Origin of the sequence: uncultured Lactobacillus sp. (genome assembly GCF_944327175.1) — a bacterium.
In the GTDB taxonomy this organism is placed as follows: Bacteria; Bacillota; Bacilli; order Lactobacillales; family Lactobacillaceae; genus Lactobacillus.
This window is the reverse complement of the sequence record NZ_CALVGT010000006.1, coordinates 1-50202: the sequence shown is the minus strand read 5'-3', so window position 1 is coordinate 50202 and position 50202 is coordinate 1. Positions and strand designations below refer to the sequence as shown.

Annotated in this window: 45 protein-coding genes, 1 tRNA gene, 1 pseudogene and 1 riboswitch; of the genes and pseudogenes, 43 read left to right on the top strand and 4 right to left on the bottom strand. The window is 50.8% G+C overall.

The features are described from left to right. Positions 1-210: 210 nt before the first annotated feature. Positions 211-981, bottom strand: coding sequence for an NUDIX domain-containing protein (locus tag Q0J41_RS01240; protein WP_296225140.1), 771 nt, complete (start codon positions 979-981; stop codon positions 211-213). A gap of 178 nt (positions 982-1159) precedes the next feature. Here Q0J41_RS01240 and Q0J41_RS01235 point away from each other — a divergent pair, with 178 nt between their 5' ends. The 9 genes from Q0J41_RS01235 (at position 1160) to Q0J41_RS01195 (ending at position 8021) form a co-directional block, all read left to right on the top strand. After that, the gene (locus Q0J41_RS01235) at positions 1160-1327 is read left to right on the top strand and encodes a ComC/BlpC family leader-containing pheromone/bacteriocin (RefSeq protein ID WP_236149806.1); all 168 of its coding nucleotides are present in this window, start codon (positions 1160-1162) and stop codon (positions 1325-1327) included. Beyond that, positions 1328-2605, top strand: coding sequence for a GHKL domain-containing protein (locus tag Q0J41_RS01230; protein ID WP_296225139.1), 1278 nt, complete (start codon positions 1328-1330; stop codon positions 2603-2605). After that, positions 2598-3398, top strand: coding sequence for a LytTR family DNA-binding domain-containing protein (locus Q0J41_RS01225; protein ID WP_296225138.1), 801 nt, complete (start codon positions 2598-2600; stop codon positions 3396-3398). Before Q0J41_RS01230 ends, Q0J41_RS01225 begins: the two co-directional genes overlap by 8 nt. Before the next feature lie 6 nt (positions 3399-3404). After that, positions 3405-5567 carry a peptide cleavage/export ABC transporter gene (locus tag Q0J41_RS01220; protein ID WP_296225137.1) on the top strand — a complete coding sequence of 721 codons (2163 nt, stop codon included), beginning with the start codon at positions 3405-3407 and terminating at the stop codon, positions 5565-5567. 88 nt (positions 5568-5655) lie between these two features. Next, on the top strand, positions 5656-5865 hold the full coding sequence (locus Q0J41_RS01215) for a leucocin A/sakacin P family class II bacteriocin (protein ID WP_296225136.1): 210 nt from the start codon (positions 5656-5658) through the stop codon (positions 5863-5865). A 56-nt stretch (positions 5866-5921) separates the two neighbouring features. Next, complete coding sequence (locus Q0J41_RS01210) at positions 5922-6413, top strand: hypothetical protein (protein ID WP_296225135.1); 492 nt, start codon at positions 5922-5924, stop codon at positions 6411-6413. A gap of 84 nt (positions 6414-6497) precedes the next feature. Then, entirely contained in the window at positions 6498-6785 is a 288-nt protein-coding gene (locus tag Q0J41_RS01205; RefSeq protein ID WP_296225134.1) for a bacteriocin immunity protein, read from the top strand. A gap of 119 nt (positions 6786-6904) precedes the next feature. Further along, complete coding sequence (locus Q0J41_RS01200; RefSeq protein ID WP_003614028.1) at positions 6905-7156, top strand: hypothetical protein; 252 nt, start codon at positions 6905-6907, stop codon at positions 7154-7156. 196 nt (positions 7157-7352) lie between these two features. Then, the gene (locus tag Q0J41_RS01195) at positions 7353-8021 is read left to right on the top strand and encodes a type II CAAX endopeptidase family protein (RefSeq protein WP_296225125.1); all 669 of its coding nucleotides are present in this window, start codon (positions 7353-7355) and stop codon (positions 8019-8021) included. Positions 8022-8092: 71 nt separating this feature from the next. On the opposite strand, the gene Q0J41_RS01190 is transcribed toward Q0J41_RS01195, so the two are convergent. Beyond that, positions 8093-8163: transfer RNA gene (locus Q0J41_RS01190), tRNA-Gly, on the bottom strand. Between the two features lie 180 nt (positions 8164-8343). Between Q0J41_RS01190 and trpS the strand changes: the two genes are divergently transcribed. The 13 genes from trpS to Q0J41_RS01125 all read left to right on the top strand — a co-directional run bounded on the left by trpS (position 8344) and on the right by Q0J41_RS01125 (position 22625). Continuing rightward, entirely contained in the window at positions 8344-9369 is a 1026-nt protein-coding gene (trpS, locus tag Q0J41_RS01185) for a tryptophan--tRNA ligase (RefSeq protein ID WP_296225122.1), read from the top strand. A 1-nt stretch (position 9370) separates the two neighbouring features. Continuing rightward, positions 9371-9853 (top strand): deaminase, encoded by a 483-nt coding sequence (locus Q0J41_RS01180; protein WP_003616872.1) that lies wholly within the window; start codon positions 9371-9373, stop codon positions 9851-9853. After that, on the top strand, positions 9834-10448 hold the full coding sequence (locus Q0J41_RS01175; protein WP_296225141.1) for a methanol dehydrogenase: 615 nt from the start codon (positions 9834-9836) through the stop codon (positions 10446-10448). The genes Q0J41_RS01180 and Q0J41_RS01175 overlap by 20 nt, the downstream gene beginning before the upstream one ends. Positions 10449-10554: 106 nt before the next feature. Then, a riboswitch (M-box (ykoK) riboswitch) is annotated at positions 10555-10718 on the top strand. Positions 10719-10806: 88 nt separating this feature from the next. Then, on the top strand, positions 10807-13497 hold the full coding sequence (mgtA, locus tag Q0J41_RS01170; RefSeq protein WP_296225118.1) for a magnesium-translocating P-type ATPase: 2691 nt from the start codon (positions 10807-10809) through the stop codon (positions 13495-13497). 136 nt (positions 13498-13633) lie between these two features. Next, positions 13634-15616, top strand: a complete 1983-nt coding sequence (gene metG, locus Q0J41_RS01165; RefSeq protein WP_296225116.1) for a methionine--tRNA ligase — start codon at positions 13634-13636, stop codon at positions 15614-15616. Further along, positions 15616-16395 carry a TatD family hydrolase gene (locus Q0J41_RS01160; RefSeq protein WP_296225113.1) on the top strand — a complete coding sequence of 260 codons (780 nt, stop codon included), beginning with the start codon at positions 15616-15618 and terminating at the stop codon, positions 16393-16395. The genes metG and Q0J41_RS01160 overlap by 1 nt, the downstream gene beginning before the upstream one ends. Further along, positions 16379-16933: a ribonuclease M5 gene (gene rnmV / locus Q0J41_RS01155; RefSeq protein ID WP_296225111.1), complete on the top strand. Its 555-nt coding sequence runs from the start codon at positions 16379-16381 to the stop codon at positions 16931-16933. Before Q0J41_RS01160 ends, rnmV begins: the two co-directional genes overlap by 17 nt. Next, complete coding sequence (rsmA, locus tag Q0J41_RS01150) at positions 16926-17816, top strand: 16S rRNA (adenine(1518)-N(6)/adenine(1519)-N(6))-dimethyltransferase RsmA (protein WP_296225109.1); 891 nt, start codon at positions 16926-16928, stop codon at positions 17814-17816. The genes rnmV and rsmA overlap by 8 nt, the downstream gene beginning before the upstream one ends. Positions 17817-17875: 59 nt before the next feature. Then, positions 17876-18127: a Veg family protein gene (locus tag Q0J41_RS01145; RefSeq protein ID WP_296225108.1), complete on the top strand. Its 252-nt coding sequence runs from the start codon at positions 17876-17878 to the stop codon at positions 18125-18127. A gap of 106 nt (positions 18128-18233) precedes the next feature. Then, positions 18234-19064, top strand: coding sequence for a pur operon repressor (purR, locus tag Q0J41_RS01140; protein ID WP_296225106.1), 831 nt, complete (start codon positions 18234-18236; stop codon positions 19062-19064). 60 nt (positions 19065-19124) lie between these two features. After that, positions 19125-20510: a bifunctional UDP-N-acetylglucosamine diphosphorylase/glucosamine-1-phosphate N-acetyltransferase GlmU gene (glmU, locus tag Q0J41_RS01135; RefSeq protein WP_296225104.1), complete on the top strand. Its 1386-nt coding sequence runs from the start codon at positions 19125-19127 to the stop codon at positions 20508-20510. Positions 20511-20678: 168 nt separating this feature from the next. After that, positions 20679-21416 (top strand): hypothetical protein, encoded by a 738-nt coding sequence (locus tag Q0J41_RS01130; RefSeq protein ID WP_296225102.1) that lies wholly within the window; start codon positions 20679-20681, stop codon positions 21414-21416. Positions 21417-21644: 228 nt separating this feature from the next. Continuing rightward, positions 21645-22625 (top strand): ribose-phosphate diphosphokinase, encoded by a 981-nt coding sequence (locus Q0J41_RS01125; RefSeq protein ID WP_296225100.1) that lies wholly within the window; start codon positions 21645-21647, stop codon positions 22623-22625. Positions 22626-22697: 72 nt separating this feature from the next. Here Q0J41_RS01125 and Q0J41_RS01120 read toward each other — a convergent pair whose 3' ends face one another. Next, a complete protein-coding gene (locus Q0J41_RS01120; RefSeq protein WP_296225098.1) occupies positions 22698-24011 on the bottom strand; it encodes an HD domain-containing protein in 1314 nt (437 codons plus the stop codon). A gap of 138 nt (positions 24012-24149) precedes the next feature. On the opposite strand from Q0J41_RS01120, the gene Q0J41_RS01115 reads away from it, so the two are divergent. From Q0J41_RS01115 to alr, 9 genes are all read left to right on the top strand, one after another. Further along, positions 24150-24548: a DUF1934 domain-containing protein gene (locus tag Q0J41_RS01115; RefSeq protein WP_002878700.1), complete on the top strand. Its 399-nt coding sequence runs from the start codon at positions 24150-24152 to the stop codon at positions 24546-24548. A gap of 45 nt (positions 24549-24593) precedes the next feature. After that, a complete protein-coding gene (gene rpoE, locus Q0J41_RS01110) occupies positions 24594-25181 on the top strand; it encodes a DNA-directed RNA polymerase subunit delta (protein WP_296225092.1) in 588 nt (195 codons plus the stop codon). 116 nt (positions 25182-25297) lie between these two features. Then, entirely contained in the window at positions 25298-26917 is a 1620-nt protein-coding gene (locus Q0J41_RS01105) for a CTP synthase (RefSeq protein WP_296225090.1), read from the top strand. Positions 26918-27037: 120 nt separating this feature from the next. After that, entirely contained in the window at positions 27038-28309 is a 1272-nt protein-coding gene (locus Q0J41_RS01100; protein WP_296225088.1) for a UDP-N-acetylglucosamine 1-carboxyvinyltransferase, read from the top strand. Positions 28310-28408: 99 nt separating this feature from the next. Continuing rightward, positions 28409-28660 carry a type B 50S ribosomal protein L31 gene (locus Q0J41_RS01095; RefSeq protein WP_003612793.1) on the top strand — a complete coding sequence of 84 codons (252 nt, stop codon included), beginning with the start codon at positions 28409-28411 and terminating at the stop codon, positions 28658-28660. 113 nt (positions 28661-28773) lie between these two features. Beyond that, positions 28774-30141, top strand: a complete 1368-nt coding sequence (gene murF / locus Q0J41_RS01090; protein ID WP_296225076.1) for a UDP-N-acetylmuramoyl-tripeptide--D-alanyl-D-alanine ligase — start codon at positions 28774-28776, stop codon at positions 30139-30141. Positions 30142-30150: 9 nt separating this feature from the next. After that, complete coding sequence (locus Q0J41_RS01085) at positions 30151-31596, top strand: DEAD/DEAH box helicase (protein ID WP_296225074.1); 1446 nt, start codon at positions 30151-30153, stop codon at positions 31594-31596. An 84-nt stretch (positions 31597-31680) separates the two neighbouring features. Then, on the top strand, positions 31681-32094 hold the full coding sequence (acpS, locus tag Q0J41_RS01080; protein ID WP_296225072.1) for a holo-ACP synthase: 414 nt from the start codon (positions 31681-31683) through the stop codon (positions 32092-32094). Next, entirely contained in the window at positions 32091-33221 is a 1131-nt protein-coding gene (gene alr, locus Q0J41_RS01075; RefSeq protein ID WP_296225070.1) for an alanine racemase, read from the top strand. Before acpS ends, alr begins: the two co-directional genes overlap by 4 nt. 53 nt (positions 33222-33274) lie before the next feature. Here the strand turns inward: alr and cbpA are convergent, their stop codons facing one another. After that, the gene (cbpA, locus tag Q0J41_RS01070; protein ID WP_296225067.1) at positions 33275-33973 is read right to left on the bottom strand and encodes a cyclic di-AMP binding protein CbpA; all 699 of its coding nucleotides are present in this window, start codon (positions 33971-33973) and stop codon (positions 33275-33277) included. Between the two features lie 169 nt (positions 33974-34142). Between cbpA and pth the strand changes: the two genes are divergently transcribed. The 12 genes and pseudogenes from pth (at position 34143) to lysS (ending at position 49991) form a co-directional block, all read left to right on the top strand. Beyond that, on the top strand, positions 34143-34700 hold the full coding sequence (gene pth / locus Q0J41_RS01065; protein WP_296225065.1) for an aminoacyl-tRNA hydrolase: 558 nt from the start codon (positions 34143-34145) through the stop codon (positions 34698-34700). Between the two features lie 16 nt (positions 34701-34716). Next, on the top strand, positions 34717-38193 hold the full coding sequence (mfd, locus tag Q0J41_RS01060) for a transcription-repair coupling factor (RefSeq protein ID WP_296225062.1): 3477 nt from the start codon (positions 34717-34719) through the stop codon (positions 38191-38193). Between the two features lie 68 nt (positions 38194-38261). Continuing rightward, positions 38262-38504 (top strand): RNA-binding S4 domain-containing protein, encoded by a 243-nt coding sequence (locus Q0J41_RS01055; protein WP_002878680.1) that lies wholly within the window; start codon positions 38262-38264, stop codon positions 38502-38504. Positions 38505-38569: 65 nt separating this feature from the next. Beyond that, on the top strand, positions 38570-38950 hold the full coding sequence (locus Q0J41_RS01050; RefSeq protein ID WP_296225026.1) for a septum formation initiator family protein: 381 nt from the start codon (positions 38570-38572) through the stop codon (positions 38948-38950). Continuing rightward, complete coding sequence (locus Q0J41_RS01045) at positions 38950-39303, top strand: S1 RNA-binding domain-containing protein (RefSeq protein WP_296225024.1); 354 nt, start codon at positions 38950-38952, stop codon at positions 39301-39303. Before Q0J41_RS01050 ends, Q0J41_RS01045 begins: the two co-directional genes overlap by 1 nt. A 79-nt stretch (positions 39304-39382) precedes the next feature. Further along, complete coding sequence (gene tilS, locus Q0J41_RS01040; protein WP_296225022.1) at positions 39383-40678, top strand: tRNA lysidine(34) synthetase TilS; 1296 nt, start codon at positions 39383-39385, stop codon at positions 40676-40678. A gap of 70 nt (positions 40679-40748) precedes the next feature. After that, positions 40749-42974 (top strand): ATP-dependent zinc metalloprotease FtsH, encoded by a 2226-nt coding sequence (ftsH, locus tag Q0J41_RS01035; protein WP_296225020.1) that lies wholly within the window; start codon positions 40749-40751, stop codon positions 42972-42974. Between the two features lie 44 nt (positions 42975-43018). Continuing rightward, the gene (gene hslO / locus Q0J41_RS01030) at positions 43019-43900 is read left to right on the top strand and encodes an Hsp33 family molecular chaperone HslO (protein ID WP_296225018.1); all 882 of its coding nucleotides are present in this window, start codon (positions 43019-43021) and stop codon (positions 43898-43900) included. A gap of 487 nt (positions 43901-44387) precedes the next feature. Further along, a pseudogene (locus Q0J41_RS01025) lies at positions 44388-46008 on the top strand (peptide ABC transporter substrate-binding protein). Positions 46009-46017: 9 nt separating this feature from the next. Continuing rightward, positions 46018-47304, top strand: coding sequence for a peptidase T (pepT, locus tag Q0J41_RS01020; protein WP_296225016.1), 1287 nt, complete (start codon positions 46018-46020; stop codon positions 47302-47304). 118 nt (positions 47305-47422) lie between these two features. Next, positions 47423-48451, top strand: a complete 1029-nt coding sequence (gene dusB / locus Q0J41_RS01015) for a tRNA dihydrouridine synthase DusB (RefSeq protein WP_296225014.1) — start codon at positions 47423-47425, stop codon at positions 48449-48451. 16 nt (positions 48452-48467) lie between these two features. Then, positions 48468-49991, top strand: coding sequence for a lysine--tRNA ligase (gene lysS / locus Q0J41_RS01010; RefSeq protein WP_296225012.1), 1524 nt, complete (start codon positions 48468-48470; stop codon positions 49989-49991). Positions 49992-50202: the final 211 nt, after the last annotated feature.

Sequence of the window (50202 nt, the reverse complement as noted above, 5' to 3'; positions counted from 1 at the left end):
GCAGGTAAACGGGCACCGTCAACTGCCCGACGATGCGGTCTCACAGGTGGGAGTCGTAAGACGCTATAACCACTATCTAGCAATAGATGAGACTGCAAACCTCAGAATTTATTCTGGGGTAGTTGATGTCATCTCCTAGTTAGTTTTTAATAGAATTACAGGCCATTCTGCTTAGGCAGGGTGGCTTTTTTGCAAAAATAAAAGCAAGGACTAGCCTTGCTTATCGTTAGCCTTGCCCCAGAGGATATTGTTTTGCGTTTCCTTAAGGCAGTAGAGCTTTGGCGGCCGCCCGCTCTTGTGGTAATTCTTCTGCACGCCCAGTTCGGTAAAGAGGGAGCCATGGGTCTTGCGGAAGTTGGAGTTGTCGATCTCATCGACTGTGGTTTGAAAGAAGGGAGCGTAGACCTCGCGGGCTTCGCGGAGAGTGAATTCAGGGCCAAGAATCTGCAGGATGCTGGGCTGGTAGTCCAGCTTGTTGCGGATGCGCTGGATGGCCACGGCGATGATTTCGTCATGGTCAAAGGCCAGGTCGTGAGAATTTTCCGCTAATTCAAAGGTCAAGTCCTTGGCAGCGGAAAAAAGCTCATACTTGTGGCCGAAGTTTTCAAAGGCGAACCAGGCAACATCGCTGGCCCCGTAGCCTGGCCGCAGGTTAGGCATGGCGGGCAGGTAGGTCATGTAGGTTAGGGCCAGGGCCCGCTCGCCGGGCGTCCGGTGGGGAGAGGTAAAGGTGGCCAGCTGCTCGGTGGAAGATTCCGGCAGGTCCAGGCCAATTTTTTCTTTGATCAAGCGCACGGCAGCCTGGTCGGCACTTTCGTTTTCCCGAAGGAGGGTTTCCGGCAGGGCCCAGCGGTCCGCGAAAGGCTCATCCTTGCGCTTGACTAAAAGCAGCTGAACCCGGTGGGTTTCCTTGTTAAAGCTCCAGATCAGGTTGGTGATGGTGATCAAGGGGCGTTCGACTATCTTTTCTAATTCAGGCATCAAAACAGCTCCTTTCAAGTTTTCTACTACTAGTATATCATCATTGCGAAGGTGGATTGCTCGTGGAAGAGGGATGAAAAATCAGTCTGAATTTTGACATAATCCGTCTCTTTTTCATGTTTGAGTTAAAATTTGTTAGGATAAAAACGGTTGATTTTTCATGAAAGGAAAGAAAATTATGGATAATAACTTGCATAAAGTTGAAACACTGACAGATGAAGAATTGGAACAGATTGTTGGGGGAGGAATTGAAGGATTTTTACCGTATGTTTCATTGTACAAGGGGATTAGATGGGGCGATCATTTAAAAGATTTCCTTCCCATTATCCGGAAAATCCACAGATAAATGTTATTTTATATTAGTCTTGCGACAACGATACTATCTGCGGTCGTAAATGTCCTGTTTTTTTATTACTTAACAGGATATCCTAGCAAGATACAATTGATTGTATTTTTACTGATTTTGAGCATATTTGCCGATGTTAACGTTTGGGGTTCAATTTTTGCTAATATAGCAGAAGTTTCGTTATTCTTAATCGCTTACCGTAAGAAAAATTTAGCGACTGTGTTTAGTACAGCACTTATTTGTCTTTTTTGTGATCTTTTGTCTGACACAATACTAAATCTGTTTCCCCAAAGCATAATTGCCATGTTCCCATATATGGATTTAGTAATTTCTGTGGCGATATATTTAATGGCTTTTGCCTTATTTAAATCAAACGTTCAAAAAATAAGAACGTACTTACAAAAAATGAGCTGGCAAGAGCCATTTATGATTACTTTGATTTATGAATACATTTCGTTGGTTACGTTAAATACTGTAGTGATTGAGCATAAATGGTTTTATTCCCCTGCAATTACTCTGGGTTTGGTGATAGTTTTACAGGCTTTGTTTGCAATAGTAATGTTTCATAGTAATCAAAAGATACAAGAGAGCTTACTTAATAAGCAAAAGCAAAAAGAGCTGGAGGAATATGCCAACTATCTTGAACAAAGTGAAGATAATCTCCGGGCATTTAGGCACGATTACCGGAATCTGCTGAATTCGCTGAAAGTCAGTGCAGCTGAAGGGAATGTTCACGAGCTATTAGATAAATTGGAACGCTATTCTGCTGAAAATCTCGATTCCCAGGCTCTTCTTAAGTACAAAGACACAAACCATATTCAAGTTAAAACTCTTAAGAGCCTCATTATCACGAAGCTGAATGCTATATATCAAGCAGGCATTCCTTATGATTTTGAATGTCGACAGACAATTGCGTCAATACCAGGCAATGTTGATGAACTTGATTTAGTTAGAGTAATTGGGATTGCCTTTGACAATGCATTAGAGGAGAGTCAATCTCTTTCAGAAAGAAATGGTCATCCAGAGATACAGGCGATGCTTTACCAAGAAACAACAGATAGTCTAGAGTTTGAAATCCGAAACAAGGTCGTTCAGGGTAAAAGACAGCATACAAATCTAGCGACTAAAGGTTTTACAACGAAAACAGGACATCAAGGGCTGGGGTTGGCAAATTTGCAAGATATCGAGCAAAAGTATTCAGAATTAGATATCTCATACAATGTTTCGGATGGTTGGTTTGACCTTTACTTAACGATTGATCAAGAAGAGGATGAGTAAGTTGGAATATAAGGTTATTGTGTGTGATGACGATGCGTCTTTGGCTGAAAGCCTTGCTCAAAGGATAGTTTATGCCAGCGAGAATTTGTCAGATGACAACGAAAATTACCGGCAGAGCAAGGTGGAATTAGCATTGGTTGCCAACAGTTTTGAAGAGGTAGCTGGCTATTTGGTAGCTAACGAAGCGACTAATGTACTTTATTTTTTAGACATTGAATTGAACAAGGGGATTAAGACAGGCGTTGACTTGGCTGAGTTTGTTCGAAGTCGTGATCCCAACGCGCAGATAATCTTTGTGACAGCGTATGATAAATACGCCCCATTGACCTATCGTCGGCGAATTGGCGCAATTGATTACATCAACAAGGAACTGCCCTCAGCCGCCTTTATGCAGCGGCTAAAGGAAACTTTGCAAGCCGCCTTTGATAATCTGGACCTTTTAAGTCACGTAAACCATCAGTATTTTAGCTACAAGTGCGGCCGGTATTTACAAAGAGTCAGCGCTTCTGAAATTTACTATATCGAAAACAGCACGATGCAACACAAAGTTCATTTAGTAGCGGCAAATGGTGACAGCGAATTTAAGAACAACATTTCTAAGCTGGATGAAGAAAATGATTTTTTGCTAAAAGTTTCACAGTCATGCGTAATCAATCCGGATAATGTTGTTAGCGTAGATTTGGCTAAAAGATACGTAACTTTTCCAAACGGAGATATAGTTTACTTCTCGAGAGATAAGAAGAAGCAGATCGCAGCACTTGGAGAAAAGTTTCTTGAGGAAAAGAATAACTGATTTATGATGTACATGAAATATAATCGTATCTATGTTCCGCAAATTGATGAAAAAGATTGTGGAATTGCGTGTCTCGCTATGGTGTTAAAGAAATATGGAGCTGTAGTTTCTTTAGCTAAATTACGATATCTAGCAAAAACGACTTTGGAAGGAACATCAGCTTTAGGGATAGTCAGAGCCGCTGAACAGTTAGGATTACTGACACATGCGGTTAAGGCTGATGAAACTATGTTCGATACTGACGAATTACATTTTCCTTTTATCGTTCATATGGTGAAGAATAATTCCCTTTTACATTACTGCATTGTCTTGAAGAATTTACCGAATTATATTGTTATTGCTGATCCAGATCCTAAGGTTGGGATTCAGAGAATTTCAAAGGAGATATTTTTCAATGAGTGGACAGGCATAGCAATTTTTCTCTCAAAGTCTCGAAATTTTAAAGCAATTCATGAGAAGCGGACCAATATCTTTTCAACTTTCAAGCTTGTACTCAGACAAAAGCGGCTGGTATTATCGATTACACTAGCTGCTTTTCTATTGACCATAATAAATATTGGTAGTTCGTATTTTTTTCAAGGCCTAATAGATAGCTACATACCGCAACAAGACTATCATTTGATTCAATTGATAGCTGTAGGACTTTGCATAGCATACGCTGTTAACTCTGTTTTAGGCTATTTTCAAGATATTTTGGTGAATATATTAGGACAGCACCTTATTAAAAAGATTAGTTTGCAATATCTCAATCATGTGTTTGAATTACCTGTCAACTTTTTTGAAACTCGAAAGATCGGTGAGATAACCTCTAGATTTTCGGATGTTAACCATATAACAGATGCGCTAGCAAATGTTGCAGTATCTTTGTGCATAGATGTTGCGACTGTAATAACAATGGGGGTAACTTTAAGCATACAAAGCCCGTCTTTATACAAGATAGTTTTATTACTTACGCCGTTATTCGCAATCACAATTTTGGCGTTTACAGCGAAGTTTAGAACACTTGATAATGAACAGATGGAGAGTAATTCAAAGCTCAATTCAATGATTATTGAGGCGCTACGAGGGATAGTTACGATCAAGTCGGTGACAGGCGAGGGGAGGCAGTATAAGAGAATAGAAGCACAATTTCAAGATTATCTTAGTAAGTCTTTGGATTATGTTAAAGCAGAAGCCATTCAAAGTGCAATAAAGAGCTTCCTTCGCCTATTTTTAAGTATTGTAGTATTGGTTGTTGGGTCGAAAATGATTATTGACAAAGAAATGACGATAGGGCAATTGATAACATATAATTCACTTCTTTCATATTTCATAGACCCTTTACAAAACATAGTCAATTTGCAGCCTTCTTTGCAAGCCGCTGGAGTGTCTCAGAAACGTTTAAATGAGGTTATGGTTATTCCAAGTGAGTTTGCTCTTAGTGAGGAGAAATATGTCGATACAGCTGTGCTTCAAGGAGAATTCACTTTAAAAAATGTCGATTACCAGTATGATTTTAGCCACAAAATATTGGAAGACATCAGTTTGAAGATTAATACGGGCGAGAAGATAGCGCTAGTCGGCAGAAGCGGGTCAGGAAAATCTACTTTGGCCAAATTACTGGTTAACTTTATTTCACCTACTGAAGGAAAAATTCTACTAGGGAAAGCCGATCTTGCAAGAATCAGCAAGCGAACACTTCGTTCTTTTGTTAGATATATTCCACAAGATCCATATTTTTTTTCTGGCACTATAAAAGAGAATTTGCTTTTGGGCGTTAATCGGGATGTTTCAGAACAAGAGATTAGGGATGCTTGTAAGAAAGCCGAAATTTTGGGTGATGTAGAAAAATTACCAGCAAAATTTGATGAAGGTGCAACGATTCTCTCGGGAGGACAAAAGCAAAGACTTTCTATAGCACGGGCGCTACTTTCACGTGCTGAGGTTCTTATTTTAGATGAGGTAACAAGTGGATTGGATCCTATCACTGAAGAAAAAGTTGTAGAGAATCTCATAAAAGGTGATCAAACAATAATCTTTATCGCACATCAGATGAAAATAGCTCAAAAAGTTGACAAAATTTTTGTGTTAGATCACGGCAAAATTGTTGAAAGTGGATCTAGCAAAGAGCTATTTGACAAGAAAGGAAGTTACCATAGCCTTGTAAAGGCCTCTACGGAATTAGTCTGATAGTCAGCAAGATTGGTTCGGTAGCAACATTTACGTGATAAAACAGTTAATCTATGTACTGTAAGCTAATTGCTAGGAGGTAAAAAATATGGAAAAATTTGAAACGTTGACCGAAATGGATTTAAAAAATGTGATCGGCGGCAGCAAGAGCGGTGGCAAGTACCACTACTATGGAAATGGTGTTTCATGCAACAGATACCACTGCAGAACTGATTGGGGCAAGGCTTGGTATTGTATCGTAAATCGTATGGGTGCCGCATATGCAACTGGTGGTAAGGCAACTATTGGGCGTTGCTAATTAACGAAAGGAAAGGCATTAGCCTTTCCTTTTAAATTGAAAATGAGGATGATATTTTGAAATTAAGAAAATTATTTTTAGGCATTATCGCGGCACTTAGCACATTGATTTTTACATCAAGTCCTATCTACGCTGCGACTAATTATAGTGATTCTACTTCGGATGCTCCTTTGGCTGAACAAACTATCAGCGTTAACGAGTATCTATTGAACGTCAAACACTTCAAGAAGATTAATGCGAAGAAAGTAGATCATTTATTTACTAAGAAAGATGGAAAAGACAGATACTTATATATCGGCAGACCAACGTGCTATTATTGCAGACAATACTCACCAGTGTTGAAGGATTTCAGTAAGCTCATAAAGCATAAGCTGTATTATCTTGATGTAAGTGCTAGTTCAAAGAACGACTCTTATGCTTTTGATGTGTTGCAGATTCCCGGAACGCCAACAGTTATGCGTATTAATGATGGTGACGTTGCTAATGCTTGGGTTGGTGGCGGAAAGAGTGCTAGTGAATTATATAGCTTTTTAAAAAATAATCAATAATTTTCCCTTTCCACCAATTACAAACAGTGCTAGAATGTAAGCAAAAAATATTGTTTGATTTTTCATTTTATAGGTGGCTGTACGATGTTTTTTAACAAGAAAGAAATCGAAGCAGAAGAAGCATTTAAGAAGCAATTGGAAACTGTCGCAAATGACCCGGCAGTCAAGGCAAACGCGGCTTTGAGCAAGCTGATTGAAGCAGCTGTTAAGAAGGCTGAAAAGTCAGAATCAATTCGCTCAATTGCGTCTAACCTGGATACCCAATTGCGGTCCAACTTTGCTGAAAACGAACTGCCAAAGGCCGTTATCAGCCTGCAACTGGACTTGGCCCGCTACTCTGCGGTTGGCGCTAGTGGCGTAGTTCTGAAATAATCTACTGAAAACTTAATCATATTAAATGAAAAAGCGCTACGCTTTGCTTATGATTGGTGCTACAATTGTCGCAAATAAAGCAGATTAGGTATGATGTTTGATTTTAAGGAGGAGTTGCTATGTACCAAGCTTCACGCCTTCCATTTTGGGAACGTGTTTTCCTTGTTGTCGGCAACAGTGTGATTTTCTGGCTGTGGCACCACCTCTTAATCGTGGCACTAGGCCTTTTAACCTTGCTTGGCTTGGTGATCTATCTGGTTGTCAGTGGCATCCGGCAAAAAAACGTCGCTAAAGCTGTCTGGCCAGTCGTTATTTTCTGTTCTTGCCTGGGCCTGGTCTACTTTGCCATGAGCTGTGCGATTATGGATTAAAATAGAAAAAGCAAAGTGCTGCTTGAGCTGGATATTCCGGCTTTGGCGGCACTTTTTTCATCCCTCCACGTAAAAAGCATGAAACATTGTAAGGCAAAAGTAACCAAAAATATTCATACAAAGGCCAAAAAGGGCCCGATTTCTTTGGTATAATAAACTAATTACAAATGTTTCACGGAGGAGTGAGTGGAATAAGATGAATACGCCACGATCACGCGAAGGTAACCTTGTCCGTTATCTCGTCTATTTTGTAGTTTTTGTTTTCACGGCCCTGGCCGACAACCTGGCGATCAAAAGCCCGTCCATCAGCATCTGGAACGTGATCCTGTTCCTAGTTCTGGCGGCCATGTGCCTGCTTTTTTACATTTACCGCTACAACCGTGAACAGCGCTTCTTCGATTCACGCTTCAACATCCCCTGGCTGAGCAGCTTCAACTTTACCTTGCTCTTAAGCTTCGTGGTTGCCGCCGGCCGGATTGGAATTTCCTACCTGCAGCTCTACAAGAGCTTCCCGGCCTCAGGCCTGCAACTGACCTATGCCTCTCATTCCACCAGCTCCTTATACTGGTTCATGATGCTGGCCAATGGGGTGGTCTTGCCAATCCTGGAAGAGTACCTCTGCACCGGCTTCTTGTTCAACTACTGGTTCAGAACTGAGAAAAGGGGCGTGGCCTACGCCGGCATAATCTGCTCGGGCATCTTTTACGCTATCCTGACCTTCCAGTTCGCTCCGGCAATCTTTGCCTTCAACTTTGCCTTTGGCATGCTTTTCGCCTGGAGCTACCTCAGCACCCAGACCATCTGGCTGCCTCTTTACCTGGCAGCCTTAAACGGGGTCTTGACGGTTGTGACCATCGCCGTTTAACTGAAGAGAGTAAAAAATAAGCGGGGCCGTTTGGCCTCGCTTATTTCTTTGTTAATTTATGGTATAAAAAAAGCGGATAGAGTGAATCGAACCCTCATCTCCAGCTTGGGAAGCTAGCGTTCTACCATTAAACTATACCCGCAAGATGTTTTAAGTATAGCATGTAAAAAAACTTTCGCCAAGTCTTTTTGGCAACTTTTTTCAAAAAGATTCTTCCAGCCCGGCGGGAGTGGTTTAATCTATTTGTTATTTTTGCTAAAATGATAATAATAACGCTCGATAGAAACAATTTAACAAAGAATTTAGCAAAGGAAAGCGAAAAATGACGAAAGAAATTATTTTGACTGGCGACCGCCCAACCGGCAAGCTGCACATTGGCCACTACATCGGCTCCTTGAAGAACCGGGTCATGCTCCAAAACACCGGCAAGTATGATTCCTACATTATGATTGCCGACACCCAGGCCTTGACTGACAACGCCCGTAACCCGGAAAAGATCCGCAACTCCCTGATCGAAGTTGCCCTGGACTACCTGGCTGTTGGCCTGGACCCGGAAAAGTCCACCATCTTTGTCCAGTCCCAAATCCCGGCTCTGTTTGAATTGACTACTGATTATATGGACCTGGTAACCCTGTCCCGGCTGGAAAGAAATCCTACTGTTAAGACGGAAATCAAGCAAAAGGGCTTCGGCGACTCCCTGCCAGTCGGCTTCTTGACCTACCCGGTTGCCCAAGCCGCTGACATTACTGCCTTCAAGGCTACTTTAGTCCCAGTCGGCGATGACCAGGAACCAATGCTGGAACAAACCCGGGAAATCGTCCGCAGCTTTAACCGGACCTACAATGTCGACGTCCTGGTTGAACCAAAGGGCTACTTCCCGCCTAAGGGCCAGGGCCGCCTGCCAGGTCTGGACGGCAACGCCAAGATGTCCAAGTCCCTGGGCAACTGCATCTACCTGTCTGATGACGCGGAAACGGTTAAGAAGAAGGTTATGTCCATGTACACCGACCCTAACCACATCCACGTGGAAGACCCAGGCCAGGTTGAAGGCAACACCGTCTTCACTTACCTGGATGTCTTTGACCCGGACAAGGATACTGTTGCCCAACTTAAGGAAGACTACCAAAAGGGCGGGTTAGGTGACGTCAAGATCAAGCGCTATTTAAACAAGGTCCTGGAAGCTGAACTGGCCCCAATCAGAGAACGCCGGCAAAAGTACGCTGAAAACCTGGATGCCGTTTACGACATGCTCTACCAAGGGTCACAAAAGGCCAACCAGGTGGCTGACCAGACCCTGCAGGAAGTCCGTGACGCGATCGGCTTCAACTACTTCAAGAACCGAGGCTAATATGACGCGCAAGCGAATTCCCTGGAAACAGTACTTTATGATGCAGGCCCTGGTGATTGCCCAGCGGTCAACCTGTGACCGGGCCCTGGTCGGCAGCGTCCTGGTCAAGGACAAGCGGATCCTCAGCACCGGCTACAACGGGTCAGTTTCCGGCCAGGACCACTGCGATGACGTGGGCCACCAGCTGGTCGACGGACACTGCGTGCGGACGATTCACTCTGAAATGAACAGTCTGATTTCCTGCGCGAAAAACGGGGTCTCAACCGACAACACGGAAATCTACGTGACCCACTTCCCGTGCTACAACTGCACCAAACACCTGCTGCAGGCCGGGGTGACCAAGATCAACTATTACTATGATTATCACGACAGTCCTTTGGCCATTCAGCTGCTGCGTGATAGTGGAGTACCTTATGAACAAATTAAGCTTGACCGCCAATTCGTCGAAGAACTGGCACACAAACTTGAAGACGGCAGCGACTAGGCTGGCCTGGCTCCTGGCCTTAGTCTGCCTTTTTCCCCTGGTGACCGGGGCCAGCAGCTTTTTCGTCCAGGACAATGCCGGCATCATCAATTCCGATACCCGGAAAATGGTTGACCAAAAGAATGCCAAGTACCAGAAGTCTGACCAGCACCCGATCGTGATCGTCGAGACCCTGCAAAATGCCAAAAAAACCCAGCCGTTCGGCCTGAGTAAGGCAAGCGGGACCCTCTATATCGTGATCAACGTGCAAAAGGACGGGACTAAGAAGGCCTATCTTTACAGCAGCAGCGACCTGCACAGCCAGTTTACCGCCCAGGTTAGGGCCAACATCCTCAGCCACACGGCTTCTAAAATCACGGCTGATGACCCAATCGCCTTCAATGAAGGGGTGCAGGAGCTCTTCAAGATCTCCGTGACCTTGATCGACCAAAGCCTCGGCTTTAAAAAGGACTCCCTTGACCTGTCCAGCGAGGAAGTGAACCGGGTGATCAAGCCGGCCGACCTCAGAATTCCGATCATGCTGGCCTTGCTGGTCTTGATCGCGGCCGTGATCATCTTCCTGCGCTATGCTGTAAAGCGGCAGGCTAGAAAATAAGTCTTTTTCACAAAAAAAGCAAAATAAAAACGCTGACTTTACATAAAGGTGGTTTACAAGCCTGCTTTAAGCGTGTATAGTCATCTATGTAAAGTTGAAAAGAGAGCAAATGAACTGTTAGGTGAGACTCCTACGTGAACACACGCTATCGCCCAGAAACATCCAGAGATGCCAACGGGTTAAATAGAAATTGTCGAAATAAGGCACTTTCCAGGTAGCTAGCATGTGCTTACGTCACGTAGTGTTAAAGCTGAGCGATTAGTCAATAGCGTGGCCTTATTTGGCAAGGTCCCCCTTACGGTTTGTAAGGGGGATTTTTTTGTTCGTTTGCGAAGTTGTCATAGAGGGGAGAACTATTATGCTCAACAAGACAATGAACAAAGCTGCCAGCGATGACGCAAAGCGGGTTGCAAGAATTGCCCTGGAAAAGCGGAGCGTGACTTTGGCCCAATTGCATACCAACAGCAACGGCCTCAGCACTGAAGAAGCAGCCGATGTCCGGGAAAAGACCGGGACCAACGAGATCGCGAGCAACAACCAAGCAAGCAAGCTCCACTTCCTGGCCGAAGCTTTCCTGACCCCGTTTACCCTGGTCCTGCTCATTTTGGCGACGATGTCCTTGTTCACTAACTACATCTTCGTCCCGCAAAGTGAAAAAGACCTCAGCACCGTCATCATCATGTTGGTCATGGTCCTGGTTTCCGGGATTACTTCTTTTGTCCAGAACGTTCGTACTTCTAATACCGTCCAGTCCCTTTTGAAGATGGTCTCTGTCACGACCAACGTGCGCCGGGACGGCAAGGACCAGGAAATCCCGACCAAGGACGTGGTGGTCGGCGACATCATCAACGTCTCAGCCGGGGACATGGTTCCAGCTGACATGAAGCTTTTGTCCAGCACTGACCTGTTCTGCTCAGCCAGTTCCTTGAACGGGGAATCAACGCCGGCGGAAAAGAATGCCAACTTTGTCCCAACCCCGGACAAGATGGAAAACTACCTGGACTACCCAAACATCCTTTTTGAAGGCACGACTATCGTCTCCGGCTCCGGCCGCGGGGTGGTCTTCGCCACTGGCGGGCATACCATGTTCGGCAAGATGGCGGCCCAGATCGCTGACACCGAAATGAAGGAGACGACTTTTGACACCGGGATCAAGAACATCTCTAAGCTGCTCTTGACTATGACGGCTATCATCGCGCCTCTGGTTCTCGTGGTCAACGGCTTGACCAAGGGCAACTGGACTGACGCTTTGATTTTCGCCATCGCTACGGCGGTGGGCCTGACGCCGGAAATGCTGCCAGTCATCGTGACCACCAACCTGGTCCGGGGCAGCGTGGAAATGAGCAAGCACCAGACCATCGTCAAGAAGATGAACTCCATCCAGAACTTCGGCTCAGCCGACATCCTCTGCACCGACAAGACCGGGACCTTGACCCAGGGCCAGGTCATCCTGGAAAAGCACTACAACCTGGAAATGCGGGAAACCGACCGGGTTTTGAAGATGGCCTATCTGAACTCTTACTATCAGACCGGGATGAAGGACCTGATCGACCAGGCAGTCATTGACGTGGCTGATGACGACCTGGACACCAGCGAAATCCAGCGGGACTACCACAAGATCGACGAAATTCCTTTTGACTTCCAGCGCCGGCGGATGAGCGTGGTGGTTGCTAATTCTGACCAAAAGCACGGCGAGCACCTCCTAGTTACCAAGGGGGCGGCCGAAGAAATGCTGGCGGTCTCCAGCCAGGTGGAAATCGGCGGCCAGACCCTGCCTTTGACTGAAGAAAGAAAAAAGCAGATTTTTAAAGATATCGACGACTTGAACAGTGACGGGATGCGGGTTATCGTCTTGGCCTACAAGGTTGACCCGTTTCCGGTCGGCGAATTCACGGTTGATGATGAAAGCGACTTGATCGTAATCGGCTTCTTGACCTTCCTGGATCCGCCGAAGGAAAGCGCCAAAAATGCCCTGGCCAGCCTCAACCGGGACGGCATTACCGTTAAGATTTTAACCGGGGACAATGAAGCCGTTACCCGGGCCGTGGCCTTGAAGGTCGGCCTAAACATCGACACGGTTTACGGGCAAAAGGACCTGATCGGCAAGAGCGATGAGGAACTGGCCAAGATTGTTGAAGAATGCGACATCTTCGTCAAGCTGTCACCGGAATGGAAGACCAAGATTATCGATGCCCTGCAGAAAAACGGCCACACGGTCGGCTACATGGGTGACGGGATTAACGATGCCCCGGCCATGGAGCAGGCGGACGTCTCTATCTCAGTTGACTCAGCTGTCGACGTGGCCAAGGAATCAGCGGACATCATCCTTTTGCAAAAGGACTTGAGCGTCCTGGAACACGCGGTCCGGATCGGCCGCAAGACCTTGACCAACACCATGAAGTACATCAAGATCACCCTGTCTTCCAACTTCGGGAACATCTTGTCCATCATGGTCGCCTCAGTCTTCCTGCCATTCTTGCCAATGCTGCCGCTGCAGCTTTTGATTTTGGACCTGCTCTACGGGACCAGCTGCCTGGCTTTGCCCTTTGACAGCGTGTCTGAAGACTATCTGCACGTGCCGCGGGAATGGTCAACTAAGAACATGCCGAAGTTCATGTTCTACTTTGGGCCGACGTCATCAATTTTTGACGTCATCAGCTTTGCCGTCCTCTTCTTTGTAATCTGCCCGGCCCTGACTGGTGGCAGTTACGCTTCCTTAGGACCGGCAGGGCAGCTGGCCTTCATGACTATCTTCCACACCGGCTGGTTCGTGGAATCCCTCTGGACCCAGGAAATGGTCATCCATGCCTTGCGCGACGAACGCCTGCCATTTATCAAGCAGCGGGCATCAAGCCCAGTCATGCTGGCTACTTTCGGGGCCGCTATCTTCGGGACCTTCCTGCCATTTTCAAAATTGGCCGGGGCCATGAAGTTCGGCCACTTGAACGAAGAATTCCTGTGGATCGTGGCTGGCCTCCTAGTCTGCTACCTGCTTTTGACGACAGTCGTCAAGCACTTCTACATGAGGAAGGAAAAATTCTTGATTTAACCGAAAAAAGAACGGTCTTTAGTAAAAAGGCCGTTCTTTTTTGCCCGAAAGACCGTTAAATCGCCGATCGGCTTTATAAGGTAAGGCTTTTTGTTGTATGATAGAGAGTATAGAATTTTTGAGGAGATCAAGCACTATGGCAGATAACAAGAAAACTTTTTACATTACCACGCCAATCTACTATCCGTCTGGCCGTTTGACCATCGGCAACGCCTACACGACGGTGGCAGCGGACACCATGACCCGCTACAAGAAGGCCCGCGGCTATGACACCTTCTTCTTGACCGGGACCGACGAACACGGCTTGAAGATCGAACAAAAGGCCGAAAAGCTGGGCATGAAGCCAAAGGCTTACCTGGACGGCATGGTCAAGGACATCAAGGAACTGTGGAAGAAGCTGGACATCAACTACGACAAGTTCATCCGGACCACTGATGAAGAACACGTCAAGGCTGTCCAGAAGATTTTTGAAAAGCTGAAGGCCTCAGGCGACATCTACCTGGGTGAATACACCGGCTGGTACTCAGTTGAAGACGAAGAATACTTCACTGAATCCCAGCTGAAGGAAGTCTTCAAAGACGACCAGGGCAACGTTGTCGGCGGGATCGCCCCATCTGGCCACGAAGTTCAATTGGTCAAGGAACCATCCTACTTCTTCAAGATGAGCAAGTACGCTGACCGGCTTCTCCAGTACTACAAGGACCACCCGGAATTCATCCAGCCAAACTCCCGGGAAAAGGAAATGGTGAACAACTTCATCAAGCCAGGCCTGGAAGACTTGTCAGTTACCCGGACCACGGTTGACTGGGGGATCCCGGTGCCAAGCGACCCGAAGCACGTCGTTTACGTTTGGATCGACGCCTTGGCCAACTATATCACTGCCTTGGGCTATGGGTCAGAAGATGACTCCCTCTTCAAGAAGTACTGGCCAGCTGACGTCCACCTGGTCGGCAAGGAAATCGTTCGTTTCCACACCATTTACTGGCCAATCATGCTGATGGCTTTGGACTTGCCGCTGCCTAGGCAGGTCTTCGGCCACGGCTGGGTCTTGATCTACAAGGACAAGATGTCCAAGTCCAAGGGCAATGCCGTTTACCCGGAATCCTTGATTTCCCGCTACGGCCTGGACCCGGTCCGCTACTACCTGATGCGGGCCATCCCATTTGGGGCTGACGGTTCCTTTACCCCGGAAGACTTCGTTGAACGGACCAACTTTGACCTGGCCAACGACCTGGGCAATCTTTTGAACCGGACTGTTTCCATGATCAACCAGTACCAAAAGGGCCTGGTTGCCCCAGTTGACCAGGAACAGGACAAGTACGGCCAAGACCTGGCTGCCGTTGCTGCCAAGGCCATCAGCGACTATTACGGCAACATGGACAAGATGCACTTCTCCAACGCCTTGGAAAACGTCTGGCAGCTGATTTCCCGGGCCAACAAGTACATCGATGAAACTACCCCATGGGTTTTGAACAAGGAAGCCAAGACTGAAGAACTTTCCAGAGTCATGAGCAACCTGGCCGAAAGCCTGCGCCTGGTAGCCATCATGATCGCTCCGGTCATGACCGAAACTCCAGGCAAGATGTTTGCCCAGCTGGGCCTGGACTGGGAAGACGAAAGCCAGAAGGATTTGAACTTTGGCGGTTTTGCCTGGGACGTGAACGTCGTTGCCAAGCCAACTCCAATCTTCCCACGCTTGAAGAATGACGAAGAAGTGGCCTACATCAAGGAAGAAATGAAGAAGGCCAAGCCAAAGAAGCAGTCAAGAAGAGAACAAAAGCAGGAAGAAAAGCAGATCACGATCGACGACTTTGCCAAGGTCAAGATCCAGGTCGGCAAGATCCTGTCCGTTGAACCGGTCAAGGGATCAAGCAAGCTCTTGATGTTCAAGCTGGACTTCGGCAAGACCGGCGAGCGGCAGATCTTGAGCGGGATCCGCAAGTTCTACCCAGATGAAAGCATCCTTTTGGGCAAGAAGGTTCTGGCTGTAACCAACTTGAAGCCGCGCAAGATGCTGGGCCACGAAAGTCAGGGCATGCTTTTGTCCAGCGAAGCTGATGGCGATGTCAAGCTGGCCCTGGTCGGCGACGAACACCCGGTAGGGGCTGAACTGGGCTAATGAAGATCTACGACAACCATACCCACTTAAACGACAAGCCTTTTGCCGGCAAAGAAGCCGATTATATCCAAAAAGCCAGGGACTTGGACGTGGTTGGGATGAACTGCGTGGGCCAGGACCCGGAAATGAATCTGGGCGCCCTGGAATTAGCTAAGCGCTTTGCCAATGTCAAGGCCATCATCGGCTACTGCCCGGACGTGGCTAAAGACTATGACCAGGCAGCTGAAGACCTGCTGGTTGAGCAAGTTAAAGGCGGCCAGGTAGTCGCTATTGGGGAAATCGGCCTGGATTATTACTGGGATGAGTCTCCCCGGGATGTGCAAAGGGAAGTTTTTGCCCGGCAGATTGAAGTCGCCCACGATTTGAAATTGCCGGTAAACATCCACACCAGGGATGCCTTCGCGGATTGCTGGCAGATCTTGAAAGAAGCTAATTTGGAATACGGAGCGGTTTTACACAGCTACAACGGGGGCCCGGAATGGACGGAAAAGTTCCTGGACTTGAACGTGAACTTTTCTTTCTCCGGGGTTGTTTCCTTCAAGAAGGCTGCTGAAGTTCATGAGTCAGCCAAAATGGTTCCTTTGGACCGGCTTTTGGTGGAAACTGACGCGCCATTTTTGACCCCGGTGCCTTACCGGGGCCGGCAAAATGAGCCTGGCTATGTCCGCTACGTTGCCCAGGCGGTCGCGGACTTGAAAGGGCTGGACCTAGCCGAAGTCGCGGAAGCAACTTATGCTAATACAATGAGGATTTACGGATTAAATGCAGAAGAATTTTAACGCCGTCGTTGTCGTGGAAGGCAAGGACGATACGATTCGCTTAAAGCAGTTTTTTCCAGGAATTGAGACGGTCGAGACGAATGGCTCGGCCGTTTCTGATGCGGTCCTGGCCAAGCTGAAGAAGCTGGCCCAAAGCCGCGAGATTATCGTTTTTACCGATCCTGACGTCAATGGCGAGCGGATTCGCCGGATAGTGACTGAAGCCGTGCCAACGGCCAAGCAGGCCTTTATTACCCGCAAAGAAGGCGAACCGCAAAAAAAGGGGAGCCTGGGGGTAGAGCACGCTTCAAAGGAAGCTTTAGAGCGGGCCTTGAGCGACTTACGCGAGGTCCAAGCCCAAAAGGCTGACTTTGACTACGGGGACTATGTCGACTTGGGCCTGGCCATGGGCCGCCAGTCCCGGCAATTACGAGAGGCAGTCGGGATCAAGCTGGGGATCGGCTATGCCAATTCCAAGCGTTTTTACCAGCGCCTGCAGACTTTTGGCATCAGTTTGGCTGAACTCAAGCAGGCAGTAGAGGAGGCGGAAAATGACTAACAGAATTCCAATCGCTAGTCCGGTAAGGACGGCGGCCATCGTCAACCGTTACTTTGTGCACGCCAAGAAGAACCTGGGCCAGAACTTCCTGGTCGACCTGGATGCCGTCCAGGGGATCGTCCGGGCAGCCGGGATTGAACCGGGCGACCAGGTAGTCGAAGTCGGCCCGGGGATCGGTTCTTTGACTGAGCAGCTGCTTTTAGCCGGAGGCAAGGTGGCGGCTTATGAAGTCGACCAGAGCCTGCCGGAAATCCTGGCCAACGAACTGCCGGAAAAGGTGGACGGCCAAGACCTGGACCAGCGCTTCAAGCTGATCATGAAGGACGTTTTGAAGGCGGACTTTGCAACTGACCTGGCGGGCTTTTTTGACTTAAGCAAGCCCGTCAAGGTTGTGGCCAACCTGCCTTACTACATCACCACGCCGATTATTTTCAACCTGCTGGAGTCCAGCCTGAACTTTACCAGCCTGACCTTGATGATGCAAAAGGAAGTGGCTGAGCGTCTGGCTGCCCAGCCGGGCTCGAAGGCCTATGGCCCCTTGTCCATTGCCGTGCAGACTCAAATGAGCGTGGACCTAGCCTTGGAAGTTGGGCACGCTTCCTTCATGCCCCAGCCAAAGGTTGACTCAGCCGTAGTGGTTTTAACGCCGCTGGAAAAGCCAGCTGACGTTGGCGACCGCAAGCAGTTCAACCGGGTGGTTAAGCTCTGCTTTGCCCAGCGGCGCAAGACCCTGGCCAACAACTTGAAGACCTTGCTTCCAGATAAGGAAGACCGGGAAAAGCTGCTGGCCGACCTGGATCTGGACCCGCGCCAGCGGCCTGAGCAACTGGCCATCAGCGATTTCATCAGAATCAGCCTGGCTATAGCGGAAATAAATAAGTAATTCAATCTTGATTTGAATAGGAAATTATGTTACAATACACTGATAAAGGAGTGTCATAATTGCCAATCAATATTCAAGACATTAAGCAGAAGTTAGATGCCCACCTAGGCGAAGAGCTGACAATCGTTGCCCAAGCGGGTCGCAAGAAGGTAACCAGACGCCGCGGTATTTTGAAGAACACGTTTCCTGCCGTGTTTGTAGTGGCTCTGGACCAGGACAGTAATAATTTTGAACACGCATCATACAGCTACACTGATGTTTTGACCAAGAACGTCCTGCTGGAATTTGATGATGAAAGCGATGCAGAGTAAAAATACGAATTTTTGCACTAACATTTCTTGAAAATGTTAGTGATTTTTTTTGCCCTTTAGAGTATATTAGTATAAGTACAAAAACAGACGTTAGGAAGGAAAGAGAATGAAACGTTCTGAAAGATTAGTAGATATGACCAAGTTTTTGATGGAGCGCCCGCATACTTTGATTGCCCTGCCTTTTTTTGCCAAGCGCTACGGGGCAGCGAAGTCATCGATCTCTGAAGACTTGGCCATTCTGAAGCACACCCTGGCCAGCAACGAGGATGGGATCCTGGAGACCGTTGCCGGGGCAGCCGGCGGGGTCCGCTATATCCCGTTCTTAGGCCAGAAGCCGGCTGAGAAGTACCTCAAGGACCTGGCAGGCCGCATCCAGGACTCCAGCCGGATTCTGCCGGGTGGCTTTGTCTACCTGTCAGACATTTTGGGCGGGTCATATGACCTGGAGATGATCGGCAAGCTGATCGCCACCCGCTATGCTTACGCCAATATCGAAGCCGTCATGACGGTGGAAACCAAGGGGATTTCTTTGGCCAATGCCGTGGCCAGCTACTTGAACGTCCCAGCGGTAACCGCCCGCAAGCGGTCCAAGGTGACGGAAGGGGCTACTGTGTCCGTTAACTACATGTCCTCTTCAACTTCCCGGGTAGCCAAGATGGAGTTGCCAACCCGGGCCTTGGACAAGGATACGAACGTTTTGATTGTGGACGACTTCATGAAGGGCGGCGGCACTCTGGATGGGATGCGGCAACTGGTCAAGGAATTTGACTGCCAGGTGGCCGGCGTCTGTGTTCTTTGCGAAACTGAATATGAAGAGGAACGCAAGATCAAGGACTACGTTTCCCTGGTCAACATTGACCAGATCGATAGCGAAAAGGAAATCATCCTGGCTCAGCCGGGCAACTTTTTGACTAGAACTAACTTCGACCGTTTCTAAATGTTACAATATAAGCTAGCCATGAAGGCTAGCTTATATTGATTTAGAAGGTTACTACAGATGGAAAAATATGTCGTAGTTTTGGCTGCCGGCAAAGGCACCAGAATGAAATCCAAGCTTTACAAGGTTTTGCACCAAGTTTGCGGCAAGGCCATGGTTGAGCATGTCGTTGATGCTACCAGAGCGGTCAAGCCAAGCAAGATCGTGACCATCGTTGGCCACGGGGCAGAAGACGTGGAGAAAGTCTTGGCGGGCAAGTCTGAATTTGCCATGCAGGAAAAGCAGCTGGGCACCGGCCACGCGGTTATGCAGGCGGAAGGCCAGCTGGCTGCTTTGGAAGGGGCAACGCTGGTCGTAACCGGGGATACCCCGCTTTTTACCAGTGAAACTTTTGAAAAGCTCTTCGCCTACCATGAAGAAGAAAGTAACGCGGCTACGGTTTTGACAGCTGAAGCTCCGGATCCTTTTGGCTACGGGCGGATCATCAGAGATGACCAAGGAAATGTTTTGCGGATCGTGGAACAAAAGGACGGCAAACCGGAAGAACTGAAGGTCAAGGAAATCAACACCGGGGTCTTCTGCTTTGACAACCAAGAATTATGGTCTGCTTTAAAGCAAGTCGGCAACGACAACTCCCAAGGTGAGTACTACTTGACTGATGTTTTGGAAATTTTGCGCAAGGCCGGCAAGAAGGTCGGGGCTTACAAGATGCCGGACTTCAGCGAAAGCCTGGGGGTAAACGACCGGGTCGCCCTGGCTGAAGCTACCCGGATCATGCAAAGAAGAATCAATGAAGGGCACATGCGGGATGGGGTTACCTTTATCGACCCAGCCACGGCTTACATTGACGCTGACGTGGAAATCGGCAATGACACGGTGATTGAAGGCGGCGTAACGATCAAGGGCCACACCGTGATCGGGTCAGACTGCTTGATCACTTCCGGGTCAAGAATCGTTGACAGCCAAATCGGCAATGGCGTGACGGTAACTTCTTCCACGATTGAAGAATCAATCATGGAAGACAACACGGACATCGGGCCAAACTCCCACTTGCGGCCGAAGGCCTTGATTAAGCGGGGAGCCCACCTGGGCAACTTCGTGGAAGTCAAGAAGGCGGAAATTGGTGAAAACACCAAGGTCGGGCACCTGACCTACGTTGGGGATGCTACTTTGGGCAAGGACATCAATGTCGGCTGCGGGGTCATCTTCTCCAACTTTGACGGGGTCAAGAAGTTCCACACGACGGTTGGCGACAAGTCCTTCATCGGGGCCGGGTCAACTCTGGTTTCCCCAATTAATGTGGCCGACCACGCCTTTATCGCGGCTGACTCAACCATTACCAAGGACGTTGGCAAGTATGAAATGGCCATCGCCCGGGGCCGGCAGGTCAACAAGGAAGACTACTGGCACAAGCTGCCTTTGTCTGAAGACGAAGAATGGAAATAATGATGAAAAGGAGCTCCGGCTCCTTTTTTTAATAAGCAAAACGCATCCGCTTACAGTAGATTTAAGAAAAAGTTGCCTTTCTTTTGAGAACTTTAATAAGCAATTTTTAAACAGAGGGTGTATAATCTAGGCAATGTACAAAAAGAAGCAAGAAAGGTTTGCATATCGATGAAGTTTACTAAGAAAATTGCTTTTGCATCAGCATCATTGGCTTTGACCCTGGCTACTCCAGCAGCACTGATTACTCAAAACGCGGCTTTTGCCAAGACCACCACAGTTAAGCAAGCAACCAAGGTTAAGGTAACTAAGAAGACCGCTCCTTTTTACCACAAGGACGGTTCTAAGTTCACCAAGAAGAAGCCTTACGTTTACGGCAGCTGGAAGAGCACTGTAGCTTACAAGAACACCAGCTACAAGGTCGTTAAGACTGTAACCATCAAGGGTGCTAAGTACTACTACATCGGCAACGACGCTTACCTGAAGGCCAGCGACGTCAAGGTAACCGCGACTAAGACGGTTAAGTCCAGCTCAAGCTCAAAGAAGGCAAGCACTAGCTCCAAGAAGACTAGCTCCAAGAAGACTAGTTCCAAGAAGACTAGTTCAACTTCAAGCTCAAGCAAGTCCAGCTCAACTTCAAGCAGCTCTTCTTCTAAGAAGACCAGCTCCAAGAAGACTGTAACTCAAATTCAAGTAACTAAGAAGACCACTCCTTTCTACCACAAGGACGGTTCAAAGTTCACCAAGAAGAGCCCATACGTTTACCAAGGCTGGAAGAGTACTGTAGCTTACAAGGGTACTAAGTACAAGGTTTCCAAGACTATCACCATCAAGAACAAGAAGTACTACTACATCGGCAACAGTGCCTACCTTAAGGCCAGCGCCGTTAAGGTAATCGCATCTAAGTAATCCAGAAGAAGCTTTGACGATTGTCAGAGCTTTTTTCTTTACCCGAAAACAGACAATTTTTCTATCCGCTTGAAAAATAAAAGGCTTTCTTGCTTTTTGACCAGGTTAAAACAGGAGTAAGAGGAATTTTTTGCTTAAAAACTGAACACAAATCCCTTTTTTCCAACAAAAGAATGCCGGATTTTGTTAGAATAGAACTGGTAAATGCTGTTTTTTTCGGAGGGAATTATGTCTTACAAGGACAACATCAAGCTTTTTGCGCTTAACTCAAACAAACCGTTGGCAGAAAAGATTGCTAAGCGGATGGGGTTAAAGCTTTCAACCTCAAGTGTCGTTCGCTTTAGCGACGGTGAAATTCAAGTCAACATCGACGATTCTGTCCGTGGCAAGGACGTCTTCTTGATCCAATCCACCAGCGCGCCGGTCAACGACAATCTTATGGAACTTTTGATCATGATCGACGCTGTCCGCCGGGCCAGTGCCGCTTCCGTAAACATCGTCCTGCCTTACTACGGCTACGCTCGTCAAGACCGGAAGACCCGGGCCAGAGAACCAATCACTGCTAAACTGGTCGCAGACATGATTCAAGCTGCCGGGGCTGACCGCGTCCTCTCACTGGACCTGCACGCTCCGCAAATCCAAGGTTTCTTCGACATCCCTGTCGACAACCTGATGGGCGCTCCTTTGTTGGCTGACTACTTCCTGAGCAACCACCTGGAAGAAGACGCTGTTGTCGTTTCTCCAGACCACGGTGGCGTTACCCGGGCAAGAAAATTAGCTGAATTCCTGGGCACTTCAATCGCCATCGTTGACAAGCGCCGGCCAAAGGCCAACGTTGCCGAAGTCATGAACATCATCGGTGACGTTAAGGGCAAGCGGGCCATCTTGATCGACGACATGATCGACACTGCCGGTACCATCACTCTGGCTGCCCAGGCCTTGAAGGACGCCGGTGCTACCGAAGTTTACGCCTGCGCGACCCACGCCGTTTTGTCCGGCCCAGCCGTAGACCGCTTGAACAATTCCGTAATCAAGGGCCTGGTCTTGACCGACTCAATCCAACAACCAGCCGAAAAGAACCTCGACAAGATGATTCTCGTTTCCGTTGGGCCTTTGATGGGTGACGCTATCAAGCTGATCATGGAACACAAGCCAATGAGTCCGCTCTTTGACACTCGTTACGACGCTAACAAGTACAAGGACAAGTAAGGACCTGTATGCAAAAACAACCGCTGCAAAATCTGCAACGGTTGTTTTCTTTTGGAAAGTCTTCTTCTGCTGTTACTTTTTCGTAAGCAATTCCCCGTTTTTCAGGTATTGCTGAAAATCTGCCTGCTTGAGCATGGCGACCGGGAAGAAGAAGCGTTCATCGCCCTGCAGGGTCCCGTTTAAGGCCTTGACCAGGGGGCTGAGCTGGGACAGCTCGATCAAGCTGCCGTCTTCCTGTATGATCTCAATCTGGCTGTTGGCGTTCTTTCCGCTTGGCTTATAAGCGTCATATGGTTCGTCAAAAGCTGACCCTACTCTGGTATAGTAGTCCGGGTCAAAGCCAGCGTCCTTGATCAAGTCCTTTAATTGCGGTAAAAGCTGCTTGCTTTCTTCGTTGATCTTCACGCTGGCTAAAGGCCGCCGGAAGAGGTAGCGCTTGGTTAAGTCTGCTAAAACCGGGTCGCTGGACTCAGTCCACATGCTGAAGTTGGTCTCCATGACCCCGTCATCCATCTTCAAGTAGTCCTTTAAGTCCCAGGTCCTGGCTAAAAATCTGGCTAAACTTGGCGTAACCGGCAGTTCTTTTTCCTGGTAAAGGTACTGGGCCCGCTTCAACAGGTGGTGAAGGATGACCTCCATGGACCGGTTGACCCGGTGATAGTAGATCTGCTGATACATCTGATAGCGGGAGACGATATAGTCTTCAACGGCGTGCATCCCGTTAGCCGTAAAGCAAACCCCTTTTTCATAAGGGTGGATGACCCGCAAGATCCGGGACAAGTCGAATTCCCCATAAGAAGCCCCCGTGAAGTAGGCATCCCGCAAAAGGTAGTCCATCCGGTCGGCGTCCGCCTGGCTGGAGATGAGCTTGACCACCTGGGGATTAGGGTAGGTCTTGGCGATCACACTGGCCACTGCCTTTGGGAAGTCTGGGTCGACCTTGCTCAAAGCCTGGTTGACCTCAGTGGAAGGATCCAGAATGATCTGCTGGCCGATCTGCTCATGGTTGGTGCCGAAAAGGTGCTCAAAGGTGTGCGAGTATGGGCCATGGCCGATGTCATGTAAAAGGCCGGCCATCTGCACAAGCAGGTTTTCGCTGGGATCCCAGAGTCCGTCACCGGTACTTTGACTAGGGTATTTGTCAGTAAAAAGGTTGCTGATCCGGCGGGCCAGTTCATAGACGCCCAGGTTGTGCTCAAAGCGGGTGTGGGTGGCGCCGGGGAAGACGAAGGCCGTCGGGCCCAGCTGCTTGATCCGCCGCATCCGCTGGAATTCTTTCGAGCGGACGACTTCCAGGGCCACTTGGGTGTCCAGGTGGATATAGCCGTGAACCGGGTCACGGACGACGACTTCGCGGGCCAGTTTAGGACTGTCAAATTTTGTCAAAAGTAAATCCTCCATTCTTATTGTTTTATATTTTTGCCAAAACATAGTAAGATATGCTTGACTAGCTATAGAAATTATAGCAAAAGTTGCCAGAGGCCGCTGCTTGCGGCTGTTAAAGGAGAAGAATTTTTTATAAAGATGAGCAAGATTAAGATCGATTTGACGAGCAAGATTACCCAGGGCGAGCAAACGGAAACCATCCGCCAGCAGGCAGAAGGCGAATTGCGGGAAGACGGCGCGGTTAAAAGAATTTTTTACGAGGCAGAAAAGGTGCCGGTCAAGATGCTCGTAAAAGAGCAGGAGCTCTTAATCCGGCGGGGGACTGACCACAGCAACTTCTCCCAAATGCATTTCATTTTAGGCGAGAAGGGACAGTGCAAGTACGTGGTTGAGGGCCGGCAGCTGGATCTCTTGTCGGAAACCAAGCGCCTGGAATTGAAAGAAAATGCCGCTGGTCAGCAACTTGAAGTTGAATATGACCTCTTTAGTGGTGTAGACTTAATTGGTAGTTATGCCGTCTCGTTGATTTTTGCTTAAATGACGTGTAAAATAGACAAGATTGAATAGAGAGGACGTTCAACTGTGGGATTAGCTGATTTTAAAGACGTGGATCGCAACGAATTGTCAATGATTGAAGTTGCACACGCAATTTTGGAAGACCGTGGCGAAAGAATGGCTTTTGCCGATATCGTTAACGAAGTGCAAAAGTACTTGAACAAGAGCGACGAAGAAATTCGCCAGCGCCTGCCGCAATTTTACACGGACATGAACACCGATGGCCGCTTCATTTCCATGGGTGAAAATGTCTGGGCCCTGCGGACCTGGTTCAAGTTCGAAGCTGTCGATGAAGAAGTCGACCACCCAGAAGACGACGGCGACGAAGCATCAACTCGCAAGCACCACAAGAAGGTCAACGCCTTCATGGCCACGACTGAAGGCGACGACGTGATCGACTACGAGAATGACGACCCAGAAGACGAAGACTTGTCCGACGACAGTGACGCTGACGAAGATGATGATGACGACAACTCCGGCGACGATTACGACTACGATGACGATTACGACGACAATGAAGACGACGAAGATGACGACTCATTGCCAGACGGGATCGAAGGCCAGTTGTCACAAATGGATGACGACGACCTTGATGACGATGAAGACGAAGAATAGGATTTTGTCCTTGACTTGCGGCTGAAAAGTCGTTATTATTTTGCTTGGGCACCCTATGTGCGTTTAGCTCCCTAATTGCTAGGGAGCTTTTTTATTATTTTTCAAAGGAGAGCTCAATGACCAAATATATCTTTGTGACTGGCGGCGTTGTTTCATCATTGGGGAAAGGGATTACTGCATCAAGCATTGGTCGCTTGCTGAAGAACCGCGGCTTAAAAGTTACCATGCAGAAGTTCGACCCATACATCAACATCGACCCCGGCACGATGAACCCTTACCAACACGGTGAAGTTTTCGTGACTGACGACGGTACGGAAGCTGACCTTGACTTGGGCCACTATGAAAGATTGGTCGACGTTAGAACCAGCAAGTACTCTAACGTGACGACTGGCAAGATCTACCAGGAAGTCCTGCAGCGCGAACGGCGCGGCGACTACCACGGCGGCACTGTACAGGTGATCCCGCACGTAACTAACATGATCAAGGAAAAGGTCATGCGGGCAGCGCAAATGACCGACACTGACGTGGTTATTTCTGAAATCGGCGGTACGGTCGGTGACATGGAATCAACTCCGTTCATGGAAGCCATCCGGCAAATGCGGCGGGAAGTCGGCTCAGAAAACGTCATGTACGTGCACGTTACCTTTGTCCCTTATCTGCGGGCAGCCAAGGAACTGAAGAGCAAGCCGACCCAGCAGTCAGTTTCCATGCTGCGGTCAATCGGGATCCAGCCAAACATGCTGGTTCTCCGGTCAGAAATGCCAGTTCCGCAGGAAATGAAGGACAAGATCTCCACTTTCACCGACGTTCCAGTCGACTACATCGTGGAATCTTTGGACGCGCCATCTCTGTTTGACGTGCCGCTGTCCTACCAGGAACAAGGCGTTGACCAGAAGGTCGTTGACTTCCTCCACATCGACAGCCCGAAGCCGGTTGCCGACATGGACGAATGGCGCCGGATGGACGAACGGGCCAAGAACTTGAAGTACAAGACCAAGATCACCCTGGTCGGCAAGTACGTAGAACTGGAAGATGCCTACATCTCCGTAACCGACGCTTTACAGCACGCCGGCTATCTATACAACAGCAAGATCGAAGTTGAAAAGATCCAGGCTGAAGACATCACTGAAGACAATGTAGCTGACCTTTTGAAGGACACTCAGGGCTTGATCGTGCCGGGTGGTTTCGGTACCCGGGGTCTGGAAGGGATGATTACTTCCATCAAGTACGCCCGTGAACACGACATTCCATTCTTGGGGATCTGCCTGGGGATGCAGATGGCCAGCGTGGAATTTGCCCGCAATGTCTTGAACTTGGAAGACGCTAACTCAGCTGAAGCAGAACCAAACTGCAAGAACAACATCATTGACTTGATGGCTGACCAGCGCGACCAGGAAAAGATCGGCGGCACCTTGCGTTTGGGCCTGTACCCAGCCACGCTGAAGGCCGGCAGCAAGACCCGGGAATGCTACGACGGCCAGGAAGTTATCCAGGAACGTCACCGTCACCGCTACGAATTCAACAACAAGTACCGGGAAGCCTTTGAAAAGGCCGGCATGACCTTCTCAGGCGTTTCACCGGACAACCGCCTGGTGGAAATCGTTGAAATCACGGACAAGAAGTTCTTTGTTGCTGCTCAATACCACCCGGAATTCCTGAGCCGGCCAAACCGGCCAGAAGGGCTCTTCAAGGGCTTTATTGGGGCAGCTAGCGGTTTGCAGGTCGACAAGTTCTAAATTTTGTACGATAATAATAGATAGTGACAAGAGAAGAGAAACCTCTTCTCTTGTTTTTTTGACGAAGATCTATTAACATTATTATGATAATTTGACAAAAGAAAAGGACTACTTTCCCAAATGAAGCAAATGATAATTCACGGAGGGAAACCCCTGCAAGGCGACATCTGGATTGGCGGCGCGAAGAACTCAACGGTAGCGCTGATTCCGGCCTCTATCCTGTCGAGAACGCCGGTGACCCTGGAATCAGTTCCGCGGATTGCCGATGTTGACAATTTGATGGACTTGTTGAGCGAAATGGACGTGCACTGCGACTTCCGCGAAACGACCCTGCAAATTGACCCGACCGAAATCAAGATGAGTCCCCTGCCAGCTGGGAAGATTAAGAGCTTGCGCGCGTCTTACTACTTTATGGGCGCTTTGCTCGGTCGTTTTGGCAAGGCGGTTGTAGGTTTTCCTGGTGGCGATGACATTGGCCCGCGGCCGATTGACCAGCACATTATGGGTTTCCAATCCCTTGGCGCCGACGTTAGATATGAAAATGAGCAGATTGTAATTACCGCGCCTGATGAAGGGTTGAAAGGGGCCCAGATTCACCTGAAGATGGCTTCTGTTGGGGCAACGATGAACATCATCATGGCCTCAGTCACGGCCAGCGGCCGGACGGTGATCGAGAACGCGGCCAAGGAGCCGGAAATCATCGACCTGGCAACTTTCTTGAACAACATGGGGGCCAAGATCCGCGGGGCGGGGACTGACACCATCAGAATCGACGGGGTTGACCGCTTGGAAGCCAAGGTGCCGCACACGATCATCCCTGATCGGATTGAAGCCGGGACTTACATTTCCATGGCTGCCTGCATCGGCAACGGGATCCGGATCCACAACATCATTGCTGAACACCTTGACGCCTTTTTGGCCAAGGTGGAAGAAATGGGCGTGGTGATCGACACTGATGAAGACTCCCTTTTCGTTTACCCGGCCGGGGACCTGCACATGGTTCAAGTTAAGACCGGGACCTACCCGGGCTTCGCGACTGACTTGCAACAGCCGATCACGGCGCTCTTGCTGACGGCTAAGACCGGGGAAGGGGTCATCATCGACCCGATCTACCCGAAGCGGACCCGGCACGTGCCGGAACTGCAGAAGATGGGAGCTTCCATCACGGTCGTTAACAACATTATCCTGGCTCATCCAGGCAGCCGCTTGCACGGGGCAGTGGTTCACGCTGACGAAATCCGGGCCGGGGCCTGCTTGATGCTTACGGGCTTGATGGTTGACGGCGAAACGGTTATCAACAATGCCGGCAATATCTTGCGCGGCTATGACCGGGTGGAAGAAAAGCTGCGCCAGCTGGGAGCTGACGTGGTCATCCGGGACGTGGAAGATTAACTTGAGCCCTTGTCAAACGGGCTAGATAGTGGTACTATATTAGAGTTAATCGATTAATCTATGGCCTGCAGAGGGCTATGGCAAAGGAGTTTTAGAATTATGAAACAAGGTATTCACCCAGATTATCAAGAAGTTTGCTTCATGGACTCAGCAACTGGTTTTAAGTTTGTTGCCGGCTCAACTTTGAAGTCATCAGAAACTGTTGAATTCGAAGGCAACACTTACCCATTGATCCGTGTTGAAATCTCATCAGATTCCCACCCATTCTACACTGGCAAGCAAAAGTTTGCCGCAGCCGATGGTCGAATCGAACGTTTCAACAAGAAGTACGGCTTCAACAAGAAGAACTAATCGTTCTCTTTACTTTAAAAGCAGCCCGCTTGGGTTGCTTTTTTTATTGCGAAGAGCGCTAAACAACGTATAATATACTAAGTGTTAATTTATTCTCAAGGAGCAGTATTGGAATGAAAATGCAGTTGGCAGAAATCGCCCAAGCCTTAAATACCAGTTGTGAAGGGGACGCGGAAACGGTCATTACCTCAGTGGCTTTTGACTCAAGAAAGATCAGCCAGGGCGCCCTCTTTGTCCCGATCAAGGGGGAAAGAGACGGCCATGACTTTGTGGGTTCAGCCATTGAAGCCGGCGCCAGCGCCACTTTGTGGGAAGCTGGCCACCCGGGCAAGCCGGAAGGCATCGCGGTTTTAGAAGTTGCCGACACTTTGAAGGCAATGCAGGATCTGGCCTGCTACTACCTGCATAAGGTCAACCCGACCGTAGTCGGCATCACCGGCTCAAACGGCAAGACCACGACCAAGGACATGGTGGCGGCGGTTTTGGCCAAGCGCTTCAACGTTTACAAGACTCAGGCCAACTTCAACAATGAAATCGGCGTGCCAATGACTATTTTGGAAATGAAGCCGATCACTGAAATCCTGGTTTTGGAAATGGGGATGGACCGGGCTGGCCAATTGCATGAACTGAGTCAATTGGCCCGGCCGGACGTGGCGGTCATCACTATGATCGGGGAAGCCCACATCGAATTCTTCGGCAGCCGGGACAAGATCGCCGACGCCAAGATGGAAATCACGGACTTTTTGCAAGAAGACGGCGAATTCATCTACAACGGTGATGAACCCCTCCTGGCGGAAAGAGCTGCCAAGCTTTCCCAGGACAAGTCCACCTTCGGTTTCGCGGACTCTGACAGCATTCATGCCAGTGATCTCCGCAGCACCATGCACCATTCCTTCTTCAAGATTAACGGGACTGACCGGGAATTCTCAATTCCAATGATCGGCCGCCACAATGTGGCTAACGCCATGGCCGCTATTCTGGTTGGCCGCCACTTCGGGGAAAGCGACGAGGAAATTGCTGCTGGCCTGGCCAACTTCGTGCCAACGGCCAACCGGATGGAATGGGAAAAGGGCGACTGCGGCGAAGATATCATGAGCGATATCTACAACTCCAACCCAACGGCTGTTAAGGCCGTGACTGCCTCCTTTGGCCAGGTTCCAGTCAGTGAAGGCGGCCGCCGCATCGCGGTTTTGGCCGACATGCTAGAACTGGGCAGCCGGTCAGCCGACCTGCATAAGGGACTGGCTGCCTGCCTGGACCCAGACAAGATCAACGTCCTTTACCTTTACGGGCCGGAGATGAACCACCTTTACCAGGCCTTGCTGGACAAGTACGACCAGCAGAATCTGCACTACTACCCAGAAGACGAGATGAGCCACTTAATCGATGATTTAAAGAGCGACATCCACAGCCAGGACATCGTTTTGCTGAAGGGATCCCACGGGATGCACCTGGAACGAGTCCTTGACAGACTGAAATAGGAGAACAATTTGAAATTTACTGAACTAGGATTGAACGACAATATCTTAAAGGCAATCAAGCGGTCAGGCTTTGAAGAAGCCACCCCGATCCAGGCCCAGACCATTCCTTTGGCTCTGGCCGGCCAGGACGTGATCGGCCAGGCCCAAACCGGGACGGGGAAGACGGCTGCCTTTGGTCTGCCAATCTTGCAAAAGCTGGACAAGCAGGAGCAAGCTATCCAGGCCATCGTAATTGAACCGACCAGAGAACTGGCCATCCAGACCCAGGAAGAACTTTTCCGCTTGGGCAGAGATGCAAAGGCCAAGGTCCAGGTCGTTTACGGCGGGGCGGACATTGGCCGGCAAATCCGGGCCTTGAAGAAGGTGCCGGAAATCCTGGTCGGGACTCCTGGCCGGCTTTTGGACCACTTAAAGCGCAAGACCATCAAGCTGGACGGCGTCAAGACGGTTGTTTTGGACGAAGCCGACGAAATGCTGGACATGGGCTTTATCCAGGACATCGAAAGCATCTTGACCTATGCTGAAAACCGGGACCAGACCCTCTTGTTCAGCGCGACTATGCCAAAGCCAATCCAGGCTTTAGGCGAAAAGTTCATGCATGACCCGCAAGTTGTGAAGATCAAGGCCAAGGAACTGACGGCTGATTTGATCGACCAGTACTTCGTCCGCGTCCGGGAAAACGAAAAGTTCGACACCATGTGCCGGCTGATCGACGTGGAAAATCCGGACTTGGCCGTGGTCTTTGGCCGGACCAAGCGCCGGGTTGACGAACTGACCCGGGGTCTGGTTGCCCGGGGCTACAACGCGGCTGGCATCCACGGTGACCTGACTCAGGCCCGCCGAATGCAGGTGCTCAAGCGCTTCAAGGAAGGGGAGCTTGACATTTTGGTAGCTACTGACGTAGCCGCCCGGGGCCTGGACATTTCCGGGGTTACCCATGTTTACAACTACGACATTCCGCAAGATCCGGACTCCTACGTCCACAGAATCGGCCGGACCGGCCGGGCCGGCAAGAGCGGGATGAGCGTGACCTTCGTGACGCCGAACGAAATCGGCTACATGCGGACTATTGAGGACTTGACCAAGAAGAAGATGTCTCCTCTGCGTCCGCCGACAGATGCCCAGGCCTTTGCCGGGCAGATGAAGCAGGCGGTCTTGAAGGTTGACGACCTGTTGAGCGGGGATTTGAGCAAGTATGACGACGCGGCCGAAAAGCTGCTGGAAAACTACTCAGTTGAAGATATTGCTGCCGCTTTGCTGAAGGAATTGTCTAACGACAGCGAGGTCAAGGTTACCATCACCCCTGAAAAGCCGCTCCCTTACCGGGGCAAGCACTCAGGCGGCCGTGGCCGGAGTAGCCGCAGCCGGAGCGGGAACAAGAACTTCAAGGGCAAGCGCAATTTTGACAGAAAGAAGCGCAAGCCTGGCTTTAAGATCCACGGCCGGAAGGGCTAAATTTTTAAAAAAGTAAAAAGGACCGGGCTTTTGTCCCGGCCTTTTTCTCTTTGTGCTATTATTTAAACAGCGTGAGGTGGAAAGATGATCAAAAATATCGGCGTGGACCAGATTGAGGTGGACCGGATCGCCAAGGTAGTTGACCGGGGGGATGGCTTTGCCAGAAAGGTTCTGACCGACCGGGAATTTGCCCAGTACCAGGACTTGACCCATAAGCGGAAGATTGAGTACCTGGGCGGCCGCTTCGCCGTTAAGGAAGCCTTCTCCAAGGCCTGGGGAACCGGGATTGGCCAGGCAGTTTCCTTTGAGGATGTGGAAACCTTGAGGACCGAGTCCGGCGCGCCCGTAACGACGTCGCGGATTTTTACGGGGCGGATTTTTTCCAGCATCGCGCATGATGATCACGAGATCGTCGCCGTGGTCGTGCTTGAAGAGCCGGCCGGCTGGCGCCGCGCGATCGGCAAACTATCGCACCTGTTATCTGGGAGGAAAAAATGATCAGAGCAGTTAATCGACCAGCAGCCCTGCACATCAACCTGGCTGCTATCAAGGAAAACACCCGCCAGGCCAAGGCCCACTTGAAGCCGGGCCAGAAGCTCTTTTGCGTGGTTAAGGCCAATGCCTACGGGCATGGGGCAGCGCGCCTGGCGCCGGTGATGGAAGAAGCCGGAGCGGACGGCTTCTGCGTGGCCATGCTGGATGAAGGGCTGGAATTGCGCCGGGCTCAGATCGTCAAGCCAATCCTGGTCTTGGGCCTGCAGCCGGCAGAAGAAGCCGCCCTGGCTGCCGCCAACGACATTTCTTTGCCGGTGTCCAGCCTGGACTGGCTCAAGGAAGCAGAAAAGGTTCTCCGTAAGGAAGGCCTGCAGTTGAAGATCCACCTGGCTATCGACTCCGGCATGGGCCGGATCGGCTTTAGTGAAGACGAAGACTTCAAGGCAGTCAACGAATATCTGCAAGGCAATGATGCCTTCTTCGTGGAAGGGATGTTCACCCACTTTGCTTCCGCTGACTCTGCTGATGCCAGCTACTTTGACTACCAGGTCAAGCGCTTCAGGCACATGGAAAGCCTGCTGACGGTCAAGCCAAAGTGGATCCACGTGGATAACACCGCGGCCAGCCTTTTTGACAAGGATGTGGCCAGCGACATCGTCCGCTTCGGGATTGGCCTTTACGGGCTCAACCCTTCTTCAGCCCCAGGCAGCCAGGACTTAGAGCCTGCCTTTGCCCTTAAGCCGGCCATGTCCTTTGTCAGTGAACTGACCTATGTCAAGCAGATCCACAAGGGCTACGGGGTCGGCTACGGGTCAACCCACATCGCTGAAGAAGATGAATGGATCGGAACCGTGCCGGTTGGCTACGCTGACGGCTGGATCCGCAAGTTCCAGGGTTTCAAGGTCAAGGTCGGGGACACTTACTGCCCGATCGTCGGCCGGGTCTGCATGGACCAGTTCATGGTCCTTTTGCCCAAGGAAGTGCCAGCCGGCACGCCAGTTGAACTGATCTCAGCTGATCCGGCAGCGCCAAACAGCCTGCGCCGGGCAGCTGACTGGCTGGACACCATCCACTATGAAGTGGCCTGCCAGTTCAACGACCGCCTGGACCGGATTTACGATAACGAATAAGAGTAAGAAAAAACCTCCGAATTTTGCTTCGGAGGTTTTTAATATGATTTTGCTTATTCTTCGTTCAAGAAGACGCCTGGCTTTTCTTCACTCATGATGTTCATGCCGGCAGCCAGGTCTTCAACGGCAACGACTGGGAAGCCCTTGGCCTTGAGCTTCTTGCAGATGGCCTTCAGTTCAGTTTCCGTGGTCCCCTGCGGCAGGGTGAAGAGGGTCCGGCGGACGTACTTGCCGTCAAATTCGCTGGCTGGCGCGTCCAGAGTCATGGCTCCGGCCAGGTTGACGAACTTGGCGATGATCTTGGTCATCTTGGTCAAGTTGCCGCTGTCGTTGGTTGACAAGACAGTCAAGACGTAAGCCCCGGTCTTGACGTTCCAGGCTGAGGACAGCATGTCCAGCAGGCGGGCATGGGTCAAGATGCCGTAGAAGGTGTTGTCAGTGTCCAAAACGGCAATGTAAGGCAAGTCCTTGATGGTAAAGAAGACTTGGAAGAATGGCGCGTTGGTCTTGATGGTCTTGGTGGCGTTCTTCAAGAGGTAGGTTACCGGCAGGCTCATGTCCCCGCCTTGGGACTTGTGGCGGTAAATGTGCATCTTGTAGATGTTGCCGCGGAAGATCTTGCCGCTGTCATCCAGGATCGGCACGCAGCGGTAGCCGGAGCTTTCCAGTACCTTCAGGGCCTCTTCCAGGGTAGCGTGTTCGTTGACAGTCGTTAGGTAGTCTTTCTTGATGACCAGTGATTTGATTAACATAGGAGAACCTCCGTTATGTGGATTTACATGTAAATGTTTTCTTGTCTCATACTTTCACATTATAGCATGCAGAAAACAAAAATTAAAGACAGGTTAAAAGGCAGGAAAGCGTAAGATTTTTGCCAGTTGTGCTAAAATTATTAAGATATAGCAAGTGAGGAGACTTTTGATGAAATTAATCGTTGCTTTGGGCAATCCTGGCCTTAAATATGAAAAAACCAAGCACAATACCGGCTTCATGGCCCTGGACCACTATTTAGCTGAAAAGGGCCTGCGCCTGGACCGCGACAAGTTCACGGCCCTCTATGCCAAGGAGAAAGTGGCGGGCGAGGACGTGATCTTCATGGAGCCGCAGACCTACATGAACGAATCCGGCAGAGCCGTGGGCGCGGCGGCCAAGTTCTTCAAGATCGACCCCAGCGATATCCTGGTTATCCACGACGACATGGACATGCCAATCGCCAAGCTGCGGATCCGGGCCGGCGGCAAGTCGGGCGGCCACAACGGGATCAAGAGCATCATTGCCTGCCTGGGGACTGAGAAATTCAACCGCCTCAAGATCGGCATCCGGCACCCGGATAAGCAGAGCGTGGTTTCCTGGGTCCTGACCCCTTTTAACCCCGATCAGCAAAAGGAGCTGGAAGCCAGCTTTGCCAAGGTCGACCAGATCATTGACGACTTTATCGCCGGCAAAGACGCCCAGTACTTAATGAACCGTTACAATTAAAGACAAGCACACGAACATGCAAGTAATTGATTTTTTAAAAAAAGATCAAGCAGTGACTGCTTTTATCGCGAAAACGTCCCGGATCAAGAACTCCCTGCTCACAGGAGTCGAACGGGGCGCTTTTGCTGTCCTCATCCAGGCTTATTTAGCCCAGCTGGGCCAGCCCCTGCTTTTGATCGAAGAGAATGAATACAAGGCCCAGGAACGCTATAACGACTTAAGCCTGCTTTTGGCCGATGATGACCTGGAGCTTTTTGCCCTGGACGGGAACCTGGCCACGCAGACGGCGGTCAGCTCACCGGATGAACTCAGCAGCCGGATTCAGTGTTTAAACCTGCTCTTAAGCGGCCGGCCTGGCGTCGTGATCGCGACCCCGCAGGGTCTGCAGTATCCGTTAAGTGCCCCGGCCCTGTTTAAAAAGGGACAGAAGCATTTTGCCGTTGGGGATGAAATTGCCTTGCCCGATTTAGCCCAGTGGCTGAACCAGGCCGGCTACCACCGGGAAAACCTGGTCGTTAAGCCGGGCGAGTTTGCCATGCGGGGGGATATCGTCGACCTTTATCCTTTGGACCGGGAAAGCCCCCTGCGCCTGGAATTTTTCGGCGATGAAATCGACACGATCAAGACTTTTGACCTGACCAGCCAGCGCAGCCTGGAGGAATTGCCGGAAGTAACCGTGCCAGCCGCCAGTGACCACGTCTTTACGGCAGAAGACTTGGACCGGGCGGGCCGGGACTTGGCAAGCGACCTGCCAAAAGAAGCAGCCGCCAGCCTGGAAATTGCCCAGGAGGCCTTGGCTAACGGACAATTGCCGGATGACTACGACCGCTACCTGGACTACCTTTTGCCTGAGTCTTTCAGTCTGCTGGACTACCTGCCGGCTAAAGGATTGCTTTTGTTTAACGACTGGCAGCTGATCGCCGCAAGTGTCAAAAATATGGGTGCCATCAACGATGACTACCTGGCCAGTCAGATCGCCAGCAAGATGATGACCAGCCGGCAGAAGCTGCGCCTGGATTTTGACGCGGTGCTAAAGGCAGACGCTCACCACCGCCTCTATGTCAGTCTGATGGCCCACTCCATGGGCCGGCTTCGTTTTGGCCAGCATTTGGCCTGGGACAGCCGGGAGCCGCAGCAGTTTTTCAGCCAGATGGAACTTTTGAAAACGGAGCTGGACTCTTATGCCAAAAAAGGGCAGACGGTGGTTTTGCAGCTGTCCAGCCGCCGGCAGGCGGAGGAATTCAACCGGAGCTGCCATGACTATGACATCTACTTGCCTTTAGCAGAAGCAGACAGCTTAAAAGAAGGCCGGGCCCAACTGGTTATCGGCGGCTATGCCAGCGGCTTTGTCCTGCCCGACAGCGACCTGGTCTACCTGACGGAAAAAGAGCTTTTTAACCAAAACAAGCGGCCGAAGAAGCGGATCAAGACCCTGGAAAATGCTCAGCGCCTGCGCAGCTACACGGAACTGAAGCCTGGCGACTATGTGGTCCACGTCAACCATGGTATCGGCCGCTTTGAAGGCATTCAGACCCTGGAGACCGACGGGAAAAAGCGGGACTATATCACCATCACCTACCAAAAGGGTGACCAGCTTTTTGTCCCGGCTGACCAATTGAGCCTGGTGCAAAAGTATGTGGCTTCAGAAGGCAAGCAGCCTCACGTCAACAAGCTGGGCGGCAGCGAGTGGGCCAAGACCAAGAAGCGGGTTGCCGCCAGAGTCGAGGACATCGCTGACGACTTGATCGACTTGTACTCAAAAAGAGAAGCGGAGAAGGGCTTTGCCTTTTCCCCAGACGGATCGGACCAGGCTGCCTTTGAAGCTGCCTTTCCTTATGAGCCAACCCCTGACCAATTACGGGCCAGCAGTGAAATCAAGGCTGACATGGAGAAGGCCAAACCGATGGACCGGCTTTTGGTCGGGGATGTCGGCTTCGGGAAGACGGAAGTGGCCATGCGGGCTGCTTTTAAAGCTATCTGTGACGGCAAGCAGGTCGCCTTCCTAGTGCCGACGACCATTCTTGCCCAGCAACACTATCAGACCATCAAGGACCGCTTCAAGGGCTTCCCGGTGGAAGTTGCCAGCCTGTCGCGTTTCCAGGGCCAGGCTGAAAGCAAGAAGATCGTGGCGGGCCTGAAAGACGGCAGTATTGACTTGGTAGTCGGCACCCACCGGATTTTGTCCAAGGACGTTCAGTTCAAGGACCTGGGCCTGCTGATCATCGACGAAGAGCAGCGTTTTGGGGTAGCCCACAAGGAAAAGCTCAAGCAGCTGAAGACTAATATTGACGTTTTGACCCTGACGGCCACTCCGATCCCGCGGACTCTGCACATGTCCATGATCGGGATCAGAGACCTGTCAGTCATGGAAACGCCGCCGCAAAACCGGTATCCAATCCAGACTTATGTCCTGGAGCAGTTGCCAGGTACGGTCAAGGAGGCCTGCCAAAGGGAAATGCAGCGGGGCGGCCAGGTCTTTTACCTGCACAACCGGGTCGGGGACATCGAAGAAACGGTCGCCCGCTTGGAGCAGCTTTTGCCAGAGGCCCGGATTGCCTATGCCCACGGGCAGATGAGTGAAAACCAATTGGAAGACATCTTGAGCCGCTTTTTGGACCAGGAATTCGACATTTTGGTCACCACGACCATCATTGAAACCGGGATTGACATGCCCAACGTCAACACTATGATCATTGAAGATGCCGACCACTACGGCCTCAGCCAGCTCTATCAATTGCGGGGCCGGATTGGCCGGTCAGCCCGCCTGGCCTATGCTTACTTCCTTTACCAGCCAAACAAGGTTCTGACGGAAGTGGGGGAAAAGCGGCTGGACGCCATCCGGGACTTTACCGAGCTGGGGGCAGGCTTCAAGATCGCCATGCGGGACTTGTCCATCCGCGGGGCCGGCAACATGCTGGGGGCCCAGCAGCACGGCTTTATCGACAGCGTCGGTTATGACCTCTACTCCCAGATGCTGGCCGACGCCATCAAGGAGCGGCAGGGGAAAAAGCCAGTTAAAAAGAGCAATGCCGAGGTCGATTTGGGCCTGGAGGCCTATATTCCAGAAGACTACATCGCCGACCAGGAGCAGAAGATCGAATTTTACAAGAAGATCAAGGGGATCGGCAGCCTGCAGGACCGGGAAGAGATCGAAGACGAGCTCCTGGACCGCTTTGGCGACTATCCGGCAGCTGTTGAAAACCTGCTCAACGTGGCCAGCTTGAAGGCCAGCTGCGACTTGGCCCAGATTTTGACCCTGGTCAAGGAAAAGAAGCAGATCCGGGTCATTTTCAGCGATTCCGGCAGCCGGGAAATGGAAGGGCCGAACATCTTCAAGGCTCTGGAACACGTTTCCTGGAAGGCCCGGATCGCCCTTGGCGCCCAAAAGCGCCTGGTGGTTACCCTGCTTTTGCCAGACAAGCTGACCCGGCGGGGCATGTTCGCGGAACTGGGTACTTTTGCCAAGGACGCGGCGGAGATCATCCAGCGGTAATTTTTTAAGAGCAAAAAGTTAAAGCAGGAAAAGCTAAAAAAGCAAAAATTAACAGACAGGAGACAAGCATGAGAATCGACAAATTTTTGAAAATTTCCCGCCTGGTCAAGCGGAGAACGGTAGCCAAGGAAATGGCTGACCAGGGCCGGGTAAGCGTAAACGGCAAGACCGTCAAATCCAGCTACAATGTAGTTGTTGGCGATGTGATCGCCGTCGCTTACGGAACCAGGGTAATTAAGGCCCGGGTCCTGGACTTGCGGGAAACGACCAAAAAGGCGGAAGCCGGGGACTTATACGAATTAGTCGACTAATGACTTTTTTTACCAAAGCTGATATACTGAATCTATTATATGATTTTAGGATAGGGTAGACAGTGATGGGGAACAACAGAGGAAATCAGCAAAATGTAACGCCGCTGCGGCCGGACCAGGATGTCCGCCGTTTGAAGAAGCGGCAAATCAAGTTCAGAGAAGTGCACCGGGTCCGGCGCAACCGGATCGTGGCCTTGATCTTGCTGGCTTTTGCCGTCTTAGGCTTCCAGCTGGCCATGACCAAGGCCCGGACGGCCAAGATCCAGAAGCAGGTCAGCCAGAATCAGGCAACCTTGACCAAGATCAAGAAAAATAAGGAAAAGCTGACTAATAAGCGCGACGACATGAAGGACAGCGACTACGTGGCCAAGGTGATTCGCTACAAGTACAAGTACACTAAAGACGGCGAGCGGGTCTACAACATTAAGGAAAAGGGCGATAACTGATGAATTACAAAGTTGGCCAGCGCCTTGACGGAGTAATCAACAATGTGACGGACCTGGGCATCTTCGTGACTTTGCCCAAGCATAAGAGCGGCCTGGTTCACCGCAATGACTTTGGCGGCGACTGGCCAAGAGAACGCCAGCACTGGCAAGTGGGCGACCAGGTCAGAGTGGTAGTCCAGAACCTGCACAAGGGCCGGCTGGACTTGTCCATCCGCCGGGTCAACGACCCGGACTTGATCGATCCGACCAACCAATTCAGCCAGTTGCGGGCCGGCGACTTTGCTCGGGCCCTCAACCAAGTTGACCAGGAGGCGCGAGCAGAAATAGAGCAGTTGGAAGCTGCCTTGAAATAAAAACGGCCCTAAGGGCCGTTTTTTGCTTTTGTCTGTATTTTTAATCTTTTCTTTTTACCAAGAAGGGGAGTGATGGCTCATGGACATTGAAAAAAGACTGGCAGCCTTTTTCGCCGAAGAAGGCCTGCTTTTGGAAGGAAATTTCCTGGTTGCGGCCAGCGGCGGTCCGGATTCCATGGCGCTTCTGGATTTAATGCGGCGCTTGCCAGGCGACTTTCAACTCTACGCGGCCCATTTAGATCACCAGCTGCGGGCTGACAGCCAAAAAGAGAGCCAGGTGCTGCGGGCCTACTGCCATAAGTACCAGCTTCCTCTGTATGAAAGTGTCTGGCCTAAGTCCCTTCATCCGGAAAGCGGCCTGGAAGCAGCGGCCAGGGATTACCGCTATAACTTCTTGTTTGAAGTGGCCCGGCAGGTCAAGGCAGACTACCTGCTGACAGCCCACCACGGGGACGACTTGCTGGAAAATATCCTGCTCAAGCTGGTCCGGTCAGGTATTCCCCGGGAAATGAACAGCCTCAAATCCGTCAGCCAGCGGGGGCAGGTCAAGCTAGTCCGGCCGCTTCTGGCGGTTGGCAAGGCGGACCTTTTGGCTTACGCGGAAAAGCAGGGGCTGGAATATGTCGAAGACGAGACCAACTTTGCAGGCATCACAGCCCGCAACCGCCTGCGCCAGGAGGTCGTCCCGCTGTTGAAAAAGGAGAGTCCGGACCTCTTAGAAAATGCCTGGCGTTTCAGCCGGGAAATGACGGCGGAAGAAGACTACTTTGCCCAGGCAGCTGGCAAGCTGCCCGACCCGGAATTTTTCTTTGGCGGCTGGCGGATTCCTAAAGCTGCTGGGCAGGCAGAAACCGAGCTCTTTAAGGCCTACCTGGAGAATTTTATCCAAAAAAAGTACAATAAAAGAGTCCAGCTGGACCGGATTCTGTTAGCCAACCGGCAAAGCCAGGAAAAAGGGGGGCTCCACCTCAGCTTTTACCAGGGTTATTACTGGCTTTACCCAGTTAAGCAGCCGGCTCCCAAGCCCTTAGAGGCAATTGAAGTTGGTCAGCCCTTCTTTTTCAGAGGAAATTGTTATCTGTTAAGTGAGGAAAAGCGAGAGGAAAGTCCCCTGACGGAAATATCATTTCCCGGGAAATTATTTGCCGGAAGCCTGCCAAGCGGCCAGCGCCTGCTTTTAAAAGACGGCCGCCGGACAAAGAACAAGAAGCTTTTCGCGGCGGCAGGGATTCCGCTGGCCCTGCGGGGTAACTGCCTCAGCCTTTTTGCTGGCCAAGAAGCGGTTTATGTTGCAGGCTGCTACCAACAGGCAGTCAAAGAAGGAAAAAGGCTACTGTATTTGCAGCAAGTGAAAACATGCAAGAAAGGCAGGTAAAAACTTCGATAGTTGCCGGCTTTTATGTTAAAATTTGGGGAGTAATTCTTCGATCTGACGGAGGTCATTTATGAAAAATAATCGGAATCGACTATTTAGCAATGGTCTATTCTACATAGTCGTATTTTTGCTTCTCCTCTGGGGAATTAATTGGGCCCTTGGCGGCAGCAGCAATTCCGGCGCGACTGAAACCATCAGTTACTCGGAATTCGTGAAAAAGCTGCGCAATGGCGAAATCAAGGACTTTAACGTGCAGCCGTCCAACGGGGTCTACTCCGTAACTGGTAGCTACAAATCAAGTCAAACCAAGTCATCCTCAAGCTCAGACATCTTTGGCGGAAACACTTCCTCCAAGGTGACTGGCTTCTCAACCACGATGCTGGGAAACGACTCCAGCGTCAAGAAGGTCCAGGACCTGGCCCAGTCTGAGAACGTCAAGATGAGCACCCAGGGTGAATCACAATCCAGCAACTGGATTTCAACGATCATCATGCTGGTGCCAACTGTCCTCTTCATCGTCTTGATGGTCATGATGATGAACCAAGGCGGCAGCCGCGGTCAGGGCGGCGGTATCATGAACTTCGGCCGCTCCAACGTTAAGCCGCAGGACCCGAAGAAGAACAAGGTCCGCTTTGACGACGTGGCCGGTGAAGAAGAAGAAAAGCAGGAACTGGTGGAAGTTGTTGAATTCTTGAAGAATCCGGCAAGATACACCAAGTTGGGGGCAAGAATCCCGTCCGGTGTCCTGCTTGAGGGGCCTCCGGGTACTGGTAAGACCTTGCTGGCCAAGGCCGTAGCCGGTGAAGCGGGCGTGCCTTTCTTCTCCATCTCTGGTTCAGACTTCGTTGAAATGTTCGTCGGGGTCGGGGCCAGCCGTGTCCGTGACCTGTTCACCAACGCCAAGAAGAACGCGCCAAGCATCATCTTCATCGACGAAATCGACGCCATCGGCCGCCAGCGTGGCAATGGCCAGGGCGGCGGTAACGATGAACGTGAACAAACCTTGAACCAGCTGCTGGTTGAAATGGACGGTTTCGAAGGCGACGAAGGCGTTATCGTCATGGCCGCGACCAACCGGTCTGACGTGCTTGACCCAGCTTTAACCCGGCCAGGCCGGTTTGACCGGAAGGTACTGGTTGGCCGTCCGGACGTCAAGGGCCGGGAAGCCATCCTGCGCGTTCACGCCAAGAACAAGCCGCTGGCTGACGACGTTGACTTGAAGGAAGTTGCCCGTCAGACTCCTGGCTTTGTCGGGGCTGACCTGGAAAACGTCCTTAACGAAGCCGCCTTAGTTGCAGCCCGCCGCAACGGGACCAAGATCACCGCGGCCGACATCGATGAAGCTGAAGACCGGGTAATCGCTGGTCCAGCCAAGAAGGACCGGATGATTTCCAAGAAGGAACGCGAACGCGTGGCCTTCCACGAAGCTGGTCACTCAATTTGTGGTCTGGTTCTGAGCGACTCAAGAACTGTCCGCAAGGTGACCATCGTGCCTCGTGGCCGGGCAGGCGGCTACAACATCATGCTGCCGAAGGACGACCAGTTCATCTTGACCAAGAAGCAGCTCTTTGAGCAAATCGTTGGTTTGATGGGTGGCCGGGCCGGTGAAGAAGTCGTGGTCGGCGACCAGTCAACTGGGGCTTCAAACGACTTTGAACAAGCCACCGCAATCGCCCACAGCATGGTGGTCAACTACGGGATGACCGATGAATTGGGCATGGTTGAACTGGAAAAGGAAGGCGAAGGCACTCCTTACGGCTTCAAGCCTTACAGTGAAGCAACCGCGGCCAAGATCGACGAAGCAGTCAAGAAGATCCTGGACGAAGCCCACGCCAAGGCGGTTGAAATTGTTGAAAACAACCGGGAAAAGCACCGGATCATTGCTGAAGCCCTGCTGAAGTACGAAACTCTGGATGAAAAGCAAATCTACTCACTCTACAAGACCGGGAAGATGCCTGAAAAGTCCAGTGAGGAGTTCCCATCTGAAGCCAAGGCCTTGAGCTATGAAGAAGCCAAGGAAGCTGCTCAGAAGCGGGCAGAAGAAAAGGCTGAGGAAAAGGCGGAAGAAGATACTGCTGAAAAGCAAGCTCTGGCAACGCCAAGCGAAGACGCGGTCAAGCCGGAAACCGACGCCGCCAAGCTCGCTGAGCTAGATGCTTCAGCAAGTCAGGAAGACCCTGCTGATTCTCTGCCGACGCCAAGCGAAAATGACCTGTCAAAGGATCCTGAAAAGGACAACAATGACGCTTCTAGTCAGAAGACTGAACAAACAGACGATTCAGACAAGGATGAATAGAAGAAATAGAGCCGGCAACGGCTCTATTTTTATGGAGGAAAATCATGAACGACTACTTAATCAAAGCAATCAATGCCAGCAAGGACCTGCGCCTTTTGACCATTAACGGCAAGGACCTGGTCGCTGAAGCGCAAAAGCGGCACGACACTTGGTCAGCTTCTTCAGCTGTATTGGGCCGGAGCCTCTTGGGCACGCTTCTCTTAGCCGGGGCAGAATTAAAGGGTGACCAGGAACTGACTTTGCGCCTCTTGGGCGATGGCCCGGTTGGGGCAGCCGTAGTTACGGCCAAGTCAGATTTGACGGTTAAGGGCTATGTCCAAAATAACCACGTGGCCTTGCCAGCCAGAGAAGACGGTCACATCGACGTTAAGAAGGCTGTTGGTAAAGGCTGGCTGCAGGTAACCAAGGACCTGGGCTTAAAGCAGCCTTACACCGGTGAAGTGCCGATCGTGTCTGGGGAAATCGCTGAAGACTTGACCTACTACCTGGCCAAGTCAGAACAGATCCCGTCAGCTGTCGGCCTGTCAGTTTTCGTCAACCCGAACGACACCATCGGGGCCGCGGGCGGCTTTTTGCTCCAGGCACTGCCAGGGGCCAGCGAAGAACTGCTGAAGGAAACTGAAGACCGGATCAAGGCCCTGCCGCAGCTCTCATCCGCCTTTTTGGACGGGATGACGCCAGAAGACTTGGCCAAGAAGATCCTGGGCGATGACTGCAAGATCCTGGAAAAGGACGAGGTCTCCTACCACTGCGACTGCTCCAAGGAGAAGTACGCTGGCATGCTGGAAACCTTGAAGGGCAGCCAGCTTAAGGAAATGATCGACGAAGACCACGGGGCAGAACTGGTCTGCAACTTCTGCGGGGACAAGTACAATTTCACTGAAGAAGAATTGCAAGCCATTCTGGACAAAAAACTGCAAAAATAACTTTTTCTTCCTTGACGAAAAATAAAAAATACTTTACACTTTAATTATAGTTAAATTAAGCAAAGCTTAAGAAGATGAGTAGTCAGGGGAAGCCTCTACAGAGAACTGTTGGTGCTGAGAAACAGGGGGCGGAAGCTGGCGAAGATGGTCTTGTGTTGGCATGGTCCCGGCGAGTCGCTGATAAGCCGGACCCGCTTAACGCCCGTTAGCGCGTTCAGATCTTCTGACTGGAAGACTTTAAGGGTCCTGGCCGTGAGGCGGGGCTAAACAAAGGGTGGTAACGCGCGAAGACGTCCCTTGGCCTCTGGGCCAAGAGGCGTCTTTTTTTTCTGGCAGAGCATCTGCTGAGGAAGCATTTTTTTGCTTTGAATGATGGGTGGTAACACGCTATTAGCGTCCCTGAGAGTTGATCTCAGGGGCGCTTTTCTTTTTAAGCTGCGATGTGTTTGTTAATAGTTGTTGTTTCTAGTAAAAAACGGAGGAAATCATGACCTTGAAGAAAATTACCGCTGCCGGTCTTTTGACTGCCTCAGCCCTCGTTTTAGCCGCCTGCGGCCAGCAAAAGAGCTCCCAGTCCCAAACCAAGCAAGTCCTCAACTGGACCGAAGGTGCCCAGATCTCAACCCAGGACCCGTCACTGACGACTGACTCCACTTCCTTCCACGCTCTTTTGAACACCCAGGAAGGGCTCTACCGCTTGGACAAAAAGCAAAAGCCCCAGCTGGCCCTGGCCAAGAGCGCCAAGGTTACTGACGGGGGCAAGACCTATACTTTTGTCTTGCGAGACGCCAAGTGGTCCAACGGCCAGGCGATCACGGCCAATGACTTTGTCTACTCCTATAGAAGAACCTTGAACCCGAAGACCAAGTCTTCCATGGCTTTCTATTTCTACCAAATTGTAAACGCCGAAGCCATCAATGCCGGCAAGAAGTCGGTAAACAGCTTGGGCGTCAAGGCCTTGAGCAAAAACAAGCTGCAGATCAAGCTGGTCCGGCCGGTATCTTACTTTAAGCTCCTGCTGGCCTTCCCGCTTTTCTTCCCGGAAAACCAGCAGTTTATTGAAAAAGTCGGCAGCAAGTACGGGACGGCGGCCAAGTACACTATTTCCTCCGGTCCTTTCAAGCTGACCAAGTGGACCGGGTCCAACAAGCAGTTTACCCTGGTTAAGAACCAAAACTACTGGGACAAGAAGAACGTGAAGCTGGACAAGGTCAACGAAACCATCAGCGAAACTTCTTCAACTGCTTACAACCTCTACCAGGCTGGCAAGCTGGACGAAACTTACCTGACCGGGGAACAAGTCAAGGCCAACAAGGGCAAGTCCACCTTCTACGACCGGCCAGCTTCCGCTATCCAGCGACTGGAATTAAACCGCAGTCAAGGCCTTTAACAACTTCAACATCCGCCGGGCCCTGTCTTTGGCTATTGACAGAGAGAGCCTGGCCAAGGTCCTGAGCGACGGGTCAGTTGCGGCCAAGGGCTTCGTGCCATCAGGCATGGGGAACAATCCGACGACCGGGGAAGCTTTTTACAAGGAAGCCTATGTCAAGGGAGCAATCAGCTACAACTTGAAAGAAGCCAAGAAGTACTTGGCCAAGGGCTACAAGGAACTGGGCATCAAGTCCCTTAACCTCAATCTGACGGTCAGCGATACTGACTCTGCCAAGCAGGTGGGTGAATTCCTGCAAAGCAAGCTGGGCGAACTGCCAGGGGTGAAGATCACCGTGACGACTCTGCCATACACGACCTTGATCTCCCGGCAAAGTGCCGGCAACTACCAGCTGACCATCAAGAACTGGCAGGCTATCTTAGGTGACCCGATCAACTTCCTGGACGTCTTTGAAAAGGACTCCAGCTACAACAACAGCGGCTTTGCCAGCAGCAAGTACGACCAGCTGCTCAATGAAGCCGAAAACGTCTACGGCAACAAGCCGGTTCAGCGCTGGAAGCGGCTGGTGGCAGCTGAAAAGCTGTTGATGAATGAACAGGCGACTATCCCACTGATCCAGACGGCTAAGCCGCAGCTGGTGCAAAGCTACGTCAAGAACGTGTCCTACAATCCGCTGGGCATCCCTTACGACTTCAAGCTTGTTTACATCAAGAAATAGGAGGCAGGCATGGCTTTTTCCAATCTTGATTTTTTAGAAAAAAACTTCATCCACTACGCTAAGGAAGACACCCAGTCCAAATACGCCAATAAAGACCAGCTTCCGACCACGCCTAATCAGGTCAAGATGATGAAGGAACTGGCTGCCCAGGTTAAAGACTATGGCCTGGAGTCTTATTACAATGAAAAAACTGCCTTCGCGATCGGCCACCTGGCCGCTAATACGGCGGGCGTTACTCCAATCGGCTTTTTTGCCCATGTGGACACGGTTGAATATGACGACCGCTTCCCCATCCGCCCACAAGTCCACCGGGACTACCAGGGGCAAAAGCTGGTACTGGACGAGGCAAACGGCATTTTCCTGGACCCGGAAGAATTTCCTGACCTGCTGACCTTAAAGGGGCAGACCCTGATCACCAGTGACGGGAAAACGGTTCTGGGGACTGACGACAAGGCCGGGGTGGCTGGCCTGCTGGCAGCTCTCAAGTATCTCCATGAGCACCCGGAAGTTGAACATGGCGACATCTATGTGGCTTTTGGCCCGGATGAAGAAATTGGCCTGGGCGGGCAGCGCTTTGACCCGGCTGATTTTCCGGGAGTGGAATTTGCCTATACCTTGGACAATGGCCGGCCAGGCGACTTTGAATACGAGACCTTCAATGCCTCAGCCGCTGATTTGACAATCAAGGGAACCGTAGTCCACCCGGGTGAAGCTTACGGGCTGCTGGTCAACGCCACGACGATCATGACGGAATTTTTGGCGGCCTTGCCCCAAGACCAGGTGCCGGAAAAGTCCCGGGGCCACGAGGGCTTTATTATGGTCACGGATGTCCAGAGCAGCGTCGATTCAGCCCATGTCGGCTTGATCATCCGCGACTTTGACTGGGATAAATTTTTGGCTAAAGAAGATTTAGTCAAAAAGCTCGTCGCTTCCTTAGGGAAAAAATACGGATCAGACCGCTTCCAGCTGGACCTGCGCCGGCAATACGAGAACATCTACAATGGGGTCAAGGACCGACCTTATGTGGTCAACCTGGCCTTAGACAGCTATGAAAAAGCGGGCTTGGCGCCAAATGTGCAGACCTTTAGAGGGGGAACCGACGGGAACTTCATCACCAAAAAGGGAATCCCGACGCCCAACCTCTTCAATGGCGGGGGCAACTACCACGGCCGCTACGAATATGTGACGGTCGAGCAGATGGACAAACTGGCTGAGGTCTTAGTGACGATCGCGGCTGAACATGCCTGCCAGAGCAAGGAAGGACAAGACGACCGGCCCCTGGAAAAATACTGGTAAAGATAAGCAGAGCATCCTCTTTTAACGGGGATGCTCTTTTAGCGGGCTTTTTATTTGTTCTTCACGCTTATTCTTGTTATGATATAAAGTTGTAGTTATTGAAAGGAAAAAGGTGGCAATGGACACTACTTGGAAGATACGCGAAATCGAAATCCCCAACCGGGTAATGGTAGCGCCGATGGCTGGCGTTTCCAACATGGCTTTTAGAAAAGTCTGCAAGGAATTCGGCGCCGGCATGGTTGTTTGCGAAATGATTTCCGACCACGGGATCATCTACGGCAACAAGAAAACCTTGAGCATGCTGGACGTCGATCCGGGCGAGCACCCGATGAGCATCCAGATCTTCGGGGGGACGGAAGACAGCCTTTTGCAGGCGGCCCAGTACATCGACCAGCACACCGATGCCGACATCATCGACATCAACATGGGCTGCCCGGTGCCGAAGGTGACCAAGACTGACGCTGGTTCCAAGTGGCTTTTGGACTCAAACAAGATCTACCAGATGGTCCACAAGGTTGTCCAGAACGTGGAAAAGCCGGTGTCCGTCAAGATGCGGATCGGCTGGGACCGTAAGCACATTTTTGCCGTGGAAAACGCCCTGGCCGCCCAGGAAGCCGGTGCTTCCATGCTGGCCATGCACGGCCGGACCAGAAAGCAGATGTACCAAGGCGAAGCTGACTGGGAAACCCTGCATGAAGTAGCCCAGGTCATGGACATTCCTTTCGTGGCCAACGGGGATATCACGACCCCGCAGCTGGCCAAGAAGGCCCTGGACGAGATCGGCTGCACGGCTGTCATGGTTGGCCGGGCCGCCTTGGGCAATCCTTGGATCTTAAAGGAAATGACCCACTACCTGGCAACGGGCGAAGAGCTGCCGAATCAGTCCGTCCGGGAAAAGGTGGAAACCGCCAAGCACCAGCTCGACGGCCTGGTCCAGCTGCATGGAGAAAAGCGGGCCGTGCCGGAATTTCGCCAGCAGGCAGCATATTATTTGAAGGGAATTCCCCGTTCAGCCCGGACTCGTGCTAAAATAAATGAAGTCTGGACGCGTCAGGAGGTTTTTGACCTGCTTGACGAATTCGTCGAAACTTACGAAAAAAGGGCACGGCAGAAGCAAGGCCGCGCCGCTGATACCCAATCTATGTAAATGGAGGAAAAACACGTTGGCAAAGAACGAAATTAACGACCAATTGCTTGTTCGTCGGCAAAAGCTTGAAGAACTTAAGGAGATGGGGATTGAACCCTTCGGCCGCAAGTATGACCGGGAAGCCCTGGCCCGCGACCTGGACGAAAAGTACTTGGGCCTTGACAAGGACGAACTGAATGCAGATATGCCGAAGACCAAGATCGCTGGCCGGATGCTGGCTAAGCGGGGCAAGGGCAAGGTCGGCTTTGCGGACCTCTATGACCGTAGCGGCAAGATCCAGATCTACGTCCGCAAGGACATGGTCGGTGAAGAAAACTACCAGATCTTCAAGAAGGCCGACCTCGGTGACTTCCTGGGCGTTGAAGGTGAAGTCTTCAAGACGGACTCAGGCGAACTGTCAGTCCGGGCCCAGCACGTGACCTTCCTGTCCAAGGCTTTGCGGCCACTGCCTGACAAGTACCACGGTCTTAAGGACGTTGAATCCATTTACCGCCAACGTTACCTGGACTTGATCACCAACCAGGAAAGCTACCAGCGTTTTGTTAACCGGACCAAGATCATCCAGGCTATCCGTGACTACTTGAACGGGCAGGACTTCCTGGAAGTTGAAACTCCGGTTTTGCACAACATCCCAGGCGGGGCTGAAGCTCGTCCGTTCATCACCCACCACAACGCTTTGGACATCAACCTTTACATGCGGATTGCCCTGGAATTGCCACTGAAGCGTCTGATCGTCGGTGACATGGAACGGGTTTACGAAATCGGCCGGGTCTTCAGAAATGAAGGGATGGACCTCAAGCACAACCCTGAATTTACTGAACTGGAAACATACGCTGCTTACTACGACTTCCACGATGTCATGGACGAAGCTGAAGGCATCATCCGGGCAGCGGCCAAGGTTGTTTCAGAAGACGGCAAGATCAACTACCAGGGCACTGACCTGGACTTGGGCAAGCCATTCCGCCGGGTGCACATGGTTGACCTGATCAAGGAACTGACTGGCGTTGACTTCTGGCAGCCAATGACTCTGGAAGAAGCCCGGAAGGTTGCCGCTGAACACCATGTTGAAGTTGAACCTTACTGGCAAGTTGGCCACATCATCAACGCCTTCTTTGAAGAATTTGGTGAAAAGACAATCGTTGACCCAACCTTCGTTTACGGCCACCCGGTTGAAGTTTCACCACTGGCCAAGAAGAACGCGGATGATCCGCGCTTCACTGACCGTTTCGAAATCTTCATCATGGGTAACGAATACGGCAACGCCTTCTCAGAACTGAACGACCCGCTTGACCAGCGGGAACGGTTCGAAGCCCAAATGGCGGAACGTGACGCCGGCAACGACGAAGCCGACATCATCGACGAAGACTACTTGCGGGCCATGGAATACGGTATGCCACCTACGGGTGGTCTGGGCATCGGGATCGACCGTCTGGTCATGCTTTTGACCAATGCGGCTTCAATCCGCGACGTCCTCCTCTTCCCAACCATGCGGCCGGAAAAGATCGTCGACGACGAAAAGAACATTAACCTGGACAAGTAGTCCAGATCGCTAAATTTAACTCTCCAGCTTTGCCTGGAGAGTTTTTTGTCTAAAAAAATAAAACGAATCGTTTTCAAGATATGATAGAGAATTTTGAGTCAAATTAGTCCATACTGTTGCTTTTGACAGAATAAATCAATTCTTTACCTTTTGTTCGTATCCAGTTCGGTAAGACGTGATATAATAATTCTTAGAGGTACGAGAATGTAGA

What these genes read in the sequence shown, in the direction of transcription:
- Q0J41_RS01240 (WP_296225140.1), bottom strand. Translation starts at nt 981, where the DNA reads ATGCCTGAATTAGAAAAGATAGTCGAACGCCCCTTGATCACCATCACC.
- Q0J41_RS01235 (WP_236149806.1), top strand. Translation starts at nt 1,160, where the DNA reads ATGGATAATAACTTGCATAAAGTTGAAACACTGACAGATGAAGAATTG.
- Q0J41_RS01230 (WP_296225139.1), top strand. Translation starts at nt 1,328, where the DNA reads ATGTTATTTTATATTAGTCTTGCGACAACGATACTATCTGCGGTCGTA.
- Q0J41_RS01225 (WP_296225138.1), top strand. Translation starts at nt 2,598, where the DNA reads ATGAGTAAGTTGGAATATAAGGTTATTGTGTGTGATGACGATGCGTCT.
- Q0J41_RS01220 (WP_296225137.1), top strand. Translation starts at nt 3,405, where the DNA reads ATGTACATGAAATATAATCGTATCTATGTTCCGCAAATTGATGAAAAA.
- Q0J41_RS01215 (WP_296225136.1), top strand. Translation starts at nt 5,656, where the DNA reads ATGGAAAAATTTGAAACGTTGACCGAAATGGATTTAAAAAATGTGATC.
- Q0J41_RS01205 (WP_296225134.1), top strand. Translation starts at nt 6,498, where the DNA reads ATGTTTTTTAACAAGAAAGAAATCGAAGCAGAAGAAGCATTTAAGAAG.
- Q0J41_RS01200 (WP_003614028.1), top strand. Translation starts at nt 6,905, where the DNA reads ATGTACCAAGCTTCACGCCTTCCATTTTGGGAACGTGTTTTCCTTGTT.
- Q0J41_RS01195 (WP_296225125.1), top strand. Translation starts at nt 7,353, where the DNA reads ATGAATACGCCACGATCACGCGAAGGTAACCTTGTCCGTTATCTCGTC.
- trpS (WP_296225122.1), top strand. Translation starts at nt 8,344, where the DNA reads ATGACGAAAGAAATTATTTTGACTGGCGACCGCCCAACCGGCAAGCTG.
- Q0J41_RS01180 (WP_003616872.1), top strand. Translation starts at nt 9,371, where the DNA reads ATGACGCGCAAGCGAATTCCCTGGAAACAGTACTTTATGATGCAGGCC.
- mgtA (WP_296225118.1), top strand. Translation starts at nt 10,807, where the DNA reads ATGCTCAACAAGACAATGAACAAAGCTGCCAGCGATGACGCAAAGCGG.
- metG (WP_296225116.1), top strand. Translation starts at nt 13,634, where the DNA reads ATGGCAGATAACAAGAAAACTTTTTACATTACCACGCCAATCTACTAT.
- Q0J41_RS01160 (WP_296225113.1), top strand. Translation starts at nt 15,616, where the DNA reads ATGAAGATCTACGACAACCATACCCACTTAAACGACAAGCCTTTTGCC.
- rnmV (WP_296225111.1), top strand. Translation starts at nt 16,379, where the DNA reads ATGCAGAAGAATTTTAACGCCGTCGTTGTCGTGGAAGGCAAGGACGAT.
- rsmA (WP_296225109.1), top strand. Translation starts at nt 16,926, where the DNA reads ATGACTAACAGAATTCCAATCGCTAGTCCGGTAAGGACGGCGGCCATC.
- purR (WP_296225106.1), top strand. Translation starts at nt 18,234, where the DNA reads ATGAAACGTTCTGAAAGATTAGTAGATATGACCAAGTTTTTGATGGAG.
- glmU (WP_296225104.1), top strand. Translation starts at nt 19,125, where the DNA reads ATGGAAAAATATGTCGTAGTTTTGGCTGCCGGCAAAGGCACCAGAATG.
- Q0J41_RS01130 (WP_296225102.1), top strand. Translation starts at nt 20,679, where the DNA reads ATGAAGTTTACTAAGAAAATTGCTTTTGCATCAGCATCATTGGCTTTG.
- Q0J41_RS01125 (WP_296225100.1), top strand. Translation starts at nt 21,645, where the DNA reads ATGTCTTACAAGGACAACATCAAGCTTTTTGCGCTTAACTCAAACAAA.
- Q0J41_RS01115 (WP_002878700.1), top strand. Translation starts at nt 24,150, where the DNA reads ATGAGCAAGATTAAGATCGATTTGACGAGCAAGATTACCCAGGGCGAG.
- Q0J41_RS01105 (WP_296225090.1), top strand. Translation starts at nt 25,298, where the DNA reads ATGACCAAATATATCTTTGTGACTGGCGGCGTTGTTTCATCATTGGGG.
- Q0J41_RS01100 (WP_296225088.1), top strand. Translation starts at nt 27,038, where the DNA reads ATGAAGCAAATGATAATTCACGGAGGGAAACCCCTGCAAGGCGACATC.
- Q0J41_RS01095 (WP_003612793.1), top strand. Translation starts at nt 28,409, where the DNA reads ATGAAACAAGGTATTCACCCAGATTATCAAGAAGTTTGCTTCATGGAC.
- murF (WP_296225076.1), top strand. Translation starts at nt 28,774, where the DNA reads ATGAAAATGCAGTTGGCAGAAATCGCCCAAGCCTTAAATACCAGTTGT.
- acpS (WP_296225072.1), top strand. Translation starts at nt 31,681, where the DNA reads ATGATCAAAAATATCGGCGTGGACCAGATTGAGGTGGACCGGATCGCC.
- alr (WP_296225070.1), top strand. Translation starts at nt 32,091, where the DNA reads ATGATCAGAGCAGTTAATCGACCAGCAGCCCTGCACATCAACCTGGCT.
- cbpA (WP_296225067.1), bottom strand. Translation starts at nt 33,973, where the DNA reads ATGTTAATCAAATCACTGGTCATCAAGAAAGACTACCTAACGACTGTC.
- pth (WP_296225065.1), top strand. Translation starts at nt 34,143, where the DNA reads ATGAAATTAATCGTTGCTTTGGGCAATCCTGGCCTTAAATATGAAAAA.
- mfd (WP_296225062.1), top strand. Translation starts at nt 34,717, where the DNA reads ATGCAAGTAATTGATTTTTTAAAAAAAGATCAAGCAGTGACTGCTTTT.
- Q0J41_RS01055 (WP_002878680.1), top strand. Translation starts at nt 38,262, where the DNA reads ATGAGAATCGACAAATTTTTGAAAATTTCCCGCCTGGTCAAGCGGAGA.
- Q0J41_RS01050 (WP_296225026.1), top strand. Translation starts at nt 38,570, where the DNA reads ATGGGGAACAACAGAGGAAATCAGCAAAATGTAACGCCGCTGCGGCCG.
- Q0J41_RS01045 (WP_296225024.1), top strand. Translation starts at nt 38,950, where the DNA reads ATGAATTACAAAGTTGGCCAGCGCCTTGACGGAGTAATCAACAATGTG.
- tilS (WP_296225022.1), top strand. Translation starts at nt 39,383, where the DNA reads ATGGACATTGAAAAAAGACTGGCAGCCTTTTTCGCCGAAGAAGGCCTG.
- ftsH (WP_296225020.1), top strand. Translation starts at nt 40,749, where the DNA reads ATGAAAAATAATCGGAATCGACTATTTAGCAATGGTCTATTCTACATA.
- hslO (WP_296225018.1), top strand. Translation starts at nt 43,019, where the DNA reads ATGAACGACTACTTAATCAAAGCAATCAATGCCAGCAAGGACCTGCGC.
- pepT (WP_296225016.1), top strand. Translation starts at nt 46,018, where the DNA reads ATGGCTTTTTCCAATCTTGATTTTTTAGAAAAAAACTTCATCCACTAC.
- dusB (WP_296225014.1), top strand. Translation starts at nt 47,423, where the DNA reads ATGGACACTACTTGGAAGATACGCGAAATCGAAATCCCCAACCGGGTA.